The sequence below is a fragment of the Pseudonocardia ammonioxydans genome (genome assembly GCF_900115005.1).
Classification (GTDB): Bacteria; Actinomycetota; Actinomycetes; order Mycobacteriales; family Pseudonocardiaceae; genus Pseudonocardia; species Pseudonocardia ammonioxydans.
Genome location: NZ_FOUY01000001.1, coordinates 112,256 through 169,434, shown reverse-complemented (window position 1 = coordinate 169,434; position 57,179 = coordinate 112,256). Strand labels below are relative to the sequence as shown.

The 57,179-nt window shown below is 74.7% G+C and carries 52 protein-coding genes and 1 pseudogene (2 of these 53 running past the window's edge); 39 read left to right on the top strand and 14 right to left on the bottom strand.

Annotation, left to right across the window (positions count from 1 at the left end; translation table 11 throughout):
• The 4 genes from BM093_RS00845 to BM093_RS00830 form a co-directional block, all read left to right on the top strand.
• Positions 1-65: the 3' portion of a 30S ribosomal protein bS22 gene (locus BM093_RS00845; RefSeq protein WP_010241351.1), read on the top strand. 37 nt of this gene lie to the left of the window's left edge; 65 of the gene's 102 nt are visible here — the last part of the coding sequence; the start codon falls outside the window, past its left edge; the stop codon is at positions 63-65.
• 142 nt (positions 66-207) lie between these two features.
• Positions 208-1,266, top strand: a complete 1,059-nt coding sequence (locus BM093_RS00840; protein WP_093335659.1) for an NAD-dependent epimerase/dehydratase family protein — start codon at positions 208-210, stop codon at positions 1,264-1,266.
• 56 nt (positions 1,267-1,322) lie between these two features.
• Positions 1,323-2,282, top strand: coding sequence for a lysophospholipid acyltransferase family protein (locus BM093_RS00835; RefSeq protein WP_093336520.1), 960 nt, complete (start codon positions 1,323-1,325; stop codon positions 2,280-2,282).
• 7 nt (positions 2,283-2,289) lie between these two features.
• On the top strand, positions 2,290-2,709 hold the full coding sequence (locus BM093_RS00830; protein ID WP_093335656.1) for a DUF5313 family protein: 420 nt from the start codon (positions 2,290-2,292) through the stop codon (positions 2,707-2,709).
• On the opposite strand, the gene BM093_RS00825 is transcribed toward BM093_RS00830, so the two are convergent.
• From BM093_RS00825 to BM093_RS00815, 3 genes are all read right to left on the bottom strand, one after another.
• On the bottom strand, positions 2,694-3,602 hold the full coding sequence (locus BM093_RS00825; protein ID WP_245773250.1) for an HAD family hydrolase: 909 nt from the start codon (positions 3,600-3,602) through the stop codon (positions 2,694-2,696). The two genes, BM093_RS00830 and BM093_RS00825, sit on opposite strands and share 16 nt — an antisense overlap.
• A gap of 228 nt (positions 3,603-3,830) precedes the next feature.
• Positions 3,831-5,330 carry a DUF5667 domain-containing protein gene (locus BM093_RS00820; protein ID WP_093335650.1) on the bottom strand — a complete coding sequence of 500 codons (1,500 nt, stop codon included), beginning with the start codon at positions 5,328-5,330 and terminating at the stop codon, positions 3,831-3,833.
• Positions 5,331-5,511: 181 nt separating this feature from the next.
• Entirely contained in the window at positions 5,512-6,153 is a 642-nt protein-coding gene (locus BM093_RS00815; RefSeq protein WP_093335647.1) for a sigma-70 family RNA polymerase sigma factor, read from the bottom strand.
• Positions 6,154-6,905: 752 nt separating this feature from the next.
• Here BM093_RS00815 and BM093_RS00810 point away from each other — a divergent pair.
• The 16 genes and pseudogenes from BM093_RS00810 (at position 6,906) to BM093_RS00735 (ending at position 26,336) form a co-directional block, all read left to right on the top strand.
• Positions 6,906-8,582: an AMP-binding protein gene (locus BM093_RS00810; RefSeq protein WP_093335645.1), complete on the top strand. Its 1,677-nt coding sequence runs from the start codon at positions 6,906-6,908 to the stop codon at positions 8,580-8,582.
• Between the two features lie 2 nt (positions 8,583-8,584).
• Positions 8,585-8,818, top strand: coding sequence for a glutaredoxin family protein (locus BM093_RS00805; protein WP_093335642.1), 234 nt, complete (start codon positions 8,585-8,587; stop codon positions 8,816-8,818).
• 7 nt (positions 8,819-8,825) lie between these two features.
• Positions 8,826-10,472 carry a molybdopterin-dependent oxidoreductase gene (locus BM093_RS00800; protein ID WP_093335639.1) on the top strand — a complete coding sequence of 549 codons (1,647 nt, stop codon included), beginning with the start codon at positions 8,826-8,828 and terminating at the stop codon, positions 10,470-10,472.
• 558 nt (positions 10,473-11,030) lie between these two features.
• Positions 11,031-11,807, top strand: coding sequence for a redox-sensing transcriptional repressor Rex (locus BM093_RS00795; RefSeq protein ID WP_245773208.1), 777 nt, complete (start codon positions 11,031-11,033; stop codon positions 11,805-11,807).
• Positions 11,808-11,810: 3 nt separating this feature from the next.
• The gene (locus BM093_RS00790) at positions 11,811-13,247 is read left to right on the top strand and encodes a glutamyl-tRNA reductase (RefSeq protein ID WP_093335637.1); all 1,437 of its coding nucleotides are present in this window, start codon (positions 11,811-11,813) and stop codon (positions 13,245-13,247) included.
• Entirely contained in the window at positions 13,244-14,224 is a 981-nt protein-coding gene (hemC, locus tag BM093_RS00785; protein ID WP_093335635.1) for a hydroxymethylbilane synthase, read from the top strand. Before BM093_RS00790 ends, hemC begins: the two co-directional genes overlap by 4 nt.
• Entirely contained in the window at positions 14,224-15,765 is a 1,542-nt protein-coding gene (locus tag BM093_RS00780; RefSeq protein ID WP_093335633.1) for a bifunctional uroporphyrinogen-III C-methyltransferase/uroporphyrinogen-III synthase, read from the top strand. The genes hemC and BM093_RS00780 overlap by 1 nt, the downstream gene beginning before the upstream one ends.
• Positions 15,766-15,836: 71 nt before the next feature.
• A complete protein-coding gene (gene hemB / locus BM093_RS00775) occupies positions 15,837-16,811 on the top strand; it encodes a porphobilinogen synthase (RefSeq protein WP_093335631.1) in 975 nt (324 codons plus the stop codon).
• Between the two features lie 100 nt (positions 16,812-16,911).
• Complete coding sequence (locus BM093_RS00770) at positions 16,912-17,616, top strand: hypothetical protein (RefSeq protein WP_093335629.1); 705 nt, start codon at positions 16,912-16,914, stop codon at positions 17,614-17,616.
• A gap of 28 nt (positions 17,617-17,644) precedes the next feature.
• On the top strand, positions 17,645-18,967 hold the full coding sequence (gene hemL, locus BM093_RS00765) for a glutamate-1-semialdehyde 2,1-aminomutase (RefSeq protein WP_093335627.1): 1,323 nt from the start codon (positions 17,645-17,647) through the stop codon (positions 18,965-18,967).
• Between the two features lie 38 nt (positions 18,968-19,005).
• Positions 19,006-19,629, top strand: a complete 624-nt coding sequence (locus BM093_RS00760) for a histidine phosphatase family protein (protein ID WP_245773207.1) — start codon at positions 19,006-19,008, stop codon at positions 19,627-19,629.
• Positions 19,626-20,231, top strand: coding sequence for a TlpA family protein disulfide reductase (locus BM093_RS00755; protein ID WP_093335622.1), 606 nt, complete (start codon positions 19,626-19,628; stop codon positions 20,229-20,231). The genes BM093_RS00760 and BM093_RS00755 overlap by 4 nt, the downstream gene beginning before the upstream one ends.
• A 96-nt stretch (positions 20,232-20,327) precedes the next feature.
• A complete protein-coding gene (locus BM093_RS00750) occupies positions 20,328-21,260 on the top strand; it encodes a cytochrome c biogenesis CcdA family protein (protein WP_093335620.1) in 933 nt (310 codons plus the stop codon).
• Positions 21,261-22,898, top strand: a complete 1,638-nt coding sequence (gene resB / locus BM093_RS00745) for a cytochrome c biogenesis protein ResB (RefSeq protein WP_093335618.1) — start codon at positions 21,261-21,263, stop codon at positions 22,896-22,898.
• A gap of 5 nt (positions 22,899-22,903) precedes the next feature.
• Entirely contained in the window at positions 22,904-23,884 is a 981-nt protein-coding gene (gene ccsB, locus BM093_RS00740) for a c-type cytochrome biogenesis protein CcsB (protein WP_093335616.1), read from the top strand.
• Between the two features lie 1,190 nt (positions 23,885-25,074).
• Positions 25,075-26,336, top strand: a pseudogene (locus BM093_RS00735) (MinD/ParA family ATP-binding protein).
• 115 nt (positions 26,337-26,451) lie between these two features.
• Here the strand turns inward: BM093_RS00735 and BM093_RS00730 are convergent.
• Entirely contained in the window at positions 26,452-26,682 is a 231-nt protein-coding gene (locus tag BM093_RS00730; RefSeq protein WP_093335614.1) for a hypothetical protein, read from the bottom strand.
• A 60-nt stretch (positions 26,683-26,742) separates the two neighbouring features.
• Positions 26,743-26,955: a BldC family transcriptional regulator gene (locus BM093_RS00725; RefSeq protein WP_093335612.1), complete on the bottom strand. Its 213-nt coding sequence runs from the start codon at positions 26,953-26,955 to the stop codon at positions 26,743-26,745.
• Positions 26,956-27,260: 305 nt separating this feature from the next.
• Here BM093_RS00725 and BM093_RS36490 point away from each other — a divergent pair, with 305 nt between their 5' ends.
• Positions 27,261-27,932 (top strand): DUF4229 domain-containing protein, encoded by a 672-nt coding sequence (locus BM093_RS36490; protein WP_093335611.1) that lies wholly within the window; start codon positions 27,261-27,263, stop codon positions 27,930-27,932.
• A 287-nt stretch (positions 27,933-28,219) separates the two neighbouring features.
• Here the strand turns inward: BM093_RS36490 and BM093_RS00715 are convergent, their stop codons facing one another.
• The 3 genes from BM093_RS00715 to menE form a co-directional block, all read right to left on the bottom strand.
• Positions 28,220-29,092, bottom strand: coding sequence for a 1,4-dihydroxy-2-naphthoate polyprenyltransferase (locus BM093_RS00715; protein WP_093335609.1), 873 nt, complete (start codon positions 29,090-29,092; stop codon positions 28,220-28,222).
• 71 nt (positions 29,093-29,163) lie between these two features.
• Positions 29,164-30,915, bottom strand: a complete 1,752-nt coding sequence (locus BM093_RS00710) for a hypothetical protein (RefSeq protein ID WP_093335606.1) — start codon at positions 30,913-30,915, stop codon at positions 29,164-29,166.
• A 261-nt stretch (positions 30,916-31,176) separates the two neighbouring features.
• Positions 31,177-32,349: an o-succinylbenzoate--CoA ligase gene (gene menE / locus BM093_RS00705; protein WP_342742950.1), complete on the bottom strand. Its 1,173-nt coding sequence runs from the start codon at positions 32,347-32,349 to the stop codon at positions 31,177-31,179.
• Between the two features lie 171 nt (positions 32,350-32,520).
• Here menE and BM093_RS00700 point away from each other — a divergent pair, with 171 nt between their 5' ends.
• The gene (locus tag BM093_RS00700; RefSeq protein WP_093335603.1) at positions 32,521-32,763 is read left to right on the top strand and encodes a hypothetical protein; all 243 of its coding nucleotides are present in this window, start codon (positions 32,521-32,523) and stop codon (positions 32,761-32,763) included.
• Between the two features lie 66 nt (positions 32,764-32,829).
• Here the strand turns inward: BM093_RS00700 and BM093_RS00695 are convergent, their stop codons facing one another.
• Positions 32,830-33,732 carry a 1,4-dihydroxy-2-naphthoyl-CoA synthase gene (locus BM093_RS00695; protein ID WP_093335602.1) on the bottom strand — a complete coding sequence of 301 codons (903 nt, stop codon included), beginning with the start codon at positions 33,730-33,732 and terminating at the stop codon, positions 32,830-32,832.
• 162 nt (positions 33,733-33,894) lie between these two features.
• On the opposite strand from BM093_RS00695, the gene BM093_RS00690 reads away from it, so the two are divergent.
• The 5 genes from BM093_RS00690 to BM093_RS00670 all read left to right on the top strand — a co-directional run bounded on the left by BM093_RS00690 (position 33,895) and on the right by BM093_RS00670 (position 40,481).
• On the top strand, positions 33,895-35,193 hold the full coding sequence (locus BM093_RS00690) for a hydroxyacid-oxoacid transhydrogenase (protein ID WP_093335599.1): 1,299 nt from the start codon (positions 33,895-33,897) through the stop codon (positions 35,191-35,193).
• A gap of 249 nt (positions 35,194-35,442) precedes the next feature.
• Positions 35,443-38,235, top strand: coding sequence for an FAD-binding and (Fe-S)-binding domain-containing protein (locus BM093_RS00685; RefSeq protein WP_425439094.1), 2,793 nt, complete (start codon positions 35,443-35,445; stop codon positions 38,233-38,235).
• 50 nt (positions 38,236-38,285) lie between these two features.
• On the top strand, positions 38,286-39,131 hold the full coding sequence (locus BM093_RS00680) for a patatin-like phospholipase family protein (protein ID WP_093335597.1): 846 nt from the start codon (positions 38,286-38,288) through the stop codon (positions 39,129-39,131).
• 70 nt (positions 39,132-39,201) lie between these two features.
• Entirely contained in the window at positions 39,202-40,026 is an 825-nt protein-coding gene (locus BM093_RS00675; protein WP_093335595.1) for an aldo/keto reductase, read from the top strand.
• Positions 40,027-40,154: 128 nt separating this feature from the next.
• Positions 40,155-40,481, top strand: coding sequence for an adhesin (locus tag BM093_RS00670; protein WP_093335592.1), 327 nt, complete (start codon positions 40,155-40,157; stop codon positions 40,479-40,481).
• A gap of 115 nt (positions 40,482-40,596) precedes the next feature.
• On the opposite strand, the gene BM093_RS00665 is transcribed toward BM093_RS00670, so the two are convergent.
• Genes BM093_RS00665 through BM093_RS00655 form a run of 3 tightly spaced genes read right to left on the bottom strand, consistent with a single transcriptional unit; the run spans position 40,597 to position 44,294 of the window.
• Entirely contained in the window at positions 40,597-42,243 is a 1,647-nt protein-coding gene (locus BM093_RS00665) for an ABC-F family ATP-binding cassette domain-containing protein (RefSeq protein ID WP_093335590.1), read from the bottom strand.
• A gap of 13 nt (positions 42,244-42,256) precedes the next feature.
• Positions 42,257-42,997, bottom strand: a complete 741-nt coding sequence (locus tag BM093_RS00660; RefSeq protein ID WP_093335588.1) for a dienelactone hydrolase family protein — start codon at positions 42,995-42,997, stop codon at positions 42,257-42,259.
• A 22-nt stretch (positions 42,998-43,019) separates the two neighbouring features.
• Complete coding sequence (locus tag BM093_RS00655) at positions 43,020-44,294, bottom strand: MFS transporter (RefSeq protein WP_245773249.1); 1,275 nt, start codon at positions 44,292-44,294, stop codon at positions 43,020-43,022.
• Positions 44,295-44,547: 253 nt separating this feature from the next.
• Here BM093_RS00655 and BM093_RS00650 point away from each other — a divergent pair, with 253 nt between their 5' ends.
• Both BM093_RS00650 and menD read left to right on the top strand, forming a co-directional pair.
• On the top strand, positions 44,548-45,279 hold the full coding sequence (locus tag BM093_RS00650) for a PIG-L deacetylase family protein (RefSeq protein WP_093335583.1): 732 nt from the start codon (positions 44,548-44,550) through the stop codon (positions 45,277-45,279).
• Positions 45,280-45,343: 64 nt separating this feature from the next.
• Entirely contained in the window at positions 45,344-47,020 is a 1,677-nt protein-coding gene (gene menD / locus BM093_RS00645; protein WP_093335580.1) for a 2-succinyl-5-enolpyruvyl-6-hydroxy-3-cyclohexene-1-carboxylic-acid synthase, read from the top strand.
• Between the two features lie 120 nt (positions 47,021-47,140).
• Here the strand turns inward: menD and BM093_RS00640 are convergent, their stop codons facing one another.
• On the bottom strand, positions 47,141-48,391 hold the full coding sequence (locus tag BM093_RS00640; RefSeq protein ID WP_245773205.1) for an isochorismate synthase: 1,251 nt from the start codon (positions 48,389-48,391) through the stop codon (positions 47,141-47,143).
• Positions 48,392-48,499: 108 nt separating this feature from the next.
• Between BM093_RS00640 and BM093_RS00635 the strand changes: the two genes are divergently transcribed.
• Entirely contained in the window at positions 48,500-48,997 is a 498-nt protein-coding gene (locus BM093_RS00635; protein WP_093335577.1) for a DUF3592 domain-containing protein, read from the top strand.
• Between the two features lie 7 nt (positions 48,998-49,004).
• On the opposite strand, the gene BM093_RS00630 is transcribed toward BM093_RS00635, so the two are convergent.
• A complete protein-coding gene (locus tag BM093_RS00630; protein WP_093335574.1) occupies positions 49,005-49,823 on the bottom strand; it encodes an inositol monophosphatase family protein in 819 nt (272 codons plus the stop codon).
• A 287-nt stretch (positions 49,824-50,110) separates the two neighbouring features.
• Between BM093_RS00630 and BM093_RS00625 the strand changes: the two genes are divergently transcribed.
• The 9 genes from BM093_RS00625 to nuoF form a co-directional block, all read left to right on the top strand.
• Positions 50,111-51,274, top strand: a complete 1,164-nt coding sequence (locus tag BM093_RS00625; protein WP_093335572.1) for a glycosyltransferase family 4 protein — start codon at positions 50,111-50,113, stop codon at positions 51,272-51,274.
• Positions 51,275-51,372: 98 nt separating this feature from the next.
• Positions 51,373-51,945: a hypothetical protein gene (locus BM093_RS00620; RefSeq protein ID WP_093335569.1), complete on the top strand. Its 573-nt coding sequence runs from the start codon at positions 51,373-51,375 to the stop codon at positions 51,943-51,945.
• A gap of 26 nt (positions 51,946-51,971) precedes the next feature.
• The gene (locus tag BM093_RS00615; protein ID WP_093335566.1) at positions 51,972-52,664 is read left to right on the top strand and encodes a demethylmenaquinone methyltransferase; all 693 of its coding nucleotides are present in this window, start codon (positions 51,972-51,974) and stop codon (positions 52,662-52,664) included.
• 337 nt (positions 52,665-53,001) lie between these two features.
• On the top strand, positions 53,002-53,367 hold the full coding sequence (locus BM093_RS00610; protein WP_093335563.1) for an NADH-quinone oxidoreductase subunit A: 366 nt from the start codon (positions 53,002-53,004) through the stop codon (positions 53,365-53,367).
• 1 nt (position 53,368) lies between these two features.
• On the top strand, positions 53,369-54,076 hold the full coding sequence (locus tag BM093_RS36905; protein WP_093335560.1) for a NuoB/complex I 20 kDa subunit family protein: 708 nt from the start codon (positions 53,369-53,371) through the stop codon (positions 54,074-54,076).
• A complete protein-coding gene (locus BM093_RS00600) occupies positions 54,073-54,915 on the top strand; it encodes an NADH-quinone oxidoreductase subunit C (protein ID WP_093335557.1) in 843 nt (280 codons plus the stop codon). The genes BM093_RS36905 and BM093_RS00600 overlap by 4 nt, the downstream gene beginning before the upstream one ends.
• Entirely contained in the window at positions 54,912-56,249 is a 1,338-nt protein-coding gene (locus BM093_RS00595; RefSeq protein WP_093335553.1) for an NADH-quinone oxidoreductase subunit D, read from the top strand. Before BM093_RS00600 ends, BM093_RS00595 begins: the two co-directional genes overlap by 4 nt.
• Complete coding sequence (nuoE, locus tag BM093_RS00590) at positions 56,246-57,076, top strand: NADH-quinone oxidoreductase subunit NuoE (protein WP_093335550.1); 831 nt, start codon at positions 56,246-56,248, stop codon at positions 57,074-57,076. Before BM093_RS00595 ends, nuoE begins: the two co-directional genes overlap by 4 nt.
• Positions 57,077-57,080: 4 nt before the next feature.
• Positions 57,081-57,179: the beginning of an NADH-quinone oxidoreductase subunit NuoF gene (gene nuoF / locus BM093_RS00585; protein WP_093335548.1), read on the top strand. 1,290 nt of this gene lie beyond the right edge of the window; the window shows 99 of its 1,389 coding nt (coding positions 1-99); the start codon lies at positions 57,081-57,083; its stop codon lies off the right edge, out of view.

Here is a 57,179-nt window from a genome sequence, read left to right as displayed (position 1 = left end):
CGAAGAAGAAGCACCGCAAGCTGCTGCGCAAGACCCGGGTGCAGCGCCGCAAGCTCGGCAAGTGACTCGCGCACCGGCCGCGTACCCGACCTCGTCGGGTGCGCGGCCGGTGTCGTTCGCCGGGGCGCACCGGTTCCGCGACGGGGGCACCGGCATCGGCCCGGTCGTCCGTCCCGCCACCAGCTCACCAGGTCAGTGAGGTCGTCCATGTCGTCGTCGACCCCGAAGGTCGTGCTCGTCACCGGGGTGAGTGGGTTCCTCGGTGGGCACCTCGCCGCCCGGCTGGCGGCGAACCCGGACATCGAGCGGGTCCTGGGCGTCGACACCGTGCCGCCCCCGCGTGACCTGCTCAAGCGGATGGGCCGCGCCGAGTTCGTGCGCGCCGACATCCGCAACCCGCTGATCGCGAAGGTCATCTCCACCGCGGGCGTCGACACCGTCGTGCACGCGTCGTTGTCCGCCAGCCCGGCCTCGTCCGGCGGCCGGGCGACGATGAAGGAGATGAACGTCATCGGCACGATGCAGCTGCTCGCCGCGTGCCAGAAGGCGCCGAGCGTGCAGCGGGTTGTGCTGAAGTCGACCACCGCGGTGTACGGCTCCAGCTCCCGCGACCCCGCGGTGTTCGACGAGGCCATCGGCGCGAAGGACCTCCCCAGCGGCGGCTACGCCAAGGACGCTGCCGAGATCGAGGGCTACCTGCGCGGGTTCAGCCGGCGCCGGCCGGACGTCACGACGACCGTGCTGCGGTTCGCGAACTTCATCGGTCCGCGCGTGGACACCGTCCTGACCCGGTACTTCGCGCTGCCGGTGGTCCCGACCGTGCTCGGGTACGACGCCCGGATCCAGCTGCTGCACGAGGAGGACGGCCTGGCCGTCCTGGAGCGGGCCGCGACTCACGAGCTGCCCGGTGTGTTCAACGTCGCGGCGCACGGGGTGCTGATGCTCTCCCAGGCGATCCGGCGGGCCGGGAAGGTGCCGGTGCCGGTGCCGAGCAGTGGCGTCGGCACCGTCAGCAAGGTGCTGCGCGGGGCCCGCGTGGTCGACTTCTCCCCGGAGCAGATGCGGTTCCTGAACTTCGGCCGGGTGGTGGACCTGACCCGGCTGATCGACGACTTCGGTTTCGAGCCGCGGTGGACGACCACGCAGGCCTTCGACGACTTCGTCCGCGGCAAGGCGCTGAGCCCGGTGCTCGGCGCCGAGCGGATCGCCTCCGTCGAGCGCGGCCTGCTCGGCCTGGCCCGCGGCCTGCGCCAGGAACGGGCATGACGGCGCACGGGGAGCAGCCGCGCGGACGGCGCGGCGGGACGACGAAGGGCGACGGCATGGCCGAGGCGCGGGTGATCCCGATCCGGGGCAACCGGGGCCCTGCCCGGGCAGACGAGCAGGCGTCGCCGGCCGCGGCGCCGCCGATGCCGATGGCACCCGACGAGCAGGAGCAGCCGGCCTGGGAGACCGCGCTGGAGCAGGTGCTGGAGTTCCTGCGCCGCAGGCTCACCGGCGACTACCAGGTCGACGAGTTCGGGTTCGACCCGGAGCTCACCGAGGCGATGCTGCTGCCGACGCTGCGCCCGCTCTACCAGCGCTGGTTCCGGGTGGAGACGATCGGCGCCCACCACCTCCCGGAGACCGGGGGCGCGTTGCTGGTCGCCAACCACTCCGGCACCCTGCCGCTCGACGCCGCGATGACCACCGTCGCCGTCCACGACGAGCACCCGTCGCACCGCTACCTGCGGCTGCTCGGCGCCGACCTGATGTTCACCCTCCCGGTCTCCGGGTCGCTGGCCCGCAAGGCGGGTGTCACGCTGGCCTGCAACCCCGACGCCGAGCGCCTGATGAACGCCGGGGAGATCGTCGGCGTGTTCCCGGAGGGCTTCAAGGGCATCGGCAAGCCGTTCCGCGACCGGTACAAGCTGCAGCGGTTCGGCCGCGGCGGGTTCGTCTCCGCAGCCCTGCGCACCGGGGTGCCGATCATCCCGTGCTCGATCGTCGGCGCGGAGGAGACCTACCCCAAGATCGGTGACATCGCCCCGCTCGCCCGGCTGCTCGGGGCACCGTACTTCCCGATCACACCGACCTTCCCGCTGCTCGGCCCGGCCGGGCTGGTCCCGCTGCCGTCGAAGTGGTACATCGAGTTCGGTGAGCCGATCCGCACCGACCACCTCACCCCGGCCGACGCCGAGGACCCGATGCTGGTGTTCAACATGACCGACCAGGTCCGGGAGACGATCCAGCACACGCTGTACCGGCTGTTGTCCCAGCGGCGCAACGTGTTCCTCGGGTGACGGGCCTGTGACGGGCCCTGCGGCGGCCGGTGCGCCCCGGCCCCGGCGCCCCGGGCCGCTGCGCTGGCTCTGGTACGCGGCGGGCGGCCGGCTCCCGGACCGGTACCGGAGCTGGGTGTTGCACGACACCACCTGCCGGACCTGGCACCTGCGGCACCTGGTGCGGACGGCCGCCATCCTGACGGTCCTGTCCGGCCCGATCGTGCTCGTGGTCCCCGGCCCGCTGTGGCTGCGGCTCACCGCGCTGCTGCTGGGCTGGCTGGTGTCCCTGCAGTACTCGCTGTTCGTGATGGAGGAGTCCGTCGAGCACCGGGTGCTCAAGGCGGGCTACCCGGCCGGGACGGCCCGTGCGACGCGGGAGCGCGCGACCGCCGAGGTACGGGCCGAGGCGGCCCGGCGCTACGCCGAGCGCTACCGCTTCTTGTAGGCCATCCCGGCGGCGACCGCGCCGGCCACCGCGCCGGCGCCCAGTACCGACGGCACGCCGATCCGGGCGGCCTTGCGGCCGGTCCGGAAGTCGCGGATCTGCCAGCTCCGGGCCTTGGCCACGTCCCGCAGCTCCGAGTCCGGGTTCACCGCGACCGCGGTCCCCACCGCGGACAGCATCGGCACGTCGTTCACCGAGTCCGAGTAGGCTGTGCAGCGGCGCAGGTCCAGGCCCTCGGCCGCGGCCAGCGCGCGGACGGCGTGCGCCTTGGCGGGGCCGTGCAGGATCTCGCCGACCAGCCGTCCGGTGTAGAGGCCGTCGACGGACTCGGCGACGGTGCCCAGCGCCCCGGTCAGGCCGAGCCGGCGGGCGATGATCCGGGCCAGCTCGACCGGTGTCGCCGTGACCAGCCAGACGCGCTGGCCGGCGTCGAGGTGCATCTGGGCCAGGGCGCGGGTGCCTGCCCAGATACGGTCGGCCATCAGCTCGTCGTAGATGTCCTCGCCGAGCTCCACGACCTCGTCGACGGGACGGCCCGCGACGAACGACAGCGCCGTGTCGCGGTGCCCGGCGATGCCGCCCTTGTCCTCCCGGCCGCCGATCCGGAACTTGAGCTGCTGCCACGCGAAGCCGGCGAGGTCGGAGGTGGTGAAGAACTTGCGCGCCGCGAGCCCCCGGGCGAAGTGGAAGATCGAGGCGCCGACCATCATCGTGTTGTCGACGTCGAAGAACGCCGCGGCCGTGAGATCCGGCGGGGGGCCGTCGGTGTCCCCGGTACCCGGCGCCCCGTCGCCCGACCGCACCGCGCCGGCCTGCTCGGCGGCGACGGCGGCCGCGGCGGAGGCTTGGCCGGCCCGCTGGGCGGGGTCGAGCGCGGTGGCGTTGCGCAGCACCCCGGGCTCCTCGGCGAACCCGTACTCGTGCCCGGCGCCGGTCGGGTCGAGGCGAACCTCGTCGGGAGCGGACCCGGGATCACTCACCACGGTGGCCTTCCTGGTGCGACGGCGTCGGGCGCCCGACCGTGCTCGGGCGGGCGCGCGGGTCCCAGCCTACTTGCGGGACAGCGGCGCGGGCCCGGCCCGCGGCGTGATGCCGGAGACCGGGCCCGCACCGCGGCGTGATCAGCCCAGGGTGACCGGGCCGAGCCCGGGCAGCAGCGGCGGGATGGTGATCGGCGGGAGCAGCTTGCCGTCCTCCTCCGAGGAGGAGCCGGACTCCGACGACGGCGACGAGCTGCTCGGCGAGCTGCTGGTCGAGGAGCCCGAGTCACCCAGCAACGGCAGGCCGTTGCGACCCGGCTCGCTGGTCTCGCTGCTGGTGCTGTCACTGCCGGTACTGCTCGTCGGCGACTCGGACGTCGAGGTCTGCGGGCTGGTCGTCTCCGCACTCGGCGTCTCGCTCCCGGACGGCGTGGTGCTCTGTTCCGGGGTGGCGGTCGCCGACTGCCGGGAGGCGTCGACGGGAGCCCCGCCGCCGGTACGGCACTCGCCCGGGACCGGCCCGAGATCGTCCACGGTCCGGCCGCTGTCGGCGTCGCAGCCGCTGCCGGCCCGCAGCGCCTCGGCCCGGGCGAGCACCCGGTCCAGGAGCTGGACGGCCTCGGTGGTCTGCGCCCGGCTGTCGGGAGGCAGCTGCTCCTGCAGCCGGGTGATCCGCCCGGACTGGGCGGCGGCCCAGGTACGGAGCTCGGCGAGCCGCGCGGCGTCGGTGCCGCCGGTACCGGTTCCGGTGAGCATCATCCGGCTGCCGGTGCTGGTGGCCCGGTCGAAGTCCTTCATGGCCGCGGCGACCGCGTCCGGGGCCGGCGGCGTCGAGCGCGCCACCATGCTCTCCAGCTCGTCCACCCGGGAGCGGGCGAGGTCGAGCTGGCGGGCGGCCTCGGCCTGCTCGCCGACGGTGAACACGCCGCCGACGCTCTCGCTGGCCCGCTTCACGCCGTACATCGCGTCCCCGGGCAGCGCGTCCCGGCTGACCGTCGAGGTCACACCGGCGATCACGGCGAGCGCGGCGAAGCCGCCGACGACCACGCCGAAGCGCTTGCGCACGCTGGGGCGGCGGCGGTCGAGCATCCGCGGGCCGGACGGGCGGGCGTTCTCGTCGCGGCCGGGGCCGGCGTCCGCGTCGCGGGCCGGACCCGCAGCGGCGCCCACCTGCTCCGGGTGGTCGGGGTGGTCGTGCGGCAGCACGTGCCGGCCGCGCCGCGAGCGAGCCGGGCGCGTACCGGGGTCGTCGGCCACCGGGGTGCGCTCCCCGGCCGAGCGCCGGTTGGACACCGCCTCCCAGTCGAGGTCGTCGGCGATCGGCGGCCCGATCGGGGCGGTCAGGTCGGTGCGGTCCTGCCGGAGCTCGCCGGCGCGCTCGGCGAACGGGGTCACGCCGCCGGGCTGCTCGGCCTGCTCGGCCTGCTCCGGGCGGCCGATCCCCTCCTGCGCGAGAACATCGAGGAAGCGCGCACGCATGCGGCCCGACGCGTGCGGGTCCGGTGAGAGGTCGCGGCGCGAACGGTCCAGCGCCGCGGCCAGCGCGATCTCGTGCGCCAGCTCCTCCGACGCGGGGGCGCCCACCGGGGTGCGGTCGAAGCCGTCCTCGGCCGGGGGCCTGTCGTCCCATGCCCTGGGCATGCCGTCCGTCCTCACTGCAGTCTCGCGCTGCTCGTCGGCGCGTACCTGGCGCGCTCGTCTGCACAACGACCGACCGGCCCCGAGGTTACGGGTTCGGTACCGTTCACCGCATCGAGTAGTGCGCTCACCGCAGTGATCAGCATCGCCTCTCGCGCTCCTGCGGCCCGGGCCGCAGTGCCGCTCACCGCAGACCGTCCGGGAGCAGCTGGGCCAGGCGGCGGACCGCCCGGTGCTGGAGGGCCTTCACGGCACCCTCGTTGCGGTCCATGAGCTCGGCGGTCTCGGCGACCGAGAGCCCGCGCAGGAACCGGTACTGGATGCACTCGCGCTGGTCGGAGTTGAGCTTGGCGATCGAGGCCAGCAGCTCGTCGTTGGTGGCCATGTCCAGCACCTGCTGCTCGGGACCACCGGTCGACGGCGCCATGTCGACGATCTCGGAGGTGGTCTGCTCCAGGCGGTACCGGCTCGACTTCACGTAGTCGAAGATCAGGTTCCGGGCGATGGTGACGAACCAGGCCCCGATGTCGCGGCCCTGGTAGCTCACCGAGGAGATCCGGCGCAGCGCGCGGACGAAGGTCTCCTGGGTGACGTCCTCGGCGAACGCCCGGTCGCCCATCCGGAACAGCACGTAGCGGTAGACGACGTCGTGGTAGCGCTCGTAGAGCTCGCCGAACGCCCCGGCGTCGCCGGCCTGGCACGCCTCGACCAGCGCCCAGGAGCTGTTGGCGTCCTCGACGGCGCGGGCGGCCTCGTCGGCCGGGTCCTGCTGCTCGGGGCGGGGCAGGTCCTGCGAGATCTGCGGGGCCTGCCGCGGCGCCGGCATCTCGGGCTCACCGCCACCCGTCCGGGTGGCACCGGCGTGCGGGTGGTGTGCGCCGGCCTGGGCGGGGTACCCGGGTGGAGCGTCGGCGAGGGGAGCGGACGCGATCGGCCCCGTCGGTGCGGACGGTGCAGAGGTCGCTGAAGTCACGGACACCTCCCCGTCCGGCTGGGGGCGGACGGCGTCGGGTCGGTCCTGACCGGAGTCGGGGGCCCGGTCGGGACGGACGGCTTGATCAGCTGAGTGCTCGGGTCGTTCTCGCGGCCGGAAGAGCCGCTGTGGTCGCATCGGCCGGGTCATGGATCCCGGAGCGTCGGGTGCCGGCCCACGCGACACGACCCGCCGGGTCCGGCACGGCGCGGGGCGTCGTGCCGGGTGCCGTGCGACGCGCCGCGTCCGGCACCGCGCAGCGGTGCGGTGGCGAGCTGCATGCCACTCCCTCGGGTGAGTCGCGCGACGAACCGGCGGTTCGCGCGTTGAACCTCGTGTAGCGGCGGAGCATAGAGGTTGATCGAGTGACGTAGTTCGCTCGCCGCCTTTCACCGCGCCTCCGTCCGGCGAGCGGCTCCGTCCGAGCGGTCAGTGAACCGTTAGCTCAGCGTGTCCGAATCGACACGGTTCGTGTGCGGCGACGAGCGGTGCCGGTGTCCGGCGCAGGTGTGACGCGGGTTTGCCAGACTGATCGGCACGCCGAGCGGGGTGGACACCACCCTGCTCCGCGCGCGTCACGAGCCGTGTCGAGAGGAAGGCCTGCCGTGTCGAGTCCCCGTCCCGGTCCCGCCGAGGGGCCCGTCGTCCACCTGGCGGACCTGGTCGCCCGCAACGCCGCCGAGCGGCCCGGGCACGACGCCGTGCGTGACCTGTCGGGCGGTGCACCGCTCACCCTGTCCTGGTCGGCGTTCGACGCCGCGGTGAGCGCCGAGGCGGCGCGGTTGCGCGCGTCCGGCGTGCGGCCGGGCCAGCGGGTGGCCGTGGGCCTGCCCGACGGGGCCGCCTACTGCGTCGCGGTCTTCGGCGCGCTGCGGGCCGACGCCGTCGTCGTCCCGTTCGGCGCCGACTCGGTGACCCGCGAGCTGGACAGCGTGTTCGGGCAGGCGGAACCGGTGGTCGTCGTGGCGGCCCCGGACGACGCGGCGGCACCAGGCTGCGCCGAGCGCTGCGGGGCCCGGGTGCTGCCGCCGCCGGACCCCGCGGCGCCCGCGCCGGACACCCCGCCCGCCGAGCGGGCGCCCGCGGACCCCGAGCGGATCGCCCTGATCGTCTTCACCTCCGGCACGACCGGCCGCCCGCGCGGGGTCCAGCTCTCGCACCGCGCGTTGCTGGCCAACCGGGAGCAGGCCGGGCAGCTGCGGCCGGCCCCGGTGAACGCCGTCGACCGGGTGCTGCTCGCGCTGCCGCTGTTCCACATCTACGGGTTCGCCGCCGGCCTGGTGCAGGTCTGCTGGGCCGGGGCGACCGTCGTGCTGCCCGGGCGGTTCGAGCCGGGCCGGGTGATCGACGCGGTCGTCGACGAGCGGGTGAGCGTGATCGCCGGTGTGCCGTCGATGTTCCGGGCGCTGCTCGACCTGGGGGCCGGCCCGGGCGAGGGCACGGCACCCGACACCGATCCCGACACAGCCACCGGCGCCGACACGGCCCATGACACGGCCTCCGCCGCCGACCCCGGCGCGGACCGGCTGCGCCGGGCGCTGGGCGGGGTGCGCCTGTGCACCTCCGGCGGCGCCCCGCTGCCCGCCGGATGGCTCGCGGACTTCCGCACGGCGACCGGCCTCGAGCTGCACGAGGGCTACGGCCTGACCGAGGGCGGGCCCGTGATCACCAGCAACGACCTCGGTCGCCCGGCCAAGCCGGGCTCGGTGGGCCGCCCGCTGCCCGGCGTCGAGCTGCAGCTGGTGGACACGGCCGGTCGCCCGATCGACGCGCCGGAACCGGAGCCGGACGCCGACGAGCTCGATCTCGACGACGGCACCGAGGTCGGTGACGACACCGGGCTCATCGCGCTGCGCGGGCCCAACCTGTTCTCCGGGTACTGGCCCGACGGGTCCGGCGGCCCGGACGAGGACGGCTGGTTCGTCACCGCCGACGTCGCCTACCGCGACTCCGACGGCGACCTGCACCTGGTCGACCGCTCGTCGGACCTGGTGATCGTCAACGGGTTCAACGTCTACCCGCGTGAGGTCGAGCAGGTCATCGCCGAGCTCGAGGCGGTGGCTGAGGTCGCCGTCGTCGGCGTCCCGGACGACCGGACCGGCGCGGCGGTGAAGGCCGTCGTGGTCCCGGTCCCGGGGGCGGAGCTGACCGCGGAGCAGGTGACGGAGCACTGCGCGGCCCGGCTGGCCCGGTTCAAGCGGCCGGCGGCCGTCGCGTTCGCCGACGAGCTGCCGCGCACACCCACGGGCAAGATCGCCCGGCAGACGCTGGCGAGGATGTGAGCATGCGGGTACGGCTGCTGACCCGCCAGGGCTGCCACCTGTGTGCCGAGGCCGCCGAGGTGGTGGACCGGGTGTGCGCCGAGACCGGCACCGGGTGGGACACGGTCGACGTGGACGCGGACCCGGAGCTGCGGGCCGAGTACGGCGACCAGGTGCCGGTGGTGCTGCTGGACGGCCGCGAGCACGACTCGTTCCGGGTCGACGAGGCACGGCTGCGGGCGGACCTGGGCTCGTGAGCCACCGGTGAGCGGCGGAACCCCGGACCGCCCGGGGCCCGTCCGGGGAGCGCTCGCGGCGGTCGCCGCCACCGCCCTCGGCGCCGGGGCCGGCGCGCTGGTCGCGTTGCCGATCGCCCCGGCCGCCGCGCCGGTCACCGCCGTCGCCGACCGGGTCGTGGCGCTCACCCCGCCCGCCGTCGCCGCCGTCGCGACGGTCGGGGCCGGCATCGGCAGCCGGCAGAGCGTCGTCGCCGGGGTCGTGGTGCTGCTCGCGCTCGCGGCCGCGACCCTCGGGGCGGTCTCCCGCCGCTCGCCGCTGCCCGGGGCCTGGGGGCTGGCGGCGCTCGGGCTGCTCGGCGTCGGCGCGGCGGTGACGGCGCCCGGCGCGGGCCCGCTCGATGCCCTGCCTGCGGCGACCGCCCTTCTCGTCGCAGTGACGTCCTTCCGGTGGCTGCACGGTCTGGCCGCGCGGATCCCCCCGCTGGCCGGCGGCACGCTCCCGGACGGCCGCCCGGCCCGGGAGTCGCTCACCCGGCGCCGCTTCCTCCGCGCCGGGGCGGCCGCGGGTGCGGGCGGCCTCGCCGCGGGGGCGGGCGCCGCCTGGCTCGCGCCCCGGCTGCCCGCCGGGCGGGTCGGGCCGGCCCGCGACGCGCTCACCGCACGGCTGACCGCGCTCGCCGCCGACGGCCGGATCGCGCCCGCGCCGGCCCTGCCGCCCGGTGCCGCGTTCCCGGGCGGCACCGCGTTCGCCACCCCGGTGGCGGACTTCTACCGGATCGACACCGCGCTGCGGGTGCCCGCGGTGGACCCGGCGTCCTGGCGGCTGCGGGTGCACGGGATGGTCGGCCGCGAGCTGGACCTGGGCCTCGACGACCTGCTCGCCCGACCGCTCGTCGAACGCTGGGTGACGCTGGCCTGCGTGTCGAACGAGGTCGGCGGCGGCCTGGTGTCGACCACCCGGTTCACCGGCGTCGAGCTGGCGCCGCTGCTGGCGCAGGCGCGCCCGGACCCGGCCGCCGACCAGGTGCTGTCGACCTCGACCGACGGCTGGACGGCGGGCAGCCCGGCGGAGCTCGTGCTGGACCCGGCCCGCGGCGCGCTGCTCGCGGTCGCGATGGACGGGGCCGCCCTGCCGCCCGAGCACGGTTTCCCGGTGCGCATCGTCGTCCCCGGGCTGTACGGCTACGTCTCGGCGACCAAGTGGGTCACCGGCATCGAGCTCACGACGTTCGCGGCACGGGCGGACTACTGGCGGGCCCGCGGCTGGGCGCCGCCCGGGCCGATGGAGACCGCGTCGCGGATCGACACCCCGGCGCCGTACACGACGGTCCCGGCCGGACGGGTCGTCGTGACCGGGACGGCGTGGGCGGTGCCGCGGGGGATCTCCCGGGTCGAAGTCGCTGTCGGTGCCGGTGCCGGTGCCGGTGCCGGTGGCGGTGTCGGTGTCGGAGGAGCGGACGCCGGATCCTGGGTGCCCGCCCGGCTGGCCCCGGTCCCGGCGGGTGGGGCGACCTGGCGGATGTGGCGGGCGGAGCTGGACCTCGCCCCGGGCCGGTACACGCTGTCCTGCCGCGCCACCGACGGCGCCGGTGCCGCCCAGACCGGGGAACGCCGTTCACCGCTGCCGGGCGCGGCGACCGGCCTGCCCACCCGATCGGTCACGGTGACCTGACCCCCTGACCTGATCCCCTGACCTGACCCGGTGACCTGACCCGCTGATCCGACCCCGTGACCCGACCCGGATCACGGCCGGACCCGCAGGTCGAGAGTTGTGTCACGCGCGGTCGCGTGCAGGTGGGCCGGATGGTGTCGTGGACCTCGACGTGCCCTACGTCGCACGGTGAGCGGTGCCTGCGCGTCGATCACCGGTAGTGCCAGGTCAGCGCCTGCGCGGAGCACGTGGAGGACCAAGATCGCAACTTTGTGCGTGCCTTCACAAGCGGCTACCGTGGGTTCTCGTCGCCGGGCCCGGCGGCACCGCCGTCGTGGACGGCGTCGTGGCACCGGGCTCGCCCGGGTCCGCCCCGACCGGTCACGACGACCGGTCCGCGACCGGGCAGCGGCGATCGCACCCCGACCGGCTCCGCCGCCGAGGTGTGGACGGAGCAGACCCGACCGGAGCACGGACAGTTTCGATGACCGACCGCCCGCGGACAACCCCCGCGAGCCGGACGAGCGCCGCAACGCCCACCGCGCTCCACCCGCGACCGACGCCGGAGGAGGACGGCCCATGAGCCTGCCGCCCACGACCGGCGGCCCCGGTGCCGGCCCGGAACCCGGCCCCGACTCCTCGTCCGACGGGGACCGGCCCGCCCGCCCCGTGCCCGAGGCGACCGTCTCGCGGCTCGCCGTCTACCTGCGGGTGCTCGGGGAGCTGCGCGAGTCCGGGGTCGAGACCGTCTCCTCCGAGGAGCTCGCCGGCGCCTCCGGGGTCAACTCGGCGAAGCTCCGCAAGGACCTGTCCTACCTGGGCTCCTACGGCGTGCGCGGGGTCGGCTACGACGTCGCGTCGCTGCAGCAGCGGCTACAGGGCGAGCTCGGGATGGACCACCGGCAGTCGGTGGCGCTGGTCGGGGTGGGCAACCTCGGGCTCGCGCTCGCCGGGTACGCCGGGTTCGCCGGGCGCGGGTTCCCGGTCAGTGCGCTGTTCGACGTCGACGACGAGCTGGTCGGGGTCGACATCAACGGCATCCGCGTCCGGCACGTGCGCGACATCCCGGAGGCCTGCGCCGCCGGGGGCGTGACGATCGGCATGGTCGCGACCCCCGGGCCCGCGGCACAGGCGGTCTGCGACCTGCTCGTGCAGGGTGGGGTGCAGTCCATCCTCAACTTCGCCCCGGTGCTGTTGCAGGTGCCGGACGACGTCGAGGTCCGCAAGGTCGACCTCTCGGTCGAGCTGCAGGTCCTCGCCTTCCACGTGGCCCGCCGGCAAGGAGCCGGCGGGAGTGCGGTGGTTCCGGCCGAGGGCCGGGAACCGAGTGAGACGAACGAATCGGTGGTGTCCTGAGCGATGAGCGTCCTCGTCGTCGGCCTGTCGCACCGCAGCGCGCCGGTCGAGGTGCTGGAGCGCCTCGCCGTCGCGCCGGACGACGTACCCAAGCTGCTCGAGGAGATGCTCGACCGCACGCACGTGGAGGAGGCCGTCCTCCTCTCCACGTGCAACCGGATCGAGATCTGCGCGGTCGTGGACGCGTTCCACGGTGGCCTGGGTGACGTCACCGACGTCCTCGGCGGCTATGCCGGTTTCCCGATCGGTGAGCTGTCCGACCATCTCTTCGTGCACTACGCGGGCTCCGCGGTCCAGCACCTGTTCGCGCTGGCGGCGGGCCTGGACTCGATGGTGGTCGGGGAGTCGCAGATCCTCGGCCAGCTCCGCAGCGCCTACGCCACCGCCGACGAGTCCGGATCGGTCGGCAAGGTGCTGCACGAGCTGGTGCAGCAGGCGCTGCGGGTCGGCAAGCGGGTGCACGCCGGCACCGGCATCGACGAGGCCGGCGCCTCGGTGGTGTCCGAGGCGCTGCGCGACGCCGACCGCGAGCTGGGCAGCGACGGCGGTGCGGGCCTGGAGGGCTCGCGCGCGGTCATCGTCGGGGCCGGCGCCATGGGCGCGCTCGCCGCGGCACACCTGCGCCGGGCCGGGGCGTCGGAGATCGTCGTCCTGAACCGGTCGGAGGAGCGCGGCGAGCGGCTGGTCGAGAAGGTGCTCGAGCAGGGCACCCCCGCCCGGTTCGCCGCGCTCGAGGACCTGGGCACCGAGCTGGCCGGTGCCGACCTGATGCTCGCCTGCACCGGGGCGATCGGGCACGTGGTCGGCACCGGGCCGGTCACCGAGGCGCTCGCCGCCGGCCGGGCGCGCCCGCTGGTCGTCTGCGACCTGGGGCTGCCCCGCGACGTCGACCCGGCCGTGGGCGAGCTGGCCGGTGTCCGGATGGTCGACCTCACGACGCTGCAGCACCGGCTGCTCGACGCTTCCGGTGACGCGGCCGGCGGATCCATCGGTGCCGCGCAGCGGATGGTCGACGAGGAGGCCCAGCAGTACCTCGCCGGGCAGCGCTCGGCCGAGGTCACCCCGACCGTCACCGCGCTGCGCCGGCGGGCCTCCGAGGTCGTCGACGCCGAGCTGCTGCGCCTGGACTCGCGGCTGCCCGAGCTGGACGAGAAGGTGCGCGGGGAGCTCTCCCGCACCGTCCGCCGGGTCGTGGACAAGCTGCTGCACACTCCGACCGTGCAGGTCAAGCGGCTCGCGGAGGGGCCGGACGGCGACAGCTACGCCGCCGCGCTGCGCACCCTGTTCGAGCTCGACCCGCAGGCCGCCGCCGCCGTCGCCGCCCCCGTGCGGGCCGACGCCAGCGTCGACGGCACCGACGTCGGCGCCGCCCTGCGCTACACCACGCCCGACGCCGCGACGCCGGCGATCGGGTCCCGGCCCCCGGAGCAGATCTCGTGACCACCGCACCCACCACACTGAAGATCGGTACGCGGCCGTCCAAGCTGGCGGTCGCCCAGACCACCACCATCGCCGACCGGCTGACCACCGCCGGCCACCCGTGCGAGATCGTCACCGTCTCCACCAGCGGTGACCGCTCCACGGCGCCGGTGACCCAGCTCGGGGTCGGCGTGTTCGTGTCGGCGCTGCGCGACGCGCTGACCGCGGGCGACATCGACGTCGCCGTGCACTCGTTCAAGGACCTTCCCACCGCCCAGCCCGCGGAGCTGCGGGTCGCCGCCGTCCCGGCCAGGGAGGACCCCCGCGACGCGTTCGTCAGCACCGGACGCGTGCTGGGGGAGCTGGGCCGCGGGGCCCGGGTGGGCACCGGCTCGCCGCGCCGGGCCGCGCAGCTCTACGCGCTCGGCCGGGGGCTCGAGGTGGTGCCGATCCGCGGCAACGTGGACACCCGGATCGGGAAGGTCCGTTCCGGCGAGCTGGACGCGGTGGTCCTCGCCGCGGCCGGGCTGCGCCGGCTGGGCCGCATCGACGAGGCGGACGAGCTGATCGATCCGCTCCAGATGCTGCCCGCACCCGCCCAGGGCGCCCTCGCCATCGAGTGCCGCGAGGGGGACACCGGGCTGGCGGAGACGCTGCGCTCGGTGCTCGACGACCCGGGCGTGCGCGCCGCCGTCACCGCCGAGCGCGCTGTCCTGGCCACCCTGGAGGCCGGTTGCACCGCCCCGGTCGGTGCGCTGGCCGACGTCGTGTCCGACCTGGACGACGACGGGCGCACGATCGACCGGCTGTCGCTGCGCGCCGCGCTGGGGGTCGGGGAGATCACGGAGGGCGACGTGCTGCGCACCTCCGCCACCGGAGAGATGGACGCCGCCGAGAAGCTCGGAGCCGCAGTTGCGCACGAGCTGCTCGACCTGGGTGCCGACGGCCTGCCCCCCGCGGGCCTCGGCTCCGTGAACCGCTGGATCGGGAGTTCGTAATGACAGGACCTGCCAACACCTCGGGGCGGATCGCCTTCGTGGGCAGCGGACCGGGTGACCCGGCGCTGCTCACCGTGCGTGCCCGGGAGGTGCTCGCCGGCTCGCCGCTGGTGATCACCGACCCGGACGTGCCGGAGGGCATCCTCGCCCTGGCCGCCGACGGTGCCGAGGTGCGCCCGGCCGTCGGCCAGCCCGCCGACATCGCGAGCGACCTGCTCGGTGAGTCCGGCCAGGGCCGCTCGGTGGCCCGGCTGGTCTCCGGCGACCCGCTGACCAACGACGCCGTCGTCGCCGAGGCGATGGCCGTCTCCGCCGCCGACACCCCGTTCGACGTCGTCCCGGGCGTGCCCGCCTCGACCGCCGTCCCGGCCTACGCCGGTGTCGCGCTCGGCTCGGCGCACGTCGAGGCCGACGTCCGCGCGGGCGTCGACTGGGCCGCACTCGCCGCGTCCCCGGGACCGGTGGTGCTGCACGCGACCGGTGCGCTGCTGGGCGACGTCGCCGCCGGGCTGTCCGCACAGGGCGTGCCCGCCGAGACCGCCGTCGCGATCACCTCCGGCGGCACCACCTCCACCCAGAAGACGATCTCGTCGTCGATCGGGAAGATCGCCGCCGACGGCGGTGAGCTGGAGGGCCCGCTCGTCCTGACCGTGGGCGAGGCCGCCGGCCGCCGCGGCGAGCTGTCCTGGTGGGAGTCCCGCGCGCTCTACGGCTGGCGGGTGCTGGTCCCGCGGACCAAGGACCAGGCCGGCGTGATGAGCGAGCGGCTGCGGATGCACGGCGCCATCCCGGAGGAGGTCCCGACGATCGCCGTCGAGCCGCCCCGCTCGCCCGCGCAGATGGAGCGCTCGGTCAAGGGCCTGGTCGACGGCCGCTACCAGTGGGTGGTGTTCACCTCGACCAACGCGGTCAAGGCCGTGTGGGAGAAGTTCGCCGAGTTCGGCCTGGACGCCCGGGCGTTCTCCGGCGTGAAGATCGCCTGCGTCGGCCGCGCCACCGCGGCGAAGGTCCGCGAGTTCGGCATCGAGCCGGAGCTGGTCCCGGACATCGACGAGGCCCAGAACTCGACGTCCGAGGGCCTGCTGGAGATCTTCCCGCCGCACGACGACGTGCTGGACCCGGTCGACCGGGTGCTGCTGCCGCGCGCCGACATCGCCACCGAGACGCTGTCGGCCGGGCTGCAGGAGCGCGGCTGGGAGATCGACGACGTGACCGCCTACCGGACCGTGCGCGCCGCCCCGCCGCCCGCGCCGATCCGTGAGGCGATCAAGACCGGCGGCTTCGACGCGGTCTGCTTCACCTCGTCGTCGACCGTGCGGAACCTGGTCGGCATCGCCGGCAAGCCGCACGCCCGCACCCTGGTCGCCTGCATCGGCCCGCACACCGCGGAGACCGCCCGCGAGTTCGGCCTGCGCGTGGACGTGCAGCCGGAGGAGGCCCGGGTCCCGACCCTGGTCGACGCGCTGGCGGCGCACACCGCGAAGCTGCGCGCCGAGGGCAACCTGCCGCCGCCGAAGAAGGTCAAGGCGCGGCGTCGCTGACGCTCGTGAGTGGTTATCGCGGTCCTGACCGCGATAACCACTCACGAGCTGGCAGCGCCTAACCTGGCCCCATGGCATTCCCGGCGCAGCGTCCCCGTCGGTTGCGGACCACCCCCGCGATGCGGCGGCTGGTCTCCGAGACCGAGGTCCGGCCCCGGCAGCTGGTGCTGCCGATGTTCGTGCGCGAGGGCGCGACCGAGCCGGTGCCGATCGGCTCGATGCCCGGCGTCGTCCAGCACACCCGGGACACGCTGCGCAAGGCCGTCGCCGAGGCGGCCTCGGCCGGGGTCGGTGGGGTGATGCTGTTCGGCGTCCCCGAGGTGCACGACGCGACCGGTTCGGGCGCGGTCGACCCGGAGGGGATCCTCAACGTCGCGCTGCGCGACGTCCGCTCGGAGGTCGGGGACGCGCTCGTCGTCATGTCCGACCTGTGCCTGGACGAGTTCACCGACCACGGCCACTGCGGCGTGCTCGACGCCGAGGGCGCCGTCGACAACGACGCCACCCTCGACGTCTACGCCCGGATGGGCGTCGAGCAGGCCCGCGCGGGGGCACACCTGGTCGGCCCGAGCGGGATGATGGACGGCCAGGTCGCCGTCATCCGGGCCGCGCTCGACGAGGCCGGATTCACCGACACCGGCATCCTCGCCTACACCGCGAAGTACGCCTCGGCGTTCTACGGCCCGTTCCGGGAGGCTGTGAACTCGCAGCTGAAGGGCGACCGCAAGACCTACCAGCAGGACGGCGGCAACGCCCGCGAGGCACTGCGCGAGCTCGCGCTCGACCTCGACGAGGGCGCCGACATGGTGATGGTCAAGCCCGCGCTGGCCTACCTGGACGTGCTGGCCCGGGTCGCCGACGTCGCCGACGTGCCGGTCGCGGCGTACCAGATCTCCGGGGAGTACGCGATGATCGAGGCGGCGGTGGAGAAGGGCTGGCTGGAGCGCGAGCGCACGATCCTGGAGACGCTCACCTCGATCCGCCGCGCCGGGGCCGACGTGGTCCTCACCTACTGGGCGACCGAGGCCGCCGCCTGGCTGGACTAGCCCCGGGGCCGCGACTCCGTCCCGGTCCGACCCGACCCGACCCGGCAAGCGGTACCGCCGATCGTGGCAAACCGGACATCCGTCCGGCTACCGTGGGGGGGTGAGCACCGACCCCGGGCGGGGCGACCCACCCGCCCCGCAGTACTACCGGCCCGGACCGTCCTCGGGGACCTATCCGCAGTACCCGCAGAACCCGTTCCCGCAGGGCTGGACCCCGGGTACGGCGCCGGGGCCGTACCCGCAGCAGCCCGCGCCGGCGGGACCGCAGTGGAACACCGCCGGCGCCGGTGGGAGCGGCCCGCCGGCCGGGCTGGGCGGGACCCCGCCGGCGACGGCGCCGCGGCCCCGCCAGCTGGTGCTCGGGCTGATCCTGCTGCTCGCCGCAGCGTTGCCGTTCGTGCTGATGGGTGTGGCGGCCATGGTCACCCCGGTCGACGAGTCGATCCTGGACCAGGCCGGCATCCCGCGGGCCGAGCTGGACGCCCTGATGGCCCAGGCCGGGATGTCGTTCGAGCAGCTCGCCCAGATGGTCCGGGTGATGGGCGCGATCTTCCTGGCGCTGGCGCTGGTCTACGCGGTGCTCGCGGTGGTGGCCTTCCGCGGGGCGGGTGGGGCCCGGCTCGCGCTGGCCGTGCTCACCGGGGTCTACGGGCTGCCGCTGCTGCTGATGATGGCGCCGACGCTGCCGCTGTTCGCGGTGCTCGTCCTCGCGGTCGCCGCGTTCGGGCTCGTCCAGCTCTACAGCCGTCCGGCCAAGGAGTGGTACGCGGCCCGGAAGGTCGGGGCCGCACAGCGGTCCGGGTGAGGGCTGGGAGACTGGCAGCGTGAGCAGTGTGAGCGCCTCCGCGAACCCCGAGCCGAAGGAGTCCGCCCGCCTCTTCGAGCGGGCGACGGAGCTGATCCCGGGCGGGGTGAACTCCCCGGTCCGGGCGTTCAACTCGGTCGGCGGCACCCCGCGCTTCATGGTGTCCGGGCAGGGCTGCCGGCTGACCGACGCCGACGGCGGGACCTACGTCGACCTGGTGTCGTCCTGGGGGCCGATGATCCTCGGGCACGCGCACCCGGCCGTGGTCGAGGCGGTGCGGTCCGCGGCGTCGCAGGGCCTGTCGTTCGGCACCCCGACCCCCGGGGAGATCGACCTCGCCGCGGAGATCGTCGCCCGCACCCCGGTCGAGCAGGTCCGCCTGGTCAACTCCGGCACCGAGGCCACGATGAGCGCGATCCGGCTGGCCCGCGGCATCACCGGTCGCAGCGTGATCGTCAAGTTCTCCGGCTGCTACCACGGCCACGTCGACGCGCTGCTCGCCGACGCCGGCTCCGGCATCGCCACGCTCGGCCTGCCGACCAGCCCGGGCGTGACCGGCGCGCAGGCCGCGGACACCGTGGTGGTGCCCTACAACGACCTCGACGCCGTCCGTGCCGTGTTCGCCGAGCGCGGCGCCGAGATCGCCTGCGTGATCACCGAGGCGGCCGCCGGCAACATGGGCGTCGTCCCGCCGGTCGAGGGCTTCAACGCCGCGTTGCGCGACCTGTGCCACGACAACGGTGCGCTGCTGGTGATCGACGAGGTGATGACCGGCTTCCGGGCGTCGCAGCAGGGTTGGTACGGCTGCGACGGCGTGGCCGGTGACCTCTACACCTTCGGCAAGGTCATGTCCGGCGGGCTCCCGGCGGCCGCGTTCGGCGGCTCGGTGGAGCACATGTCGTACCTGGCCCCGGCCGGCCCGGTCTACCAGGCGGGCACCCTGGCCGGGAACCCGGTCGCGGTCGCCGCCGGGCTCACCACCCTGCAGAACGCCGACGCCGCCGCCTACACCACGCTTGCGGCCAACGCCGACCGGCTCGGCGAGCTGATCACGACGGCGCTGACCCGGGAGGGCGTGCCGCACGTGCTCCAGTACGCCGGCACGATGCTCTCGCCGTTCTTCACCGACGCCCCGGTGCGCGGTTACGCCGACGCGAAGGCCGCCGAGACCTGGCGCTACCCGGCCTTCTTCCACGCGATGCTCGACCACGGGGTCTTCCCGCCGCCGTCGGCGTTCGAGGGGTGGTTCGTCTCCACCGCGCTCGACGACGACGCGTTCTCCCGGATCGAGACCGGCCTCGCCGCCGCGGCGAAGGCCGCAGCGGCGGCCACCCGGCCGGACGGGGCCTGAGCGTGGGCGACCGGACCAGTCCCGCCGCGAGCGGACCGGTGACGATCGTGCACCTGGTCCGCCACGGCGAGGTGCACAACCCGGAGAAGGTGCTCTACGGCCGCCGGCACGGCTACCGGCTCTCCGACCTCGGGGAGGCGCAGGCCAAGACGGTCGCCGTCCACCTCGGCGAGAACGACGTCGCCGCCGTCGTCGCCTCCCCGCTGCTGCGCGCCCAGCAGACCGCGCAGCCGATCGCGGACGCGCACGGCGTCGAGATCGGCACCGACGAGGGCCTGATCGAGTCCGGCAACCTGTTCGAGGGCAAGCGGTTCGCCGTCGGGGACGGCGCGCTGAAGCGCCCGCAGGCGTGGCGGCTGCTGCGCGACCCGTTCACCCCGTCGTGGGGCGAGCCCTACCTCGCCATCGCGCACCGGATGCTGGGCGCCGTGCACGCGGCACGCGAGCTCGCGCCCGGCCGCGAGGTCGTGTGCGTGTCCCACCAGCTGCCGGTCTGGACGCTGCGCCGCTACCTGCTCGGGCAGCGGCTCTGGCACGACCCGCGGCGCAGGCAGTGCTCGCTGGCGTCGGTGACCAGCATCGAGTTCACCGGCGCCCGGATGACCGGCCTGCGCTACGCCGAGCCGGCCGGGGCCAGCGGCGCGATGGTGACCGGGGCATGACCCGGGCCCTGCTGCCGCTGCTCGCGGTGCTGCTGCTGGTGACCGGCTGCGGGGTCGGCCGGGACGCCGTCGGCTCCGGTCCGCAGGAGTTCCAGTTCGTGGCCCCCGGCGGCGAGACCCGAATCACCTACGACCCGCCGGAGAGCCGCAGCAAGATCACCGATCTGCGCGGCGAGAGCCTGCTCGAGCCCGGGACCGAGGTCGGGATCGCCGACCACCCCGGCACGGTCCGGGTCATCAACATCTGGGGCTCGTGGTGCGGCCCGTGCCGCACCGAGGCGCCGGAGCTGCAGGCCGTCGCCGAGGCGGCCCGGGGCGACGCGGTGGTGCTCGGCATCGACGTCCGCGACGACCGGCAGGCCGCAGCGGACTTCATGCGGGCCCGCGGGCTGACCTACGACTCGATCTACGACCCGTCCGGGCGCACGCTGGCCCGGCTCGACGGCTACCCGCGCAACGTCGTCCCGTCGACGATCGTGCTCGACCGCCAGGCCCGCGTCGCCGCCGTGTTCCTGGTCCCGGTCGGCAGCTCGGACCTGTTGCCGCTGATCACGAAGCTGGCCGGTGAGCCCGCGCCGCCGGCCCCCGCCGGGAGCGGGTGAGGGCCCGTACACCCGCGGTGACACCGCACCGCTTGCACTACAGCTTGTAGAACCCGCCGACCGTTGCGGCGTGTCGGCCTTCTACCCTGGGGTTCGATGGACGCGACGACGACACTGGCGATCTCGGGACCGCTGCTGCTCGCAGCACTGGTCTCGCTGGCCGCCGGCCTGGTCAGCTTCGCGTCCCCGTGCGTCGTGCCGCTGGTCCCGGGCTACCTCGCCTACCTCGCCGGGCTGGTCGGTGCGCAGTCGCCGCCGGTGACCCCGGCCGAGGCCCGCGACCGGGCGGCCGCCCGGCGGTCCGGATCCGCGGCCGTGCCCGGTGTCTCCGGGGCCGACGCTGCCGGATCCGACGCCGCCGGGGCCGGCGCTGCCGGATCCGGCGCCGCCGGGAGCGAGCGTGCGGGGGCCGGTGCCGCCGAGGCGGTGCGACGGTCCCGGGCCGACGGCCGCTGGCGCGTCGCCGGGGCCGCGCTGCTGTTCGTCGCCGGCTTCACCGTCGTGTTCGGCGCGATCATGGTCGGGGTCGTGTGGCTGTCCGACGTGCTGATCGACAACGAGGCGCTGCTGCAGCGGATCGGCGGCGTCGTGATGATCGTGATGGGGCTGGCGTTCACCGGCCTGATCCCGGCGCTGCAGCGCGAGTACCGCTCGCACTGGACGCCGCGGGCCGGACTCGCCGGAGCGCCGCTGCTCGGCGCGGTGTTCGGCCTCGGCTGGGTGCCCTGCATCGGCCCGACGCTGGCCGGCGTCGTCGCCGTCGCCGCCGGGACCGGGGGCGGGTCGGCCCGCGGCATCGTGCTGATCCTCGCCTACTGCGCAGGCCTCGGGATCCCGTTCGTCCTCATCGCGCTCGGCGCGACCCGCGCGGTCGAGGCGCTGGGCAGGCTGCGCCGGCACACCCGGGCGATCCAGATCGCCGGCGGTGTGCTGCTGATCGCGGTCGGTGCGCTGCTCGTGTCCGGGCTCTGGGCGCAGTGGCTGATCCAGTTGCAGGTATCGATCTCCGGGTTCACCCCGCCCATCTAGATGAGCTCACCCCCCACCGCCCCGCCGCAGCCGCCCGTGACCACCCCGGACGGCGAGCCACCGCACCGCCGGGGACCGCTCGGCACGGCGCTGGCCTTCCTGCGCAACACCTGGCGCGGCCTGACCAGCATGCGTACCGCGCTGGTCCTGCTGTTCCTGCTGGCACTGGCCGCGCTCCCGGGCGCCCTGCTGCCGCAGCGCTCGCTGAACGCGTTCCTGGTCGACGACTTCTACGCCGACCACCCGACCGCGGCCCCGATCGTCGAGGTGCTCGGCGGGTTCGAGGTGTTCGCGAGCCCGTGGTTCGCCGCGATCTACCTGCTGCTGATGATCTCGCTGGTGGGGTGCGTGCTGCCCCGCTCGCTGGAGTACTGGCGCGGGATGCGCCAGCCGCCGGTCGCGACCCCGCGCAACCTGGCCCGGCTGCCGCACCACGCCGCCGCCGACACCACCGAGGAGCCGGACGCGGCACTGGCCCGGGCCCGCGGGCTGCTGCGCGGCTGGCGCCGGACCGAGCGCTCCGAGCCCGGCGGGGTCCGGACGATCTCGGCCGAGAAGGGGTTCCTGCGCGAGACCGGCAACCTCGTGTTCCACCTCAGCCTGATCGGGATCCTGCTGGGCCTGGCCGGCGGCAAGATGTACGGCTACGAGGGCGATGTCATCGTCCGCGCCGACGGCTCGGAGTTCTGCAACAGCTCGATCCTCGGCTACGACACGTTCCGGGCGGGCCTGCGCGTCGACGGGACGAACCTCAACGAGTTCTGCGTGCGCGTCGACCGGTTCGCCGGCACCTGGCTGCCGAACGGGCAGCCGGCGACGTTCGGGGCGGACGTCGCCTACCAGAGCGGCGCGGACCTGCGCAGCGGTGTCACGAGCTGGCGGCCGGAGCGGATCGCGGTCAACCACCCGCTGCGCACCGACGGGGACCGGGTCTACCTCACCGGCTACGGCTACGCGCCGGAGTTCACCGTGACCTGGCCGGACGGGCAGAGTCGCAGCAGCGACATCCAGTGGCGTCCGGTGGACACGAGCGGGTCGCAGCTCTCCGAGGGCGCGACCAAGTTCGAACGCCCCGGCGTCGAGGACCCGGAGCAGCGGCGGACCACGCAGATCGCCGTGACCGGCACGTTCGCGCCGACCGGGGCGATCGGCCCGGACGGCGAGCTGGTCTCGGTGCACCCGGACCTGCGCGCGCCGACGGCCGACGTCAACGTGATGCTCGGCGATCTCGGCATCGACGACGGCCGCGGTCAGTCGATCTTCACCGTGGACCAGCAGAAGATCGACAGCGGTGAGCTGCGGACGGTCGCCGAGGACCGGATGGGCATCGGGGACACGGTGCGGCTCCCGGACGGCACGACGGTCCGGTTCGACGGCGTGACACCGTGGGTGAACCTGCAGGTGGGCCACGACCCGGGCCAGCTCTGGGTGCTGGGCGCCGCGATCGTCATGGTGGGCGGCCTCGCGCTGTCCCTGTCGATCAAGCGACGCCGCTTCTGGGTGCGCGTGCACCCGTCCGGCGACGGCAGCCGGATCGAGCTCGGCGGGCTGGCCCGCACCGACCGGGCGGGATACGGCGAGGAGTTCGACCGGCTCGCGGACGACCTCCTCGCACCGACGGACAAGAAGGACGGTTGAGACCGATGCTCGTCGACCCGATCACCTCCATGTGGAGTGACCGGCTGTTCCAGGGCACGCTGGTCGTGTTGCTCCTGGCCATGGTGTTCACCTCGCTGGAGTACGCGGCCGCCCGGGTGGCGCGGGTCGCGCGCAAGGAGCCGGCGACCGTCGGGGCCGGCGCCGAGGACACGACCGGCACGGCGGTCGAGGTCACCGAGCCGCCCGCGGACGCGTCCGACGGGGCCGGCGACCGTCCCACCCGCACCCGGTCCGACCGCTACGGCCGGATCGGGGTCTCGCTGATGATCCTGGCGGTGCTGCTGCACGCCGGGTCGATCGTGCTGCGCGGGCTGGCCACCTACCGCTGGCCGCTCGGCAACATGTACGAGTTCACCTCGGCCCTGTGCCTGATGGCGGTCGGCGCCTGGCTGGTGCTGGTCCGCAAGCACCCGACGCTGCGCCCGGCCGGTGTGTTCGTGCTGACGCCGGTGCTACTGCTGATGTTCCTCACCGGCACCGTGCTCTACGCCGAGGCCGCACCGGTCGTCCCGGCCCTGCAGTCGTACTGGATCATCATTCACGTCACGACGATCACGCTGGCGTCCGGCATGATGCTCGTCCCCGGCGTGGCAAGCCTGCTGTTCCTGATCAAGCGCAACGAGCGCCCGGCCGCGCTGGCCGCGAAGCTGCCGGGTGCCGAGGTCCTCGACCGGCTCGCGTACCGGGTGACGGTGTTCGCGTTCCCGCTGTACACGTTCGGCATCATCACCGGCGCCGTGTGGGCCGAGGCGGCCTGGGGCCGGTTCTGGGGCTGGGACCCCAAGGAGACGGTCGCGTTCGTCGCCTGGGTGCTCTACGCCGCCTACCTGCACGCCCGGGCGACCGCCGGGTGGCGGTCCTCGCGCGCGGCCTGGATCAACAGCGCCGGTTTCGCCACGATCGTGTTCAACCTGTTCTTCATCAACATGGTGGTCGCCGGGCTGCACTCCTACGCGGGGGTGTGAGGCGCCTCGACCACCGCGTTGCACACGGCTACCGTCGTTGCACGTGAGCGAGAACGGTTCCGGCGAGCAGCCCGACGGTTCGGTCGGCCGCTACGTGCGGGAGCGCTGGGGTTCGGCGGACACCGCCGGGCGGTCCTTCGGACGGCGTCGACGCGCGGGCGGTGACGACGGAGCGCAGCCGGGCCCGGACGCCGCGGGTGCCCCGGCCACGGACGGACCGGAGGTCGCCGAGCCCCGCCGGCCGTCCGCGGCCGAGCGGGCCGCGTCCGCCCCGGCGCCCGGCCGCGCGGCGGTCGGTACGCAGACGCCACCGGCCGGTTCGGCCTGGGGCAGCGAGCTGCCCGAGGTCGACGACGACCTGGTCGACGAGATCGACCCGCACACCCCGCCGCACGGGCTGGACCTGTCGGCGCTGCACGCGGGCCGGCGGGGCGACGCCCAGGACCCCGAGCCGCACGGACGGCCGGACGAGGGGCGCCACCACGCGGCCGGCCCGGACTACGCCACGCACGACCACGGCCCGGACGACACCGGCATCTACCGCTCCGGCGGCGGAGGGGACCCGGAACCGTGGTGGACGGTGCCCGGACCCGCCGGCCCTGCCGACGACGACCCGGACGGCGGGCTGATCTGGCGTCGTCCGGAGCCGCTTCCGGACGACGACACCACCCCGGCGACCGGCACCCCTGTGCGGGAGCCGGCGGGTGCCGCCCAGCCGTCCGCCGAGGAGCCGGCCGCGGGGTACCCGGACGATGCCCACCCGCAGGACCGGTCGGCGATCGAGGCCCACGCGGGCGACGGCGCGCCCGGCGCTGCGGGGCCGTGGGCGGAGGACACGCGGCCCGCGACGCCCGGCACCCGTCCGGACGGGCCCGTCCGGGACACGGCGGATGTCCCCGCCGGAGCCCGCGCGGAGCCGGAGGCCGATACCCGCGCCGACGAGACGGTCCGGGAGTCGTGGGCGGTGCCCGGGCCCGCCGCCGAGGTCGGGGGACCGGTCGACGCGCGTGCCCACGAGGAGGCCACCCGGGATGCGGCCCGGCCGGGCGAGGCCACCCGGCCGTGGCCGGCGGACGCTGCGCCGGACGCAGCCGCGGAGGAGCCGGCGACCGGTGCCCGTCCCGGCGCCCATGACGGCGCTGCTCATGGCGGCATCGCCCATGACGCCCCCGCCCATGACACTGCCGCCCATGACGCCACCGCCCATGACGAGATCGCCCCTGACGGTGACGCCCATGACGAGGCCGCCCGGGCCACGACGGCGCGTTCCTCGGCCGCACCCGGTGCCGAGCCGGGGCCCGCCCGGGACGCCGCCGGCTCCCGCGAGGCCGCCCGTGCCGACGACGACGCCCGCGCGCGGGGCGAGTCCGGTGAGCGGCCGTGGCGGAGCGCCTGGGACGATGACGCGGCGGAACGCGGCGCCCGGTCCCGGTCGCGTCCGGCCCCGGAGTCCGGCGCACGGCGCCCCCGCTGGACGGCCCCCGAAGCGGTCGAGGCGCGGGCCGCGCAGCACCGCCGGGGTGACGAACCCCACGGCGGGCTCGACCTCGCGCCGACCCGGACCGCGCACAGCAGCCGCCGGGTGCCGACGAGCGGTTGGCGCCGACTCGTCTACCTGCTCACCGGTGGGCTGGTGAACCCGGGGGAGAGCCCCGCCGAGCTCTACCAGCGCGAGCTCGTCTCCCGGCTGAACCGCCCACTGATCAACTCGCACAAGATCGCGATGCTGAGCCTCAAGGGCGGCGTCGGGAAGACGACGGTCACCGCCACCCTGGGCGCCACGTTCGCCTCGCACCGCGGGGACCGGGTCGTCGCCGTCGACGCGAACCCCGACCGCGGCACGCTCAGCCAGAAGATCCCGCTCGAGACGACCGCGACCGTCCGGCACCTGCTGCGTGACGCCGTCCGGGTCCGCCGCTACTCCGACGTGCGGGCCTACACCTCCCAGGGCAGGTCCCGGCTGGAGGTGCTGGCCAGCGAGCAGGACCCGGCGGTGTCCGAGGCGTTCAGCGAGGACGACTACCGGCGCGCGGTCGACCTGCTCGAGCACTTCTACAACCTGGTGCTCACCGACTGCGGCACCGGGCTGATGCACTCCGCGATGTACGGGGTGCTGGGGATGGCCGACCAGATCGTCATCGTGTCGTCCGGATCGATCGACGGCGCCCGCAGTGCCTCGGCGACGCTGGACTGGCTGGACGCGCACGGCTACGGCAGCCTCGTCCGCAACGCCGTCGTAGTGATCAACTCGGTGTACCGGCGGGCCGGTGGCGGCGTCGACCTGGACCGGGTCGCCGAGCACTTCGCGGGCCGCTGCCGGGCGGTCGTGCGGGTGCCGTTCGACCCGCACCTGGAGGAGGGCGCCGAGATCGACCTCGACCGCCTCGAGGGCCCGACGCGCACCGCCCTGCTGGAGCTCGCGGCGGCGGTGGCCGACGGCTTCCCCGTCTGACCCCGGTCCGGCGTCTGCGTCCGGACACGCCGAGGGCGGCCCACCGGAGCCGGTGGGCCGCCCTGGGTGTGGTCCGACGGTGATGTCGTGCGGAGGGGCCGAGTCGCTCGGCGGGTCAGGGCCGGTCGGGCGGGTCCTCCTGGTTACGGACCTTCTCGTCCAGCTCGCGCAGGAAGTCCGGGTCGTCGTCGGGACCGGCCGCGCGGGGCCGCTCGGGCTTCTGGCCGCCCGCCCACGGGAGCTCGGGGCGCGGGAGCCGCTCGGCGACCATCTGCTCGGACCGGAGGGCCCGGACGAGCAGCACCGCGACGACGGCCGCGCCGAGCAGAAGGATCAGGAACAACATCAGGCCACCTCCGCTGTCCAGCGTAGCGAAGGTGGCCTGACGTACGGGTGAAGTGGGACGTCAGCGCAGGCCGTTGCTGGCCTCGCTGGTCAGGTCGGCCAGCAGGCCCCGGACCTCGGACTCACGGAACCGGCGGTGCCCGCCCGGGGTGCGGATCGAGCCGATCCGTCCGGCGGAGGCCCAGCGGGTCACGGTCTTGGGGTCGACGCGGAAGAGCGTGGCCACCTCGCCCGGGGTCAGCAGTCGCTCAGGGTTCTGCGTCGGAGCTGCCATGGAATCCTCCCGGAAGTGCAGCGCGTGGAGCCGTGGGCGGTGCTCACGAACCGGGCACCGCTCGGTGTTTCCGGGCCATCGTGACACCGCAGACCCCAGGTACTCGAACGGTTGTCCGGAGGTAAAGGGTTCTTAAAGGGCAAAACCGGTGAAGTGATCGAACCGGACAGCCGGGAAGGAGTCGGGCCCGGCGGCCGGGGCCTCCGTCCCGGCCCCGCCGACGGCAGGTGGGCCGGCGCGGGCGTGGCCGGAGGCACCCCACGGTCCACGGGAACAGGACCCGTGCGGACCGTACCCTGGAGGACATGACGTCTCCGACACCGCAGGCCGCGGCGCGGGCCCGCGCCGGCGAGCCCGGGCTCGCCGCCACGGTGGCGCTCTACACGCTCGCGCGGATCGGCCTGGTCGCCGTGATCGCGCTGGTCCTCGGCCTCGCCGGGGTGCCGCTGCTGGTGGCGTTGCTGGTCGCGCTGGTCGTCGCGCTGCCGCTGTCGATGGTGCTCTTCCGGGGGCTGCGGACGCGCCTGGACCGCGCGCTCGCCGCCGCCACCGCCTCCCGCTCCGCCGAGCGGGAGGCACTGCGGGCCCAGCTGCGCGGCGACGTCGGCCCACCGCCCGTCCCGGACGCGGCGCCCGAGAACCCGGCAACGTCCGGGACCCCGGTGGGGAGCGCCACGGGTTCGGCGAACCCAGGTTCGGCGGGCACGGGTTCGGGGAGCTCGACGGGTTCCGGCGCGATGGCCGGGGCCACCTCCGCGGCCGAGCGCGCCGTCGGGACCGAGGACGCCGGCGAGGCCCGGGCCGCCGCGGGTTCGGAGGACACCGCCGAGTCCGAGGAGGGCGCTGCCGGCTCCGTGGACGCCGCCGGCTCCGAGGGCACCGCCGAGCGGGGAGTCGCACCCGGAGCCCCGGCCAAGGAGGGCGCCGCGGGCGCCGAACACGTCTCCGAGTCGGAACGAGCCCCGGGCCGCTCCTGAGCACTGCTACGCGCCGCCGTCCGGCGCGGCCCCGTCGGTCGCGGGCCCCGAAGGGCACCCTCGGGGCACATGGCGCTACGAGGGTGCCCCTCGGGGTACGGGGCGGGGTTCGGCGCGGTGCGCGTCGGCACCAGCCTCTGTGCCGGTGCTCCTGCGCCCCGACCGGGAGCGTGCCCCGAGGGGACCCCGGGGGGCGTATGGCGCTACGAGGGTGCCCCTCGGGGCAACGCCGGGGGAGCGTGCCGGGTGACGCCGGTGAGCAGCACCGCCCACCGGCGGCGAGCCGGTCAGCCGATCGCGAGACCGATCCCGACGGTGACGGCCCAGGCGAGCAGGAGCAGGCCCGTGTCGCGCAGCACCGGGATCAGGGCGGGACCCTCCGCGCCCCCGAGGACGATCCGTACGGGCCGGACCGCGACGGGCAGCGCGAGCAGCACGATCAGCAGGCCCGGCCGGTCGAACACACCGGCGAGGGCGAGCACGAACGGGACGAGTGCCGCCGCGACGTAGAGCCTGCGGGTGCCGGGGTCGCCCAGGCGCACGGCGAGGGTCCGCTTGCCCACGACCCGGTCGCCGGGGATGTCGCGCAGGTTGTTCGCCACCAGGACCGCGCAGGTCAGCAGGCCCGCGCCGATCGAGGCGACGACGGCGGCCACGTCCACCCCGCCGGCCTGGGTGAGCGTCGTGCCGAGCACGGCGACCGGCCCGAAGAACACGAACACCGCGACCTCGCCGAGGCCGGAGTAGCCGTACGGCCGTGAGCCGCCGGTGTAGAACCAGGCCCCGACGAAGCACACCGCGCCGACAGCGATCAGCCACCACTGCCCGGAGACGGCGGTGAGCGCGAGCCCGGCGACCGCGGCGACACCGAAGCAGACGAAGGCGGCCGTCCGGACCGTCGCGGGTTCGGCGGCCCGTGAGCCGACGAGCCGCTGCGGGCCGACGCGGTCGTCGTCGGTGCCGCGGATGCCGTCGGAGTAGTCGTTCGCGAAGTTCACGCCGATCACCAGCGCCACCGCCACCAGCAGGGCGAGCAGCGCGGCACCGGGTGCGATCGCGCCGGCGCCGATCGCGGCACCGGTTCCGACGAGGACGGGGGAGATCGCGGTGGGCAGGGTGCGCGGCCGCGCACCCTCGATCCACTCTGCCGTCGTGGCCACGGGTCGAACCTATCCCGACCCGCCCGGCCGGTGACGGCCGAGCGGGTCGGTGGCGGCTACGGGCACGACGGTCAGCGTGTCCCGGACGGGGCCCGCTGGGCCGAGCCGGGGATCGTGGCGGCCTGGCTGTCGCCGTCGGGAAGGGAGCCGCCGCCCGGGGCGGCACCGGCTGCCGTGTCCCCGCTCGTGCCCGCGCTCGGAGCGGCGGGGCCGTCCCCGTCCGCGGCGGTCCCGGTCGGTGGCGTCCCCGTCGGGGTGGGCCCGCGGCCCGCGGTCGTGCCGGCGGGGTCGCCCGCCGACGGGGGCGAGCCCGCGGCGGCACCACCCGCATCGGCCGCCGGCGTGTCGCCGCCCGGGGCGGCCGCTCGCGCGTCCCCGGGGCCGGCCGCAGCGCCACCCGGGCCTGCGGCGTCACCCGGGCCTGCGGCGTCACCCGGGTCTGCGGCGTCACTCGGTTCGGTACTGCCGCCCGGAGCGGTCCCCGCCTCACCCGGGGCGTTCGCGGCGCCCCCGGGCGTGGTCGTAGCGCCGCCGGGCGAGGTCGCAGTGCCGTCGGGCGTGGTCGTGGTGTCGCCGGGCGCGGTCGCGGCGGGATCCGCGTCGCAGCCCGGCACATCGGCAGGCAGCTCGTCGAACGCGGAGGTGGGCAGGTACTGCCCCTCGTCGATCCGCACGAACTCGCCGTGCGTGCACTGGACCGGCACGTCGGTGGCGTTCACCGCGATCCCGACCGACTCCGCGCCGGCCTCCGGCCGGGCCAGGATCTGCACCTCCGGGGCCTCCTCGGTGCTCACCGCGGACAGCCGCTGCGAGCCGGTCCACAGGTAGTCCACCTGCACCTGGCTGTTGTCCTTCAGCCCGAGGACGTCCCAGAACAGCCCGTCGCCGAGGTCGATGCCGGCCGGGTTGGCGGGCTTGCGACCGAACTGGTCCTTGCCGCCGTTGTGGCCGTCGTTGTAGGCGGCGGCGGCCTGCGGGAGCCCTTGCGGCAGGTCCTTCCACATCTCCCGCTCGGGCGACGGGTTCCAGTAGTCGTCCTTGGTGTTCCACGGTCCGATGTCCCAGACCGGGGCGATCGCGCAGCGGCCGTTCGGCGCGCAGACCTTCACCGAGTAGTCGGTCTTGCCCTTGGCCGAGAGCGCCCGCCGAGACGGCAGCGCGACGAACCGGTCCCGGGGGGCGATCGTGTGACCGTTGGCGGTGGTCCCGCCCTCGAGTCCCTCCCGGGTGGCGAACACCGAGTAGCTGCGCGGGGCAGCCTCGGTCAGCGGCTCCGCCTCGCTCTCGGCCTCGGTGGCCGGCGTGGCGGTGAGCGTCACCTCGCGGACGACCGGCTCCGCGTCCCCGGTCGAGGTGAGCACCAACCGGCCCTGCACCTCCCGGACGGTCTGCGGCAGCTCGGCGCGGTCGTCGGCGACCGGGACCCACTCGGTCCAGCCGCCGCCGTCCTTGCGGCCGCGGACGTCCACGGTCGCGGTCGACCCCGGCGGGGTGTCCGCAACGAGGGCCGACTCGACCGCCCGGGTCGGCGCGTCGAGGGTGTGTGGTTCGAGGGGCAGGAACCCGGTCGGGACGACGTCCACCGGGTCCGCCGACGACTCGGTCGCCCCCTCGTCGGCCGGCGCACCGAACGCGGTCGTGCGGTCGAATCTGGCCGTGCCGTCGTCGACGACGACCCCGGTGCCGCCGTCACCGGCCGGTTCCGGCTGCCAGGTCGTACCGGGCTCGGCGGCGCCGGCCGGTACCACGGCGAGCGCACAGAGCGCACCGGCCGAGGCGAGCAGGCCGACGCCCCGCAGTCCGGCCCGCGTGATCCTGCGCATGTGGACAACCCCCGCTGATCGCTGTGGCTCGTGTGACGACTGGGAGACCCGTGAAGCCAGTGATGCCAGTGGGCTCTGTGTCGCCAGTGGCTGAAGCACACTCGATGTGCGGCCGGGGCGCAACGCACGCTGCGTGAAGCGACCCCATGGTGTGTACGTCCGCATCACCGGACCGAGTGGTGCGCGAGTGGCGTTGCGCGACGATTCGGTTGCTCTGTGCAGTCGGCGCTTCCGCAGAGTGACCGCGACGGCCGGTGGTGCTCAGCGGAGACCGGCGAGCAGCGCCGCGACGGCGACCCGGTCCGGCTTCCCGATGCCGTGTTCCGGCACGGCGTCGGCGCGGTGCAGCAACCGTGGCACGGCGGCCCGGCCACAGGCGTCGCGCACGGCCGAGCGCAGCACCGGGTCCGCCGGCGCGTCGGTGCCGGTCACCACGAGTGCGGCCACCACCTGGCCCCACTCGTCGTCCGGGATCCCGACCACGCACGCCCCGCGCACCCCGGGCACCGACAGCAGCGCCCGCTCCACCGCGGCCGGCGCGACCTTCTCACCGCCGGTGTTGACGACGTCGTCGGCCCGCCCCAGCACGGTCAGCGACCCGTCCGGGCCGAGCTCGCCGAGGTCGGAGGTACGGAATCCGTCCGCGGTGAACGCCTCCGCCGTGGCCGCCGGCGCACCCAGGTACCCGGCCGCGACGACCGGGCCGCCGAGCACCACCCGTCCGGAACCGGGCTCGATCGTGGCCCGCACCCCGTCCAGCGGGACGCCGTCGTAGACGCACCCGCCGCACGTCTCGCTCATCCCGTAGGTCGCGACGACCCGGACCCCGGCGTCCTCGGCCCGGGTCCGCAGGCCGGGGTCGAGCGCGCCGCCGCCGATCAGGACGGCGTCGTAGCCGGCGAGCGCGTGCAGTGGTGCCGAGCCGTGGTCGAGCACGCGCGCCAGCTGGGTCGGGACGAGGCTGGTGTAGCGGCGGGCGCCGTGCGGCATCCGCCCGGTGGCGCGGACCAGGCCGTCGGGGCGGAAGCCGTCGCGGACGTCCTGCACCACGCACTCCGTCCCGGCCAGCAGTGCGCGCAGCACGACCTGCACCCCGGCGACGTGCTCGGCCGGCAGTGCCAGCAGCCACGTCCCCGGCCCGCCGATCCGGTCCCGGGTGGCCGCGGCGGAGGCCCGCAGGGCGTCACCGGTGAGCGCGACGTGCTTGGGCTGCCCGGTCGACCCCGAGGTGGCGACGACGACGGCCAGCCCGTCCGGCAGCGCCCCCGCGCCGGCCGCGCGGGCGACCGGCTCCGGCAGCGGTGGCTCGTCCCCCGGGCGGGCACGGACCGGGAGCACCGCCGGGCCGGCGCCGTCCAGCGCCGACCGCAGCGCGGCCGCCAGCCGGGCCACCGACTCCGGGGACCCGTCCACCCCCACCACCTGCACGTCCATGCCCCGAACCCTGCCACGGTGCGGGCCGTCACCCACCGTCGCCTCGGGGCGCGCGTCATCACATTCGGGGAACGCGGCGCGGGACTGCAACGGGTCGGCGGCCCGGAGCGACAGGCCGGGTGAGGGCGGCGGCGCACCAGGCCACCGCCGACCGGAGTGAAGGAGCTCCCCATGCCGCAGACCGCACCCGCCGACGCGTCCCCGACCGGCAGCCCGCGCGCCCTGCGCTGCCGCCGACCGGCCGGTTCCGGGCACCGCGCGGTGGCCGGCGAGCTCGCGGCCTTGGCGTTCGAGCTCCCGGCGGCCGAGCTCCGGGCGGCCGGGCTCCCGGGGGCTGCGGACCCGGCCGTCACGGAGGAGTCCGCGAGCGGTCCGGGATCGCCGGTCCCGCAGCCGCGCCGCGCCGCGGACTGAGCGCTCGGCAGTACCGAGTGCCCAGCAGTACCGAGTGCCCAGCAGTACCGAGTGCTTACCGGGCGCTCAGTAGTACCAGGGGAACGGCGACCAGTCCGGGTCCCGCTTCTCCAGGAACGAGTCGCGCCCCTCGACCGCCTCGTCGGTCATGTAGGCCAGCCGGGTCGCCTCCCCGGCGAACAGCTGCTGGCCGACCAGGCCGTCGTCGATCAGGTTGAACGCGTACTTGAGCATCCGCTGCGCCTGCGGCGACTTGCCGTTGATCTCGGTCGCCCACTGCAGCGCGGTGGTCTCCAGCTCCGCGTGCGGCACGACCTCGTTGACGGCGCCCATGTGGTGCATCTGCTCGGCGCTGTAGGTCCGGCCGAGGAAGAAGATCTCCCGGGCGAACTTCTGCCCGACCTGGCGGGCCAGGTAGGCCGAGCCGAAGCCGCCGTCGAACGAGCCGACGTCGGCGTCGGTCTGCTTGAAGCGGGCGTGCTCGGCGCTGGCCAGGGTCAGGTCGGCGACGGCGTGCAGCGAGTGCCCGCCCCCGGCCGCCCACCCGTTGACGACGGCGATGACGACCTTGGGCATGAACCGGATGAGCCGCTGGCACTCGAGGATGTGCAGCCGGCCCGCGCGGCCCTTCTCGACCGTGTCCGCGGTCTCGCCGGAGGCGTACTGGTAGCCCGTGCGCCCGCGGATCCGCTGGTCGCCGCCGGAGCAGAACGCCCGCTTGCCGTCCTTCGGTGACGGCCCGTTGCCGGTCAGCAGCACGCAGCCGACGTCCGCGCTGGTCCGGGCGTGCTCGAGCGCGGTGAACAGCTCGTCGACGGTGCCGGGCCGGAACGCGTTGAGGACCTCGGGCCGGTCGAACGCGATGCGGACCGCGCCGGTGGACACGGCGCGGTGGTAGGTGATGTCGCGGAAGGCGAACCCCTCGACGGGCGTCCAGGCGTCCGGGTCGAAGGTCTCGGAGACGGTCATGGTCGGAGCCTAGATTCCGGGTGTCCGCAGTGGGCCGTCCCGGTTCCGTGACACTGCGGACGGAACCGGTGACCGCATCGACTGATGCGCATCCCCTGATCAACGAGGCAGACTCGGCGCGAGAGTTCACCCCGTAGCCGTGCCGGAAGAAGGAGCCCGTCGATGACGACCGCCGACCCGACCGCCACCTCCGAAGAGACGATCTTCACCTGGGGCGCCCCGCCGTTGAAGTTCGGCGCCGGCGCGATCGACGAGATCGGCTTCGAGATGACCGGCTACGACGTGACCCGCGTCCTGATCATCACCGACCCCGGGGTGCGTGCGCTGGGCGTCCCGGAGCGGATCGCCGAGTCGCTGCAGCGCTACGGGATCGGCTCGGAGATCTTCGACGGCGTGCACGTGGAGCCGACCGACGACTCGATGATCAAGGCCACCGAGTACGCCCGTGCGCAGGGCCCGTGGGACGGCTTCGTCGCCGTCGGCGGCGGGTCCGCGATCGACACCGCGAAGGCGATCAACCTGCTGACGTCGGGCCCCGGCGAGCTGATGGACTTCATCAACAAGCCGATCGGCAACGCGAAGGTGCCGGAGGGCCCGCTCAAGCCGCTGATCGCCGTCCCCACCACGGCGGGCACCGGCTCGGAGTCCACCGCCATGTGCGTGCTGGACATCCTGTCGATGAAGGTCAAGACCGGGATCAGCCACTGGCGGCTGCGCCCGACCCTGGCCGTGATCGACCCGCTGGTGACGATGTCGCTGCCGCCCGAGGTCACCGCGGCGGCCGGGATGGACATCGTCTGCCACGCGCTGGAGTCCTACACCGCCCGCTGGTACACGACGTTCGACCGCAAGAAGCCCGAGGAGCGGGTCACCTACTGCGGCTCCAACCCGGTCTCGGACCTGTGGTGCGAGAAGTCGATGGCGCTGCTGGCGCAGTCGTTCCGGAACGCGGTGCACCGCGGCTCCGACGACCTCGAGGCCCGCTCGAACATGATGATGGCGGCGACGTTCGCCGGGATGGGCTTCGGCAACTCCGGGGTGCACATCCCGCACGCCAACGCCTACCCGATCGCCGGCATGGTCAAGGACTTCCGCCCGGCCGGCTACCCGCAGGACGAGCCGATGGTGCCGCACGGCATGTCGGTGTCGCTGACCGCGCCGGAGGCGTTCCGGTTCTCCTTCGAGTCGGCACCGGACCGGCACCTGAAGGCGGCCGAGCTGATGGCCCCGCGCGCGGAGAAGCTCAACGACCAGCGCGAGCAGCTGCCGTCGGTGCTGGTGGACCTGATGCGTGACATCGGCATCCCGAACGGCATCGGCGGGGTCGGCTTCACCGAGGCCGACGTGCCCGATCTCGTCCCCGGGACGATGAAGCAGCAGCGGCTGCTCGCGACCTGCCCGCGCACGCCCACCGAGGACGACATCGCCGGCATCCTCACCCGCTCCGTCGAGAACTGGTGACGGCGTCCCCCGCACGCCCGGGGAGCCCGGGCGTGCGGGGGGAGGACGTGAGCGGTGTCCCGTGAGCGGTTCACGGTCGGTGGGCAGAGGTAGCGTCTGGGCTGCCCGTCCTGCCGAGAGGAGTGCTGTGTGAGCACGGACAGCGTTGCGCGACCCACCACAGGTTCCACCTCCGCGTACCGCGCCCTGGAGAACGATCTGCGTGCCGCCATCGGCGGCGACGTCCGGTTCGACGCGGGCAGCCGCGCCATGTGGTCCGCGGACGCGTCGAACTACCGGGGCATCCCGATCGGCGTGATCGCGCCGCGGGACGCCGCCGACGTCGAGGCCGCGATGGCCGTGTGCCGCAGCCACGACGTGCCGGTGCTCCCGGTCGGGTCGCGGACCTCGATCGCCGGGCAGGCGGTCAACACCGCGGTCGCGTTCGACTTCCGCACGCACATGAACGAGATCGTCTCCGTGGACCCGGACGCGCGGACCGCGACCGTGCAGCCGGGCGCGGTGTGCGACGCCGTCCGCGACGCCGGCAAGCCGCACGGGCTGACGTTCGGGCCGGACCCGTCGACGCACAACCGGTGCTCGATCGGCGGGATGATCGGCAACAACGCCTGTGGCTCGCACTCGGTGGCCTGGGGCAAGACCGTCGACAACGTCCGCTCGCTCGACCTGCTCACCTACCGCGGCGAGCGGATCACCCTGGGCGGCGACGGGACCGAGACCGGCGCGATCCCGGACGCGCTGCGCGCGCTGGGCGCCGAGATGGCCGCCGACGTGGCGGCCCACGTCCCGGAGCTGACCCGGCGGGTCTCGGGCTACAACCTCGACCAGCTCGTGCCGGGCGACGTGAACCTGGCGAAGGCCCTGGTCGGGACCGAGGGCACCTGCGCGACGATCCTCTCCGCCACGGTCGACCTCGTCGAGTCGCCGCCCGCGCGGGCGCTGGCCGTGCTGGGCTTCCCGGACGCCTACCACGCGGCGGACAACGTCATGATCGTCCGCGACCAGCAGCCGCTGACCATCGAGGGGATGGACGCCGGGCTGATCGCCTCGCTGCGCGCGCTGCGCCCGGACGAGACGGCCTCGCGGATGCTGCCCGAGGGCAAGGGCTGGCTCTACGTCGAGACCGGTGGTGCCGACCGGGCCGAGGCCGAGGCGGCCGCGCACGCGGTCGCGACCGCGATGAAGGCCTACACCACCGGTGCTGTGGTGGTCTCCGAGCCGAAGCAGATGGCCGCGCTCTGGAAGATCCGTGAGGAGGGTGCGGGCCTGCTCACCCGCTCGCCCGACGGCGGCGAGGCCTGGCCCGGCTGGGAGGACGCCGCCGTCCCGCCGGAGCGCTTCGGCGCCTACCTGCGCGAGTTCGACAAGGTGCTCGAGCAGCACGGCCGCAAGGGCATCTACTACGGCCACTTCGGCGACGGCTGCCTGCACGTCCGGATCGACTTCGACCTGCTCACGAAGCCGGGGGTGGCGAACTTCCGGGCGTTCATGACCGACGCGGCCGACCTCGTCGTCGCGCACGGCGGGTCGCTGTCCGGGGAGCACGGCGACGGCCAGGCCCGCGCCGAGCTGCTGCCCCGGATGTACCCGCCGCAGATCATCACCGGGTTCGAGAAGTTCAAGGAGATCTGGGACCCGGACGGCCGGATGAACCCCGGCCGGGTCGTGCGCCCGGCCACGATGGACGAGAACCTGCGCGTCCAGCTGGGCATGCCGACCATGCCCGACGAGCCGAAGCTGGCCTTCGGCCACGACCGCGGCTCGTTCCACCGCGCCACCCGCCGCTGCCTGGGCGTCGGCAAGTGCGCGATCGACACCGGCTCCGGGGTGATGTGCCCGAGCTGGAACGTCACCAAGGAGGAGAAGCACTCCACCCGCGGACGGGCCCGGCTGCTGTTCGAGATGGCCAACGGCGAGATCATCACCGACGGGTGGCAGTCCGACGAGGTCGCCGAGTCCCTCGACCTGTGCCTGTCCTGCAAGGGGTGCAAGTCCGACTGCCCGGTCGGGGTGGACATGGCCTCCTACAAGACCGAGTTCCTCGCGAACCGCTACCACCGCAGGCTGCGGCCCCGGACGCACTACTCGATGGGGGCGCTGCCGCGCTGGCTGCGGATGGTCGGGGCGCTGCCCGCCGCGGCCGTCGACGGGCTGAACCGGCTGGCTCGGGTACCGGCGCTCGCCACGGTCGCCAAGAAGGCCGGCGGCATCGACGCGCGCCGGGCCATCCCGCCGATCGCGCGCGAGACCTACACCGCCCGCGCGGCGAAGGGCGCGCCGATGAGCCGGGTCCCCGACCTGGGGATCGAGCCGGGCAGCCGCGGCCCGCTCCTGCTGTGGACCGACACGTTCACCGACCACTTCGACCCGGAGATCGCCGCCGACGCCGTCGCGGTGCTCACCGGGCTCGGGTACCGGGTCGAGCTGCCGCCGCGCAACGTGTGCTGCGGGCTGACCTGGACCTCGACCGGGCAGATCACCGCCGCCCGCCGGGTGCTCGCGCGCAGCCTGCGCGCGATCGGCCCGGCCCTGGACGCGGGCATCCCGGTGGTCGGGCTGGAGCCGTCGTGCACCGCGGCCCTGCGCTCCGACGCCGCCGAGCTGCTGCCCGACGAGCCGCGGGTGACGCTGCTCGACCGGCAGGTCTCGACGTTCGCCGAGCTGCTGGCCCGGCATGCCGAGGAGCTCTCCGCGGTCGCCGGTGAGGGCAATGGCGCGGCGCTGGTGCAGATCCACTGCCACCAGCACGCCGAGCTGGGCAGCGAGGCCGACCGCGCGGTGCTGGCGGCACTCGGCGTGGACGCCACGGTGCTCGACTCGGGCTGCTGCGGGCTGGCCGGGAACTTCGGCTTCGAGGACGGTCACTACGACGTCTCGATGGCCTGCGCGGAGCGGGCGCTGCTGCCCGCGGTCCGGGAGGCGGACGACTCGGTGGCCCTGCTCGCCGACGGCTACTCCTGCCGCACCCAGGTCCGCCAGGCCGGGGAACGGGAGCCGGTGCACCTGGCCCAGATCGCGGCCCGGGCGCTGCGCCCGGTGTGACCCGGTCCGGCTCCGGCCGGGTCCCGAGCACCTGACGAGGAGGAGGCCCGATGGCCGACGACCGGCGGGCACTGGTCCTGGGTGGTGGCGGCCAGACCGGCATCGGCTGGCTGTACGGCCTGGTCGCCGGGCTGGCCGCCGACGGGATCGACCTGACCGGGGCCGACCTCGTCGTCGGGACCTCGGCCGGTTCGTCGGTGGGGGCGAACCTGGCCGCGGGCCGGGACCCGCAGGAGCTGCTGCGGGCCCAGCTCGTGCCGCCGCAGGGCGAGGCCGCGGCGACCCTCGGGCTGCGGCTGGCCACCCGGATCGGGGTCACCGCGCTGGCCGGCCCCCGCGACGGCCGGCGGGTGCGGGCCCGGATCGGGGGCTTCGCGCTCGGCGCCGACACGATGCCGGAGGCCGAGCGGCTCGCCGCGATCGAGGCCCGGCTGGCCGGCGCGGACTGGCCGGACGACCGGGACCTGTGGGTCACCGCGGTGGACGCCCACACCGGCGAGTTCCGGGCGTTCACCCGCGACGACGGCGTCCCGCTCGCCACCGCGGTGGCCGCGAGCTGCGCGGTCCCCGGGGTGTGGCCGCCGGTCTCCGCCGCCGGGACCCGCTGGATCGACGGCGGTGTCCGCTCGGCGGCCAACGCCGACCTCGCCGCCGGGTACGGCCGCGTCGTCGTCCTCACCCCGATGACCGGCGGGTTCGGCCCGGCCACGGCGCCGCGGGTGCAGGTCGAGGCGCTGGCCGCGCTCGGCCGGGTCGCCCACGTCGAGCCGGACCGCCGCGCCCGGCGGGCCTTCGGCCGCAACGTCCTCGACCCGGCCCGGCGGCCCGCGGCGGCCCGGGCCGGGCGGGCACAGGCCGCCGACGTCGCCGCGGAGGTCGCCCGCGTGTGGAACTGACCCGTGTTCCCCACTGAGGGACATCCCACGACGACGCGTGCCGATCTCGTGACAGGGGTAGACCGGGGGCATGGCTGTTCCCACCATCAAGCTGAACGACGGCCGCGAGATCCCGCAGCTCGGCTTCGGCGTCTTCCAGATCGAGCCCGGCCACACCGCGGAGAAGGTGAAGGCGGCCCTGGACGTGGGCTACCGGCACATCGACACCGCGCAGATGTACGGCAACGAGGAGGGTGTCGGGAAGGCGATCGCCGACTCCGGCATCCCGCGTGACGAGCTCTGGATCACGACCAAGCTCGACAACGACGGGCACGGCCGCGAGGCGGCCGTCAGTCGGCTCGAGCAGAGCCTCACCCGGCTCGGCCTCGATCACGTGGACCTGTACCTGATCCACTGGCCGCGGCCGCACGAGGACCGCTACGTGGAGACCTGGCAGGGGCTCGAGGACGCCCGGCGCGCGGGCAAGGCCCGGTCGATCGGGGTCTCGAACTTCCAGATCCCGCACCTGGAGCGGCTCGCGCAGGAGACCTCCACGCCGCCTGCGGTCAACCAGGTCGAGTTCCACCCGCACCTCGTCCAGCGCGAGCTGCGCGAGTACCACAAGGACCACGACATCGGGACCGAGGCGTGGAGCCCGATCGGCCAGGGCAAGGGCCTGCTCGACGCGCCCGAGCTGACCGAGCTGGCCGACAAGTACGGCAGGTCCGCGGCCCAGGTCGTGCTGCGGTGGCACATCCAGCTCGACAACATCGTGTTCCCGAAGTCGAACAACCCGGAGCGGATCAAGGAGAACTTCGAGATCTTCGACTTCTCCCTGACCGAGGACGACATCGCCGCGATCGAGAAGCTGCACACCGGCAACCGGGTCGGCCCGGACCCGGACACCTTCGGCTGACCCAGGGTGACGTGACCGAGGTCACGTACGGACTTCCGCCGAGGACACGGCGTCACCGGTCGCACGGTCGGGGGAGTGCGGCGGTGCACCGGTGGCGCCCGGTCCGGCCGCCCGTACGGTGGGGAGCGATGTTGGCCATCACCGAGAACGCCGCCGAGGCGATCAAGAACCTGAGCACCGACGCCGAGCTGCCCGACGAGGGCGGCCTGCGCATCACCGCGCCGGACCCGCAGGAGGGTCTGGAGCTGGCACTGGCGCAGTCGGCCGACGAGCAGGACACCGTGCTCCGCGGCGAGGGCATCGCCGTCTTCCTGGAGCCGGGTGCCGCCCAGCTCCTCGACGACAAGGTCCTCGACGTGCAGCCGGTCGAGACCGACGGCGGTGAGCAGGAGCTGCGCTTCGCCATCGTCGCCCAGCCCGACGAGAGCACCGAGGCCGCTCCCGAGCAGGCCTGACACCGACCCCCGGATCGTCACGGCCCTCCTGGTCCCGCGCGGGGCCGGAGGGCCGTTCCCGTATCCGCCGGTGTTCGGCCCGCTCGGTGTTCGACCCGCTCGGTGTTCGACCTGCTCAGTGCTCGACGACGGTCCCTTCCCGGACCTCCCAGCGGCGCCCGGCGCGCACGGTGTCGAGCATCCGCCGGTCGTGGGTGACCAGCAGGACCGTCCCACCGAACGCGTCGACGGCCTGCTCGAGCTGCTCGATCGCGGGCAGGTCGAGGTGGTTGGTCGGCTCGTCGAGGACCAGCAGGTTCACCCCGCGGGCCTGCAGCAGCGCGAGACCGGCCCGGGTCCGCTCGCCCGGCGACAGCGACGATGCCGTGCGCAGCACCTGGTCGGCGCCGAGCGCGAACTTCGCCAGCAGCGTCCGGACCTCCGACTCCGGCCAGTCCGGGACCTGCTCGCCGAACGCCCGCAGCAGGGTCTGCCCGCCGAGGAACGCCCCGCGGGCCTGGTCGATCTCCCCGACCACGACACCCGACCCGGGGCCCGCGCTGCCGGCGTCCGGGGTCACCCGGCCGAGCAGCAGGCCCAGCAGCGTGGACTTGCCCGCCCCGTTCGCGCCGGTCACGACCACCCGGTCCGCCCACTCCACCTGCACCGTCACCGGGCCGAGCACGAAGTCCCCGCGCCGCACCACGGCACCGTCGGCCCGGGCGGCCACGGCCCCGGAGCGGGGCGCGGCGGCGATCGTCATCCGCAGCTCCCACTCCTTGCGGGGCTCCTCGACGACGTCGAGCCGTTCGATCGCCCGCTCGGTCTGGCGGGCCTTCGCGGCCTGCTTCTCGCTGGACTCGGCGCGCAGCGCCTTCACGTTCTTGTCCGGGTCCTTGGACTTGCGGCGCGCGTTGCGCACGCCCTGCGCCATCCAGTTCCGCTGCATGACCGCCCGCTGCCGCAGCGCGGTGAGCTTGTCGGCGTACTCCTCGTAGTCCGCCCGGGCGTGCCGGCGGGCGATCTCGCGCTCGGCCAGGTAGGAGTCGTAGCCGCCGTCGTAGACGCCGATCGCCTGCTGCGCGAGGTCCAGCTCGACGATCCGGTTCACGGTGCGGGACAGGAACTCCCGATCGTGGCTGACCAGCACGGTCGGCGTGCCCTGCCGGGCGAGGCCGGTCACGAACCGTTCCAGGCGCTCCAGCCCGTCCAGGTCGAGGTCGTTGGTGGGCTCGTCGAGCAGCAGCAGGTCGTAGCGGGACAGCAGCAGCGCGGCCAGGTTCGCCCGCGCGGCCTGCCCGCCGGACAGGCCGGTCATCGGGGCCTGCGGACCGGCGGCCAGTCCGACCTCGCGCAGGACCTCGCCCCGGCGCTCGTCGAGGTCGGCCCCGCCGAGTGCGAGCCAGCGGTCCAGTGCGGTCGCGTACCGCTCATCGGCACCGTCCGCGCCGGTCGCGAGGTCCTCGGCCGCCGCATCCATCGTGGCCTGCGCGGCGGCGACGCCGGTGCGCCGGGCGAGGAACGCGGCGACGGTCTCCCCGTCGCGGCGGTCCGGCTCCTGCGGGAGGTGCCCGATCGTGGCGTCCGGCGGGGCCAGGGCCGTCCGCCCGGCGTCGGGGGCCCGGGCCCCGGCGAGGATCGACAGCAGGGTGGACTTGCCCGCGCCGTTGGCGCCGACCAGGCCGATCACGTCGCCGGGGGCGACGACGAGATCCAGCCCGGAGAACAGGGGGCGGTCGCCGTGGCCCGCGGCCAGGCCCGTCACGTGCAGGGTCGCGCTCATCTCGAGCGCAACGCTACCCGGGCAGCGTGGCGCCGAAGAGCCGGTCCAGGGCATCCCAGTGCCGCCGCTCGGCGTCCTCGTCGTGCGCCGGGTTGTCGGCGACGGCGAAGCCGTGCGCGGCCGGGTAGGTCTCGAGCGTGTAGCTGACCCCGGCCCCGGACAGGGCCGCGTCGAGCCGCTGCTTCTGCTCGTCGGGGAAGGAGCGGTCGTCGGTGGCGCCGGCGACGTACACGGTGGCCCGGATCCGGCCGGCCAGGCGGTGCACGCTCGCCCGGTCCTCGGTCGCGAGGTTCCCGCCGTGGAACGAGGCGGCCGCGGCCACCCACTCGGGCAGCGTGGCGGCCGTGCGCAGCGACAGCACCCCGCCCATGCAGTACCCGGTGACGCCGATCCGGTTGCCGGCCACCTCGGGGCGGTCGACCAGTGCGCTCACCCAGGCCGCGGCGTCGGCGGCGACCAGGTCGGGGGTCAGCGAGCCGATCATCCCCATCAACCGCTCGCGCTCGGCGTCGTCGCCGAAGGCCGTGCGCATGTCGAACGGGGCCCACGTGCCGTGCCGGTGGTAGACGTCCGGCAGCAGCACGGCGTAGCCCAGCGACGCGAGGTGGGCGGCCATGTCGTGCATGGTCGGCCGGACCCCGCCCGCGTCGACGTAGAGGAGCACCCCGGGCCACGGGCCCGCGCCGTCCGGCGTGTGCAGGGTGGCGGGGGCGTCGCCGCCCGGGGTGGTGATCGTCAGTTCGGTTCGTGGCACGGCGTCCGTTCTACCCCGGGGATCAGCTCCGGTGCAGCGTGTCGTCGTCGAGCCGGCGGGACCGGGTCTCGCCGTAGGTGGCCACGGCGATCACCGTCAGCAGCGAGCTCGCCGCGATGTAGACGGCGATCGCGTAACCGCTGCCGGTGGCGGTCAGCAGTGCCACCGCGATCACCGGTGCGAGGCCGCCGGCGAACACCGAGGCGAGCTGGTAGCCGATCGAGACGCCGGAGTAGCGCACCTTCGTGCCGAACAGTTCGGACAGGAACGCCGCCTGCGGGCCGTACATCGCGCCGTGCAGCACCAGCCCGACCGTCACCGCGACCGCGGCGAGCGCGAAGTTGGAGGTGTCGACCAGGAAGAAGAACGCGAACGCCCAGACGCCGACGCCGACCGCCCCGAACAGGTAGACGGGCCTGCGGCCGACCCGGTCGGAGACCGCGCCCCACATCGGGGTGGTCACCAGGTGCACGACGGCGCCGATCAGCACCGCCCCCAGCACGAACGACGCCGGCAGCCCCAGCTGCCGGGTCACGTACGTCGAGATGACGATGGTGAAGATGTAGTACGAGACGTTCTCGGCGAACCGCGCGCCCATCGCCGTCAGCACCTCGCGCGGGTACTGCTTGACGACGTCGACGATCGGCATCGTCTCCTTCTCGCCGGCCGCGACCCGGGCGGCCGCCTTCGCCTGGGCGTCACGGAACACCGGGGACTCCTCGACGGCGAGCCGCACGTAGAGCCCGATCAGCACCAGCACCGCGGACAGCAGGAACGGGATCCGCCAGCCCCAGGCCTGGAACGCCTCCTCGGTCTGCACCAGCGCCATCACCGCGAGCAGGCCGTTGGCCAGCAGCTGGCCCGCGGGGGCGCCGGCCTGCGGCCAGCTCGCCCAGAAGCCGCGGTGCTCGGGCCTGCCGTGCTCCGAGACGATGAGCACCGCCCCGCCCCACTCGCCGCCGAGCGCGAAGCCCTGGACGAGGCGCAGCAGCACCAGCAGCGCGGGCGCGGCGACGCCGATCGTGGCGTAGGCGGGCAGCAGGCCGATCGCGAACGTCGACAGACCCATCATGAGCAGCGAGATGACCAGCAGCTTCTTGCGGCCGATCTTGTCGCCGTAGTGGCCGAACACCAGGCCGCCCACCGGCCGGGCGATGAACCCGACGGCGAAGGTGCCCAGCGAGAGCAGCAGGCCGGTGGCGCCGTCGGACTCGGGGAAGAACACCTGCGGGAAGACGAGCGCCGCGGCGACGCCGTAGAGGAAGTAGTCGTACCACTCGACCGTCGTGCCCAGCATGCTCGCCGCGACGACCCGCCCGATCGGTGTGTGTGGCCGCGCGGACGTGCTCGGCGTCCCGGACCCTCCTGGACCCGGTGCGGTGGCACCGGCGTGCGTGTCGGACACGGTCTCTCCCCATCGTGAGACTGGCTGTCGGAGGCGCCACGCTACGTCGGGAATGCGCCGATCTCACCGGTCCGGGACCACATCGGTCACCCGATCAGGACGTGTCCGGACCACACCGGGCGTCGGCACGGGCCACACTGGGCGCATGGCTGCCGCCGAGGAGTACCTCCCGCTTCCCGACGACGTTGACCAGGTCCTGGTCGTCGTCGCCCACCCGGACGACATGGAGTACGGCGGCGCCGGCGCCGTCGCGCGCTGGACCTCGCGCGGTGCCCGCGTCACCTACCTGCTGGTGACCCGTGGCGAGGCGGGCATCGACACCCTGCCGCCCGACGAGTGCGCCCGGGTCCGGGAGGCCGAGCAGCGCGCCGCGTGCGCGGCGGTCGGGGTCTCGGAGTGCGAGTTCCTCGACCACCCCGACGGGCTCGTCGAGTACTCGGTGGCGTTGCGGCGCGACATCGCGGCCGCCCTCCGGCGGCACCGGCCGCAGCTGGTCGTCACCGGCAACCACCGGGAGTCCTGGGACGCCGACGGCCTCTACCTCAACCAGGCCGACCACATCGCCGTGGGCCGGGCGGTGATCGACGCCGTGCGCGACGCCGCGAACCGGTGGATCTTCCCCGGGGCCGGTGGCGAGCGGTGGGACGGCGTGCAGGGGGTCGCACTGGCCGGTTCCCCGCGGGCCCGGCACGCGGTCGACATCTCCGGGCACCTCGACGCGGCGGTCGCGTCGCTGCAGGCCCACGAGCGTTATCTCGCGGCGCTGTCCGGGCCGATGGCCGACGCGGAGGCGTTCGTCCGCCGGGCCGCGGAGCAGGCCGCCGAGCGGCTGCCCGGGGCGACGGCGGCGGCCCGGTTCGAGCTGCTGCATCCGTGAACGGGAGGGAGGGCCCGGCCACTCCCGCCCGCCTGCGGGCCGACGGGCTCCTAGGGTTGAGTACGTGAACGGCTCCACCGCCCAGGCTCGTGTCCTCGTGGACGAGCTGGTCCGCGCCGGCGTCACCGACGCGGTCCTCTGCCCGGGCTCGCGCAACGCGCCGCCCGCGCTGGCGCTGGCCCGGGCGGAGGCGCTCGGTCTGGTCCGGCTGCACGTGCGGATCGACGAGCGCTCGGCAGGCTTCCTCGCGCTGGGCCTGTCGCTGGCGTCCGGGCGCCCGGTGCCGGTGGTCGTCACGTCCGGGACGGCGGTGGCCAACCTGCACCCGGCCGTGCTCGAGGCCGCGCACGCCGGGGTGCCGCTGCTCGCGCTGACCGCCGACCGCCCGCCCGAGCTGGTCGGGAGCGGCGCCAGCCAGACGATCGCGCAGACCGGCCTGTTCGGGTCGACCGTGCGCTGGTCCGGCTCGCTCGCCGTGCCCAGCGCGGTGGACGACATCGAGGTCCGGCGCTGGCGGGCCGGGGTCGCGCGGGCGCTCGCCGCCGCGAACGGGACCGGCTCCGCCGCCCCGGGCCCGGTGCACCTGGACCTGCCCTACGCCGAGCCGCTCGTCCCGGACGCGGCCGACGCCGCCCTCGGCGGGAAGGACCTGCTCGGCCCGGACGTGCCGCCGGGCCGGACGGACGGTGCGGCCTGGACCGCGGTGCCCCGCCCGGACCGCAGGCTGCCGCCGCTGCCGCTGGACCCGGCGGCCCGCACCCTGGCGATCGCGGGGTCCGGCGGGCCCGCCGCCGAGGCCGGCCTGCTCGGCGGTGCCCCGCTGGTCGCCGAGCCGTCGTCGGCGTGGTGGCCGCACGGGATGCGCAGCGGTGCCTGGCTGCTCGACCGGCCGGAGCTGCGGCCGTCGCAGGTCGTGGTGCTGGGCAGGCCGACGCTGCACCGCCCGGTGTCGGCGCTGCTGGCCGATCCGGGCGTCGAGGTCTACGCCGACCCGGGCCCGCACGGTGCCCCGTGGACCGACGTCCCGGGCACCGTCCGCGCGGTCGGCGCGCTGCCCGCGCTCGACCCGCCCGACGACTGGATCTGGGCCTGGAGTGCGGCCGACCGCGCGGCGTCGAAGGCCCTCGACACCGCCCTCGACGACGGCACCGCCGACGGTGCGCCGGGCCTGCGCCTGGCCCGGGACCTGGTCGGCGCCCAGCCCGACGGCGGGCAGCTCGTCCTCGGCTCGTCGAACCCGGTGCGCGACGTGGCGCTCGCCGCCGCGCCCCGTGACGGCCTCGTGCTCCGCTCCAACCGCGGGGTGGCCGGCATCGACGGGACCGTGTCCACGGCCGTCGGCGCCGCGCTGGCCCACGACGGCCCGACGACGGTGCTGCTCGGCGACCTCACGCTGCTGCACGACACGACGGGCCTGGTCATCGGCCCGTCCGAGCCGGAGCCGGACCTGACGATCGTGGTGCTCGACGACGACGGCGGCGGCATCTTCCACCTGCTCGAACAGGGCGGCCCCGAGCACGCACACGCCTTCGAGCGCGTCTTCGGGACACCCACCGGGGTCGATCTGGTCGGCCTCGCCCGGGCGGCCGGGTGGCAGGCCGGGGACTGGGGCGGCGACCCGGCCGAGCTCGCGGCCCGCAGGGGCTCGGGGCGGCGCCTGGTGCGCGTCCGCGCGGCCCGCTCCGGCCTGCGCGACGCGCACGCCGCCCTGCGCCGCACGGTCACCACCGCCCTGGCCTGACCGCGGCCGGCCGGGGACCGCGACCGGCCGGGGACTGCGACCGGCCAGGGACCGGGACCGGCCGGTCACTGTGACCGGCCGGGAGCCCGGCCGCGGGGCGGGCGCCGGCCGGAGGTGGGGTCAGCCCGCGAGGGCGTCGCGGACGGCGCGCATCTTGGCGGCGGCCTCGCGCACCTCGGCGTCCGGGTCGGAGTCGGCGACGATCCCGCACCCGGCGAACAATCGCGCGGTCCGCCCGTCCAGCTCGGCGCAGCGCAGCGCGATGCCCACCTCGCCGCCGCCGTCGGCGTCGACGTAACCGACGGGGCCGGCGTAGCGGCCCCGGTCGAGGCCCTCGATCTGCCGGATCAGCGCGGTCGCGTCCGGGGTCGGTGTCCCGCCGACGGCCGCGGTCGGGTGCACGGCCTCCAGCAGGGTCAGCAACGAGACCGGCCGCTCCGGGTCGAGCCGGGCGCGGACGTCGCTGGCCAGGTGCGACACGTTCGGCAGGGTCAGCACCGAGGGCGTCTCGGGGACCTGCAGGTCGGCGACCAGCGGACGCAGCGAGCAGGCGAGCGAGTCGACGGCGTAGGCGTGCTCGCGCAGGTCCTTCGCGGACCCGGCGAGCGCGGCACCGACGTCGGTGTCGCCGGAGGGCCACATCGTCCCGGCGAGCACCCGGGACTCCACGGTCCGGCCGTCGAGCCGCAGCAGCAGCTCCGGGGTCGCCCCGACCAGGCCGTCGACGGCGAAGCTCCAGCAGGTCGGGTAGCGCTGCGCCAGCCCGTGCAGCAGGAACCGGGGGTCGAGGTCGGTGTCGGCGTGTGCGAGCAGGTCGTGGGCGAGCACCACCTTCTCCAGCTCGCCGGCGCGCATCCGGCGCACGGCCTCGGCGACCGCACCGCGGTAGCGGTGGGCGGCGACCTCGCCGTCGGCGTAGCGCAGCCGGCCGCCTGCCCGGACCGGCGACGGCACCGGCAGTGCGGCCCCCGGCGCCGGCTCGCCGGCTGGGGTGATCTCGGTGAGCCAGGCGCGGTCACCCCGCCGTCCGACGACCACGCGCGGCACCACGAGCACCGAGCCGGCCGAGCCGCCGTCGAAGGTGAACGAGGCGAACGCGACGGCACCGGTACCGGGCAACCCGACCTCGTCGCGGTAGGAACCGGCGTCGAGCCCGTCCACCAGGGAACGCCACCAGCGGTCCGCCTCGGCGAACCGCTCCGGGCCCGCGCCGGCGAACCGCGCGGCCTCGCCCCAGCCGACCAGGCCCTCGTCGCCACGCACCCAGGACAGCTCGCCGGAGTCGCCGGGCAGCACGTCCAGCAGCGGCCCGTCGAGCCGCAGCTCACGGGTGCGGACGCGCAGCGCGGTGGTGGCCGGTGCGACAGTCACACCCCGAGAGTAGGCAACCCGATGCGGTCACGCGGTGCGTGCCCGACGAGGTACCGGACACACCCGGGTGGCGGGGACCGGCCGGGAGGCTCCCTAGAATCGCTCGCCGTGACCAGTCCGACCGGCGACGTGCTGACCGAGACCCGGGCCCTGGCGAGTCGTCTGCTGGGGCGGGTCCGCTACCGCGTCCCGGAGTTCGTCGCGGGCATCGGGTGCACGCTCGTCGTGCTCGCCCTGATCGCGCTCGGCGGCGCGTTCCTCGACGACTTCCGGATCGAGGCCAACCGCGCCACCACCGCGGCCACCGTGCTCGAGGGCTCGGACTACTGGCGCTCGGTCGTGCGGTTCGTCGACGACGAGGGCCGCCTGCAGACCCCGGCGTCGGGGATCCACTACCCGGTCGGCCTGACCCCGGGCGAGAACATCTACGTCGAGTACGACACCACCGAGCCGACCCGGGTCCGGGTGGCGGGCCGGACCGCGGTGGACGGGATCCTGCCCATCGCCGGGGGGATCGCGGTGGTCGGCGTGGTGTTCGGCCCGGCCTACGTGGCCCTGCGCCGGCGGCGCGACCGGAAGGTCGGCCGGACCGCGGCCAGGGGGTGACCCGGGGTCAGTCCGCCCACAGCGCGCACACGTCCGCGGCCACCTGGGGTGCGACGACGAGCATCCCGTCGGCGGGCATCGGCCCGGCCCGGCCGTCGCGGTCCAGGACCAGCGCACCGGCCTCGGTGGCCAGGCAGAGCGCGCCCGCGACGTCCCACTCGTGGTAGCGGGTCAGCACGGCCGCGACGGCGTTCCCCAGCGCCACCTGGGTGATCGCCAGCGCCGCGGAGCCGAGCACCCGGACCCCCGCGTGCGCGGCCCGGCAGCGGGCGAGGAAGCCGGCGTCCGGGTCCTCGGCGCACACCAGCGCGCCGGCCAGCCGCGACACCGGTGACGGCGGGACCGCGACCCCGTTGGCCCGGAACCCGCGCCCGCGGGCCGCGGCGTAGATCTGCCCGCGCCCCGGGTCGGCGACGACGCCGACGGCCGGCCCGTCGCCGTCGACCAGGGCCAGGCTGTACGCACACCACGGCAGCCCGGCGACGAAGTTGGCCGTGCCGTCCACCGGGTCCACGACCCACCGCATCGGCGCCTCGGCCGCGCCCCGGTCCGCCCCGTACTCCTCGCCGACGACTGGGAAGCCGGGGAACTCGCTGCCCAGCACCCGGCGGGTGTGCCGCTCCAGCGTCCGGTCGGTGTCGGTCACCCAGTCGAACGGGTTCGCCTTCACCGCGTGCCCGGACCGGTCGCCGGGCTCGCCGCCGAGCGTCGCCGCGATCACCTCGGCGGCGTCGTTGGCCAGCCTGCCCGCCGTCTCCAGGGCGCGGGAGAGCAGCGCCGGGTCGACCGGGTGCGCGGATCGGGCGGTGTGCGGGACGGCCGTCATGCGGACCGAGTGTCCGGGCGGGGGATGACCCGGCCGCGACCGTGAGGTGACCGTGCCGTGCCGGGCACGCCAACTCACGCGGTGTCATGTGCCCGCCCGGCTCCGCCCACGCGGTGTCGATGTGCCCGCCCGGCTCCGCCCACCCGGTGTCATGTGCCTGCCCCGGCTCCGCCCACGCAGTGTCGATGTGCCCGCCCAGGCTCCGCCCACCGGATGTTCCCCGAGGGTTGGGCGGCTGCTCACGCCGTGGTCGGGGCCCCGCGTCCCGCCACCGGCACTGTCGCACCGTGCGCGTCGCAATCGTCTCGGAATGCTTCCTGCCGGTGGTCAACGGCGTGACCAACTCGGTGCTGCGGGTGTGCGAGCACCTGCGCGCCCACGGTCACGACGTGCTCGTGATCGCCCCCGGGACCGGTGAACCCGCCGAGTACGACGGCGTCCCGGTCGTCCGGATCCCGGCCGTCGGGCTGCCGGTGGTCAACTCGATGCCGGTCGGTGTCCCGAGCCGCCGGATCCTCACCGCGCTGCGCGCGTTCCGCCCGGACGTCGTGCACCTGGCGGCCCCGTTCGTCGTGGGCGCGCGGGGGCTGGCGGCGGCCCGGCGGCTGGGCATCCCCACGGTCGCGATCTACCAGACCGACGTCGCCGGGTTCGCCTCGTCCTACGGCCTGGGCCTGACCGCCCGGGCCGCCTGGCGGTGGACCTGCCGGCTGCACTCGATGGCCGACCGCACGCTCGCGCCGTCGAGCTGGGCGACCGGCGCGCTGCGCGAGCGCGGCGTGCCCCGGGTGCACCAGTGGGCCCGCGGTGTCGACACCCGCCGGTTCACCCCGTCCCGGCGCAGCGACGCGCTGCGCGCCCGGCTCGCCCCCGGCGGCGAGCGGCTGATCGGGTTCGTCGGCCGGCTGGCCCCGGAGAAGCAGGTGGAACGCCTCGCCGTGCTCGGCGAGCTGCCCGGGACCCGGCTGGTGGTGGTCGGCGACGGGCCGGCCGCCGGGGAACTGCAGGAGCGGCTGCCCGCGGCGGCGTTCCTCGGCCAGCGCGGCGGTGACGAGCTCGCGGCGATCTACGCGAGCCTCGACGTGTTCGTCCACACCGGACAGGCGGAGACGTTCTGCCAGGCGGTGCAGGAGGCGCTGGCCTCCGGTGTCCCGGTGGTCGCGCCGGACGCGGGCGGCCCGCGCGACCTCGTCCTCGACGGCCGCACCGGCTACCTCGTCGCGCCGCGGCCCGACGGCGGCACCGCCGGGGACCCCGCGACCGACGAGGCCGACCGGGCGCTGCTCGACGCGGTCACCGCGCTCTGCGACCCGGACCGCAACCGGGTGTTCGGTGCCGCCGCCCGGCAGTCGGTGCTGCGCCGCACCTGGACCGCGGTCGGCGACGAGCTGCTCGCCCACTACGCACAGGTGCTCGGCCCGGTCGCCCCGGCCCGGATCGCGGCGGCCTGAACCACGGTCCGCCCGGGCGTGGCCGGCGGTGGGGGGCACGGCTGCGTCCGTAGTCGTGCGGATCCGCCCACCGGCGGGCCCGCCGCAGGCTGTGCGGCATGCACACGCCGATCGTCGTCGCACCGCAGGGCGAGCTCGCCGGGGTCGACACCTCGGCGGCGGTCGCACTGATCCACCGTCTCCTCGACCGCAACCCCGCGGTCCGCTCGGCGGCCAGGGCCGAGGTGCTGGCCGCACCGCACCGGGTGCCGCCGCCGGTGCTCTCCGCCCTGTCCGAGAACCTGCTCGCCGCCGGGGAGCCCGCCGAGGCCGCGGCCTGGTTCTACGCCGCGCAGGTCCGCGCCCGCTTCGACGCGACCCGCTGCACCGACCCGTCGGCGGCCGCGGCGCTGGGCGTGCTGCGCGAGCGTTTCGGCGAGCCGGTGAACCGGTGGGCCTTCGCCGACCCGGCCCGGGTCCGGCGCGCCGGGATCCGCGGTGTCGCCTGGGACCGGACCGCCCCGCACGACTACGACCACCGGTGGATCGCCCTGCACGGCATGGGTGCGTTCACCGGGCCGGGCACCGGCGTCAGCACCCCGGAACACGAGTGGCCGGGCACGGCCGCCCGGGTGCGGGCCGAGTACCTGGCCGGGCTGCGCGAGGTGCTGCGGGAGCACTTCGGCGGCTGAGCCGCCCGCTGCGTAGGCTCGACGGCGTGTCCCGCGCCGAGCTCGACAAGGACCCGCACGACGTCGCCCGCATGTTCGACGGCGTCGCCCGGCGCTACGACCTGACCAACACGGCGATGAGCGGCGGTCAGGACCGCTACTGGCGGTCCCGGACGCGTCGCGCGCTGGACCTGCAGCCGGGCGAGCGGGTGCTGGACCTGGCCGCCGGCACCGCTGTGTCCACCGTCGAGCTCGCCCGGGACGGCGCCTGGTGCGTCGCCGCCGACTTCTCGCTGGGCATGCTGCGGGCCGGGGGCCACCGCGACGTCCCCAAGGTCGCCGCCGACGCGCTGCACCTGCCGTTCGCCGACGACTCCTTCGACGCCGTCACGATCTCCTTCGGGCTGCGCAACGTGCGCGACACCGTGGCCGGGCTGCGCGAGATGGCCCGGGTCACCCGCCCCGGGGGCCGGCTGGTCGTCTGCGAGTTCTCGACGCCGACCTGGGCGCCGTTCCGGGCGCTCTACCAGGGCGTCGTGCTCGGGCACGTGCTGCCCGCGGTCGCTCGCACCGTGTCCTCGAGCCCCGAGGCGTACCTGTACCTCACCGAGTCGATCCGCGACTGGCCGGACCAGCCCGCCCTCGCGCGCACGATCGCCGACGCGGGATGGGAGCGGGTCGCGTGGCAGAACCTGACGGTCGGTGCCGTCGCCCTGCACCGGGCCCGCAAGCCCGCCTGACCGTCCTTCTCCACAGCGCCCGCCCGTCCCCTTCGGACCGGCGGGCGTCGTGCTGTGCCGCAACGGTTCCGCCGATCCGGCACGGGTGGGTCGCCCGCACGCCACCGGACGTCCTACACTCCCTCGTGACGTTCGTGAAGTTTTTCACAAGCGTTGTGATCGACACACCGAGCGGAGGGGCCCGACCAGCATCGATATGGATCACAGGTGATCTGTGTCCCGTATCAGGTAAGGCTCGCCTGGGTTCTTCGTCACACGGTGGCGGACATAGGGTCCAGCCGACCGGCTTGTCGATCACCACCAACGGCGGTGGCCGCACGACTACGAAGGTGTACGGATGCTCGATGCCTATCTCCCGCTAGTCCTGCTGTTCGTGTTGGCGGCAGGCTTCGCGGTGTTCTCGGTCGCCGCCGCACCGCTGATCGGTCCGCGCCGGTTCAACCGGGCGAAGCTGGACTCCTACGAGTGCGGCATCGAGCCGTCGCCGCAACCGGTCGTCGGCGGCGGTCGCATCCCGGTCGCCTACTACCTCACGGCGATGTTGTTCATCCTGTTCGACATCGAGCTGGTGTTCATGTACCCGTACGCCGTCATCGCGGATTCCGTCGGTGTGTTCGGGTTCGTGGCCATCACGCTCTACATCGCCACGATCGCTTTCGCGTACGCCTACGAGTGGCGGCGCGGCGGGCTCGAGTGGAGCTGAGATGGGACTCGAGGAGAACCTGCCCAGCGGTGTCCTGCTGACCAGCGTCGAGAAGCTGGTCAACTGGACCCGGAAGTCGTCGCTCTGGCCTGCCACGTTCGGCCTGGCCTGCTGCGCCATCGAGATGATGACCACCGGTGCACCGCGCTACGACCTCGCCCGGTTCGGGATGGAGGTCTTCCGCGCCTCACCGCGCCAGGCCGACCTGATGATCGTCGCGGGCCGGGTGAGCAATAAGATGGCGCCGGTCCTGCGCCAGATCTACGACCAGATGCCCGAGCCCCGCTGGGTGCTGGCGATGGGCGTGTGCGCCAGCTCGGGCGGCATGTTCAACAACTACGCGATCGTCCAGGGCGTCGACCACGTCGTGCCGGTGGACATGTACCTGCCCGGCTGCCCGCCGCGGCCGGAGATGCTCATCGACGCGATCCTCAAGATCCACGCCAAGATCTCCGACGAGCCGCTCGGCCCGAAGCGCGCCGCGGAGCTGGCCGAGTCCGGGCACCGGACACCGATGATCCCGTCCTCGGTGAAGTTCGCGCCGAAGCACAAGCGCCTCGACGCGCTGAAGAACACGCCCACCGTGGACGTCCCGAACTACCTCGAGCCGGGCGCGCAACCCAAGCCCGCCATGAACCAGCTGGTGGCCGGGGAACGACCGGACCTGCCCTCGCTGGCCGACGCCGCGCGTGGAGGTGAGCAGAAGTGACCGGACCGAACAGCGACACCGGGGCCCCGAAGGCCACCGGAACCTCGAAGGATGACCGCGAGCCCACCGGTGGCGAGCACTCGTCGGCCGAGCAGAGCGGTGCCGCGCTGGAGCAGCACCGGGCCGGCGGCGGGGGTGACGCGCTGGCCGGTGTCCGCCCCGCGGCACGCATCGGCGGGACGCGGACCCGGGCCGGGATGTTCGGCGTCCGCGGCACCGGCGACACCTCCGGCTACGGCGGGCTGCGCCTGCCCGGGCACGCCCCGGCCCCGGCCGAGCGGCCCTTCGGCGGCTGGTTCGACGAGTTCGCCGACGAGCTGGGGGCTGCGCTGGACGAGCGGGGCATCCCGCGGGACGCGATCGAGCAGGTCACGATCGACCGCGACGAGATGACCCTCTACGTGGAACCGGCGAAGGTGAACGCGGTCGCCCGCACCCTGCGCGACGACCCGGCGCTGCGCTTCGAGTTCTGCTCGACGGTCTCCGGTGTGGACTACTCGGCGCCCGACGGCGCGCCGGTCGACCGCCCGGTGCACGTGGTCTACCACCTGCTGTCCATGACCTACCGCCGGCGTATCCGGCTGGAGGTCGCCCTGGACCTCGAGAACATGCACGTCGACAGCGTCGTCGACGTGTATCCCACCGCGGACTGGCACGAGCGCGAGACCTGGGACATGTACGGCGTCGTGTTCGACGGCCACCCCGCGCTGACCCGGATCCTCATGCCGGACGACTGGGACGGCCACCCCCAGCGCAAGAGCTACCCGCTCGGTGGCATCCCCGTGGAGTACAAGGGCGCGGAGATCCCCCCGCCCGACGAGCGGAGGGCCTACTCGTGACCGACACCACCACGCAGCGGGACCCGTATGCGGCGCCCGGGCGGGAGACCACCGAGGGCACCGTCTACACGGTCACCGGCGGTGACTGGGACACCCTGATGGATGCGGACCACGAGGACCGCATCGTCATCAACATGGGTCCGCAGCACCCGTCCACGCACGGTGTGCTGCGGCTGGTCCTCGAGCTCGAGGGCGAGACCGTCACCCAGGGCCGGGCGGTGATCGGCTACCTGCACACCGGCATCGAGAAGAACTGCGAGTACCGCACCTGGACCCAGGGGGTCACGTTCGTGACCCGCGCGGACTACCTCGCGCCGCTGTTCAACGAGGCCGCGTACTGCATGGCCGTCGAGAAGCTGCTGAACGTCGAGGTGCCGCAGCGCGCCGAGCACATCCGGGTGCTGCTCATGGAGCTCAACCGGATCGGCTCGCACCTGGTCGCGCTGGCCACCGGCGGCATGGAGCTCGGCGCGCTCACCGGCATGACCTCCGGGTTCCGCGAGCGCGAGGAGGTCCTGCACCTGCTGGAGTTCCTGACCGGCCTGCGGATGAACCACGCATTCTTCCGCCCGGGCGGGCTCGCCCAGGACCTGCCCGAGGGCTACCGGGAGCGGGTCACCGAGTTCCTCGACGTCATGGACTCCCGCATGCCGGACTACGACCGGCTGCTCACCGCCCAGCCCATCTGGAAGCAGCGCCTGGCGGGCGTCGGCTACCTGCCGGTCGACGGCTGCCTGGCCCTGGGAGCGTCCGGCCCGATCCTGCGCTCGGCCGGGCTGGCCTGGGACCTGCGCAAGCACATGCCGTACTCGGTCTACGACCAGTACGACTTCGAGGTCCCGACGGCCACCGAGGCCGACTGCTACGCCCGCTACCGGCTGCGCGTGGACGAGATCCACGAGTCGCTCAAGATCATGCGGCAGGCGCTGGCCAAGCTCGACGAGATCGGGCCGGGCCGGGTCATGGTCGACGACCCGAAGGTCGCCTGGCCGGCGCAGCTGTCGATCGGCAGCGACGGCCTGGGCAACACCCTCGAGCACGTCCGCAAGATCATGGGTCAGTCGATGGAGTCGCTGATCCACCACTTCAAGTTGGTGACCGAGGGCTTCGCGGTCCCGCCCGGGCAGGCCTACGCGGCCGTCGAGTCCCCGCGCGGCGAGCTCGGCGCGCACCTGGTCTCCGACGGCGGCACCCGCCCGGTACGCGTCCACCTGCGCGACCCCAGCTTCGTGAACCTGCAGACGATGCCCGCGATGAGCGAGGGCGGCATGGTCGCCGACGTGATCGCGGCCGTCGCGTCCATCGATCCCGTGATGGGAGGTTGCGACCGATGACCCTCCCCGGGGGAAATCCCGAGTCCAACGCGCCGGCGCACGTGACGCCGACCGAGCGCGAGTTCCCGTCCCCGCCCGAGCCGTCGCCGGTCTCCCCGGTGTTCGACGAGCTCACCCGGGCGCGGACCAAGGAGATCATCTCGCTGTACCCGCAGTCCCGCTCGGCGCTGCTCCCGCTGCTGCACCTGGTGCAGTCCGTCGAGGGGTTCGTGAGCCAGGACGGCATCCGGTACTGCGCCGAGGCGCTCGAGCTGAGCACGGCCGAGGTGTCGGCGGTGGCGACCTTCTACACCATGTACAAGCGCAGCCCGTGCGGTGAGCACCTGGTCAGCGTCTGCACCAACACGCTGTGCGCGGCGCTGGGCGGTGACGACATCTACGACCGGCTGCGCACCCACCTCGGCTCCGCGGAGCGCCCGCTCGCCCACGAGGAGACGGCGGGCGAGCCGGGGACCCCGGGCTCGATCACGCTCGAGCACGCCGAGTGCCTGGCGGCGTGCGACCTCGGCCCCGTGCTGCAGGTCAACTACGAGTACTTCGACAACCAGACGGCCGACTCCGCGGTCGAGCTGGTCGACGCGCTGCGCCGCGGCGAGCGTCCGCAGCCGACGCGCGGTGCCCCGCTGACCGACCTGCGCACGGTCGAGCTGGAGCTGGCCGGTTTCGTCGAGGACGACGCCGTGATCGGCGAGACGACCCGCGTCGAGGGCCCGTCGTCGGCGATCGAGTCGGTCCGCGGGGCCCGGCTGGCCGAGGACAACGGCTGGGCCGCCCCGGCGATGCCGGACGAGCCCCCGGCGATGCCCGCGCTACCGGAGAAGAAGTGATCCCATGAGCACCCCAGAGAAGGAGCCGGTGCGGGCGCCGGACCCGGTCACCCCGGTCCTGACCCGCCGCTGGACCTCACCGCGGTCCTGGTCGATCGACACC

What these genes read in the sequence shown, in the direction of transcription:
- BM093_RS00650 (WP_093335583.1), top strand. Translation starts at nt 44,548, where the DNA reads ATGGCTGCCGCCGAGGAGTACCTCCCGCTTCCCGACGACGTTGACCAG.
- BM093_RS00835 (WP_093336520.1), top strand. Translation starts at nt 1,323, where the DNA reads ATGGCCGAGGCGCGGGTGATCCCGATCCGGGGCAACCGGGGCCCTGCC.
- BM093_RS00725 (WP_093335612.1), bottom strand. Translation starts at nt 26,955, where the DNA reads ATGGCAGCTCCGACGCAGAACCCTGAGCGACTGCTGACCCCGGGCGAG.
- BM093_RS00665 (WP_093335590.1), bottom strand. Translation starts at nt 42,243, where the DNA reads ATGAGCGCGACCCTGCACGTGACGGGCCTGGCCGCGGGCCACGGCGAC.
- BM093_RS00630 (WP_093335574.1), bottom strand. Translation starts at nt 49,823, where the DNA reads ATGACGGCCGTCCCGCACACCGCCCGATCCGCGCACCCGGTCGACCCG.
- BM093_RS00610 (WP_093335563.1), top strand. Translation starts at nt 53,002, where the DNA reads ATGCTCGATGCCTATCTCCCGCTAGTCCTGCTGTTCGTGTTGGCGGCA.
- BM093_RS00680 (WP_093335597.1), top strand. Translation starts at nt 38,286, where the DNA reads ATGGCCGACGACCGGCGGGCACTGGTCCTGGGTGGTGGCGGCCAGACC.
- BM093_RS00820 (WP_093335650.1), bottom strand. Translation starts at nt 5,330, where the DNA reads ATGCCCAGGGCATGGGACGACAGGCCCCCGGCCGAGGACGGCTTCGAC.
- BM093_RS00780 (WP_093335633.1), top strand. Translation starts at nt 14,224, where the DNA reads ATGACAGGACCTGCCAACACCTCGGGGCGGATCGCCTTCGTGGGCAGC.
- BM093_RS00700 (WP_093335603.1), top strand. Translation starts at nt 32,521, where the DNA reads ATGCCGCAGACCGCACCCGCCGACGCGTCCCCGACCGGCAGCCCGCGC.
- BM093_RS00675 (WP_093335595.1), top strand. Translation starts at nt 39,202, where the DNA reads ATGGCTGTTCCCACCATCAAGCTGAACGACGGCCGCGAGATCCCGCAG.
- BM093_RS00795 (WP_245773208.1), top strand. Translation starts at nt 11,031, where the DNA reads ATGAGCCTGCCGCCCACGACCGGCGGCCCCGGTGCCGGCCCGGAACCC.
- menE (WP_342742950.1), bottom strand. Translation starts at nt 32,349, where the DNA reads ATGGACGTGCAGGTGGTGGGGGTGGACGGGTCCCCGGAGTCGGTGGCC.
- BM093_RS00815 (WP_093335647.1), bottom strand. Translation starts at nt 6,153, where the DNA reads ATGCCGGCGCCGCGGCAGGCCCCGCAGATCTCGCAGGACCTGCCCCGC.
- BM093_RS00805 (WP_093335642.1), top strand. Translation starts at nt 8,585, where the DNA reads ATGCGGGTACGGCTGCTGACCCGCCAGGGCTGCCACCTGTGTGCCGAG.
- BM093_RS00730 (WP_093335614.1), bottom strand. Translation starts at nt 26,682, where the DNA reads ATGTTGTTCCTGATCCTTCTGCTCGGCGCGGCCGTCGTCGCGGTGCTG.
- BM093_RS00750 (WP_093335620.1), top strand. Translation starts at nt 20,328, where the DNA reads ATGGACGCGACGACGACACTGGCGATCTCGGGACCGCTGCTGCTCGCA.
- BM093_RS00655 (WP_245773249.1), bottom strand. Translation starts at nt 44,294, where the DNA reads ATGCTGGGCACGACGGTCGAGTGGTACGACTACTTCCTCTACGGCGTC.
- BM093_RS36490 (WP_093335611.1), top strand. Translation starts at nt 27,261, where the DNA reads ATGACGTCTCCGACACCGCAGGCCGCGGCGCGGGCCCGCGCCGGCGAG.
- ccsB (WP_093335616.1), top strand. Translation starts at nt 22,904, where the DNA reads ATGCTCGTCGACCCGATCACCTCCATGTGGAGTGACCGGCTGTTCCAG.
- BM093_RS00695 (WP_093335602.1), bottom strand. Translation starts at nt 33,732, where the DNA reads ATGACCGTCTCCGAGACCTTCGACCCGGACGCCTGGACGCCCGTCGAG.
- BM093_RS36905 (WP_093335560.1), top strand. Translation starts at nt 53,369, where the DNA reads ATGGGACTCGAGGAGAACCTGCCCAGCGGTGTCCTGCTGACCAGCGTC.
- BM093_RS00685 (WP_425439094.1), top strand. Translation starts at nt 35,443, where the DNA reads ATGTGGTCCGCGGACGCGTCGAACTACCGGGGCATCCCGATCGGCGTG.
- BM093_RS00755 (WP_093335622.1), top strand. Translation starts at nt 19,626, where the DNA reads ATGACCCGGGCCCTGCTGCCGCTGCTCGCGGTGCTGCTGCTGGTGACC.
- BM093_RS00620 (WP_093335569.1), top strand. Translation starts at nt 51,373, where the DNA reads ATGCACACGCCGATCGTCGTCGCACCGCAGGGCGAGCTCGCCGGGGTC.
- BM093_RS00840 (WP_093335659.1), top strand. Translation starts at nt 208, where the DNA reads ATGTCGTCGTCGACCCCGAAGGTCGTGCTCGTCACCGGGGTGAGTGGG.
- nuoE (WP_093335550.1), top strand. Translation starts at nt 56,246, where the DNA reads ATGACCCTCCCCGGGGGAAATCCCGAGTCCAACGCGCCGGCGCACGTG.
- BM093_RS00690 (WP_093335599.1), top strand. Translation starts at nt 33,895, where the DNA reads ATGACGACCGCCGACCCGACCGCCACCTCCGAAGAGACGATCTTCACC.
- BM093_RS00670 (WP_093335592.1), top strand. Translation starts at nt 40,155, where the DNA reads ATGTTGGCCATCACCGAGAACGCCGCCGAGGCGATCAAGAACCTGAGC.
- resB (WP_093335618.1), top strand. Translation starts at nt 21,261, where the DNA reads ATGAGCTCACCCCCCACCGCCCCGCCGCAGCCGCCCGTGACCACCCCG.
- BM093_RS00710 (WP_093335606.1), bottom strand. Translation starts at nt 30,915, where the DNA reads ATGCGCAGGATCACGCGGGCCGGACTGCGGGGCGTCGGCCTGCTCGCC.
- BM093_RS00790 (WP_093335637.1), top strand. Translation starts at nt 11,811, where the DNA reads ATGAGCGTCCTCGTCGTCGGCCTGTCGCACCGCAGCGCGCCGGTCGAG.
- hemB (WP_093335631.1), top strand. Translation starts at nt 15,837, where the DNA reads ATGGCATTCCCGGCGCAGCGTCCCCGTCGGTTGCGGACCACCCCCGCG.